This is a genomic window from Streptomyces yangpuensis, from assembly GCF_001005295.1.
Lineage (GTDB): Bacteria > Actinomycetota > Actinomycetes > Streptomycetales > Streptomycetaceae > Streptomyces > Streptomyces yangpuensis.
Genome location: NZ_LBMK01000006.1, coordinates 1 through 56929, shown reverse-complemented (window position 1 = coordinate 56929; position 56929 = coordinate 1). Strand labels below are relative to the sequence as shown.

The window sequence follows — 56929 nt, the reverse complement described above, 5'->3', positions numbered from 1 at the left end:
GGTGACCCCGGCGAACTCCCCCCACTCCGGGGTCCCCGGAGCGCCGATGTCCTGGGGGTTGCGAGCCACCGGGTAGACCTCGCCGCCCGCCGTCACCCCGAACACGTACTGCGCCCCGCCGCCGTCCTCGCACACCATCAGCCCGCCGTCCGGGGCCAGACAGATGTTGTCGGGGGACTCCCCGGGCAGCTGTACGTCGGCGGCCGGGCCGAAGAGCACGTCGAGCCGGAGCCGGGCGCGGCGCGGATCGTAGAACCACACCTGTCCGTGGTGGTCGGCGGACGCGCCCTCGCCCGTGCGGGCGTAGCTGGACACGAAGTGGACGCCGTGGCCGCCCCAGTAGCAGCCCTCCAGCTTCTGCGCGTGGGTGATGCCGCCCCGCCCGAAGTCCTGGTGCCGGACCGGGGTGCCGGCGGCCGAGGGGTCCGGTACGGGCACCCACTCCACCGGGAACTCCGCCCCGGGCTCGTCCACCACCGCCAGGTCCGCCAGACCCGGCACCCGCAGGGCCTCCAGGGCGCCCCCCGCCCGCAGCGAACCGGCGCCGCCGAGCGGCCGGTCCGGCAGGAACCGGTAGAACAGCCCGAAGGGCCGGACGAAGGCGTCCTCGGTCTCGTAGACCACCCCGCGGTACGGGTCCACGGCGACGGCCTCGTGCGCGAAACGGCCCATCGCGGTGAGCGGGACGGCGCCCGTGCGCCGCGGCCGGGCGGGGTCCACCTCGAAGACGTAGCCGTGGTCGCGGTCGTAGCCGGAGGTGCCGGCCCGGTCCTCGGTCTCCTCGCAGCTCAGCCAGGTGTTCCAGGGGGTGCGGCCGCCCGCGCAGTTGACGGCGGTGCCGGCGAGGGCGACGCGCTCGCCGGTGACCCGCCCGTCCCCGGCGAGGTCCAGGGCCGTGCAGCCCCCGAGCGCCCCCGGGTCGTACGTCAGCCCCGGCACGGCGGGGACGCGCAGGGCGGCGGTGACGCGGTTCTCGTGGTTGCGCACCAGCCGTACCCGGCCGCCCCCGGCGTCGAAGGCGGCCATGCCGTCGCAGTTCGCGGGGACGGCCCCCTCACCGGAGCGCAGCGGGTCGCCGGCGCGCGAGAGCACCCGGTAGCCGAACCCGGCGGGCAGGTCGAGCAGCCCGCGCGGGTCCGGGAGCAGCGGCCCGTACCCGCCACCGGCCCGGGCGGCCCGGGCGGAGGCGGGGGAGCCGCCGGCGAACAGCGCGCCCAGTGCTCCGCTGAAGGCGACCGCGCCCGCGGCGAGCAGGCTGCGTCGGGAGACGGACATCGGCGGCTCCTGAGGGAACGTCGGGAACGCGGGAACGCGGGAACGGGGGAACGCGGGAACGTCAGGGGCGGGTGGTGCCGGGGAGGCAGGCCACCGCCGGGTTGAAGGTCTCGTGCAGGCCGCGGGGGTTCTTCTTCCACAGCCACAGGTGCAGGGCGTAGTGGACCGGCTGGCCGGGGAAGTTGCCGGGCTTGGGGCCCTTGAACGCGGTGCCGAACAGGGTGGGGCGGTCGTCGTCCGTGGTCAGCTTCTGGTCGCGGTCGTAGACCAGCCACTGCACCCCGACGAGGCGCTTGCCGCCGCGCCCGTCGTCCTCGTAGTACAGCGCGGCGGGCTTCCTCGGGTCGACGGAGTTGTCGTACGTGTGGTTGAAGTGCGGGTAGCCGAGCGCGCCGGTCCGGCCCACCCTGTCGAAGACGCAGTACTTGTCCGGCACGTAGCCGTCCGCCACCGCGTTGGCGTGCACCTGGTACCTGGCGGTAGCGCCGTACGCGGTCGCCCGGTCGGCCAGGGCCTGGCCGGTGGCCGGACCGTGGTCGGCGGAGGCCGTCGGTGCGGTGACGGCCGCCAGGGCGAGGGAGGCGGCTGCGATGAGGGCGGGGGTGAGACGTCGGGCCATGCGCGGGGCTCCTCGTGACGGACTGGCTGGTGGCACAGCAGCCCTTCCCGCCGGCCGCCGTACCCGCCCCGCGTCCGCCGCGTACACGGCACGGACGGACGACCGCCGATCGGCCGACGGCCGCCGGGCGGTCACCGGGCGGCCGGGCGGGTGCTCACCGGGCAGCCGGGCGGGCGGCCGGCCCGCCGTCCCCCGGCCGACCGCCGGCCGGACCTCCGTACGCCGGCGGCCCGGCCACCGGCGCCGGCGGCTCACCCGAACGGGAGCGGCGCCGTTTCGCGGCGCACCGGCACGGGGAACCGGTGAGTCCGCAGACGGCCGTTGCGACGGCCACGGCCACGGCCCCGGCGGCCGGTGTGACGGAGGGTGCGGAACATGGCGCAGCGGGATGCGGCACCGAACGGCGACGGAGGACTGCGGGACATCGTCTCGGCCGTCTCGCGGGGCGCGCCGGAGTACCGGCAGTGCCCCCACCCCATGTACGCGGCCCTGCGCGAGCAGGACCCGGTGTGCCGGCTGACCCCTCCCCACGGGATCGACACCTATCTGATCACCCGCCACGACGACGCCCGCGACGCCCTGTCGGACCCCCGGTTCAGCAAGGACATGCGCGGCGCCATCGACACCTACCACGCGGTGTACGGCAGCTTCTTCGACGCGCTCGACGACAACGTGCTCTTCTCGGACCCGCCCCGGCACACCCGGCTGCGCCGCATCCTGCGCAGCGCCTTCACCCCCCGGCGGGTGGAGCAGATGCGGCCGAGGATCACCGAGATCGCGCAGACGATCCTCGACGGGTGCCGCAGGGCCGGCACGGTCGACCTGATGGCCTCGTTCGCGTTCCCGCTGCCCGTCGCGGTCCTGTGCGAGCTGATGGGCATCCCGCAGGAGGACCGGCCGGAGATCCTGGAGCAGTTCGCGGTCGTCACCCGCTCCCGGTTCGACCCCAGCCGCCGGGCGGAGCTGAAGGCAGCCGAGGAACGGCTCCAGCACCGGCTGGAACGGCTCATCCAGGACACCCGTGACCACCCGTCGGACACCTTCCTCAGCGACCTGCTCCGGGGGGAGGAACAGCTGGACGATCCCGAACTGGTCGCTTCGCTGTGGGTCCTGTTCTTCGCCGGCCACAAGACCACCGCCTACCAGATCGGGAACTCCGTCCTCAACCTGCTGCTCCACCCCGAGCAGGCGGCCAGGCTCCGCGAGGACCCCCGGCTCATCCCGGGGGCGGTCGAGGAGATGCTGCGCTTCGAGGGCTCGGTGGAGACCTCCACCTTCCGGTACGCGGCCGAGGAGGCCCGGATCCGGGACACGGTGATCCCCAAGGGCTCCCTGGTGCAGATCGCGATCTCCGCGGCCAACCGGGATCCGGAGCGGTTCGACGCGCCCGACGACCTGGACGTGACGCGCGAGGGCATCCAGGGCACGCACCTGGGCTTCGGCCACGGCACCCACTACTGCCTGGGCGCGCCCCTGGCACGGCTCGAACTCGAGATCGCGCTCGGCTGCCTCCTGCGGGAGTTCCCGGACATGCGGCCGGTGGACCTGGCGGAGACCCGCGGCGCGTGGCTCAAGGGACCGGTGGCGGCCTTCCGGGGGCTGGAGCACCTCCGGCTCGTCCTGGAGCCCTCACGCCCGGACGGGGACCCGGGCGGGGACCCGGACGAGCCGACCCTGGCCGCCGTGGCCTCCGGAAAGTGACCCCAGACCCGATGGGCGGTGGATTGACATGACGGATTCCGTGAGTACCCCCGCACTGCGTCTCCTGGGGACCCCGGCGGACGAACTGCGTATCGCCGCGGTGGGCACCAGCGAGGTCATCCGGATCGCCCGGAACCCCTCCGCGCCGGCCCGGGACGCGGCGGGCACGGTCCACTCGAAGATCGACATGCACCATCACTACTGCGCCCCGGAGTGGCGCGAGTGGGCCGTGCACCACGGGCTGGTCACGCCCGGGCAGCTGCCCCCGTGGACCCGCCTCGGCACCGATGCGGCGATCCGCTTCATGGACGACGCGGGCATCACCACCGCGGTCCTCAAGCCGATGCTGCCGGCCCGCTACCACTCGTCGGCGCAGCTGCGCGAGGCGATCAACATCACGCTGCGGTCGATGATCGAGGTGGCCTCCTCGCACCCGGGCAGGTTCTCCTACTACGTGCCGCTCTTCCTCGACGACCAGGAGGCGTCGTCCTGGGCCGTGCGCCGCGGGCTCGGACAGCTCGGCGCCGTCGGCGTCAACGTGACCGCGAACTACGGGGGCGTCTACCTGGGGGACCCCGCCTACGACCGGCTCTTCCACGAGCTGAACGAACGCTCAGCGGTGGTCGACACCCATCCGCACAACCTCCCGGGCTGCGCGCCCGGCGCGTCGACGGTCCCCGGCATCCCGAACTTCATGTGCGACTTCCTGCTGGACACCACCCGGGCCGCCGTGAACATGATCAGCAGGCGGACCCTGGACCGCTTCCCGGACATCTCCGTCGTCCTGCCGCACGCCGGCGGCTTCCTGCCGTACATCGCCACGCGCCTGCAGGCCCTGGGGCGGTTCTGCGAGCCGAGCGTGGAGCCCGCCGCCGTACGCGACCACCTGAGCCGCTTCTACTACGACACCGCGGGCCCCATGGCGCCCGCCGCGACCCTGCTGGAGCACGTGCCGGCCGACCACGTCCTCTTCGGTACGGACTGGCCCGCCGCCCCCGCCGACACGGTCATGGACCTGGCGCTGCCCGCTCTCGACGCGGACCCGGCCTTCACCCCGGAGCAGCTGCGGGGGATCTACCACGGCAACGCGCTGAGCCTGATCCCGCAGCTTGCGACGGCCTGAGCCTCTACGGCCTGAGCCCCGACGGCCCGAGCCCCGACGGCCCGAGCCGCAGGGGTAAGTGCCGCAGGGGGACGGGGCCGCGCCGTGCGGCCCCGTACCCCCGTCGGCCGTGATCAGGCGAGCTTGGCGCTCAGGGTGATCGTCGTGCCCGTCAGGGCCTGGCTTACCGGGCAGTTCTTCTTCGCGTCCTCGGCGGCGGCGACGAAGGCGTCGTTGTCCAGGCCCGGGACCTCACCCTCGACGGTCAGGTGGATGCCGGTGATGCCCTCGCCGGGCTGGAAGGTGACGTCGGCCTTGGTCTCCAGGCGGGTGGGCGGGGTGCCCGCGCCCGCGAGGCCGTGGGACAGCGCCATCGAGAAGCAGCTGGAGTGGGCGGCGGCGATCAGCTCTTCCGGGCTGGTCTTGCCGTTCGCGGCCTCGGAGCGGGCGGGCCAGGAGACGTCGTACGAACCGATGCCCGAGGAGTCGAGGCTGACGACGCCCTTGCCCTTCAGCAGGTCGCCTTCCCAGACGGTGTGCGCGTGACGCGTGGTGGCCATGGTGATCCCTTCGCAGAGGTGGGGAAACGGCCGGGCTCCCGAGAGGGGGCCCGGCCTTCCCAAACCTACTGGGACACCAGGGGTTTCGCGTCGCGCGCCAGCGCGGTGAGCCGCGATATGGCGCGGAAGTACTTCTTCCGGTAACCGCCGTTCAGCATCTCCTCGCTGAACAGCTTGTCGAAGGGGACACCGGAGGCCAGGACCGGGACCTCACGGTCGTACAGCCGGTCGGCCAGGACCACCAGCCGCAGCGCGGTGGACTGGTCCGGCACCGGGCCGACGTCGGTCAGGCAGACCGCCGTGATCGAGTCGGTCAGCGCGCCGTAGCGGCTCGGGTGGACCCGGGCCAGGTGTTCCAGCAGCCCGGGGAAGTCGTCCAGGCTCGCGCCCTCGGTCGCGTACGCGGCCTTGGCGACCTGCTCGTCGGAGAACGGCGCCGGGGCCTCCGGCAGGCCGCGGTGGCGGTAGTCCTGGCCGTCGATCCGCAGCGGCCGGAAGTGCGCCGACAGCCCCTGGATCTCCCGCAGGAAGTCCGCGGCGGCGAAGCGGCCCTCGCCGAGCTTGCCGGGCAGCGTGTTGGAGGTGGCGGCCAGCGCCACACCCTGCTCCACGAGGCGGCTGAGCAGCGAGGACACCAGCACGGTGTCGCCCGGGTCGTCCAGTTCGAACTCGTCGATGCACAGCAGCCGGTGCCCGCCCAGGGTCTGCACGGTCTGCTGGAAGCCGAGCGCGCCCACCAGGTTCGTGAGCTCCACGAAGGTGCCGAAGGCCTTGAGCGCGGGCTCGGCCGGGGTGGCGTGCCACAGGGAGGCGAGCAGGTGGGTCTTGCCGACGCCGTAGCCGCCGTCGAGGTAGACCCCGCGCGGCGCGGCGGGGGCCGCGGGCTTCTTCGAGAACCAGCGCCTCTTCCCGGCGCCGCTCGCGTGCGCCCCGCCGAGGCCCGCGGCGAAGCCGCTCAGCACGGTGACCGCCTCGGCCTGGCTCGGCTGGGCCGGGTCCGGGTTGTACGTGTCGAAGCGGACGGAGTCGAACCGCGGCGGCGGCACCATCTCGGCCACCAGCCGTTCGGCGGGAACCCGCGGCTCCCGCGCGCACAGGGCCTGCGGCCCGGCGTCGGCTATCGGGGGCCGACCGGAGAGGGAACCGGAGGTGGAGAGTGATGTCGACACAGCCCTTAACTCTACGGGGCGTGGCACACTGCACCGATGCGACGCCTGTTCCCTGTGACCGATCAGACACCAGCCCGGAGCCAGGACGGGGCGGACCGGGAGTGGTCGCTCGACGAGCTCGCGGACGCCTACGCCTACCCCGCCCTGGCGGCGGACGGCCACTGGCTGCGGGCCAACATGGTCTCCACCCTGGACGGCGCCGCCCAGCACGACGGCCGCTCCCAGCCCATCTCCGGCGAGACCGACATGCGGATCTTCGGCACCCTGCGGGCGCTGGCCGACGTGGTGGTTGTCGGCGCGGAAACGGTTCGCCAGGAGGGCTACCGCCCGGCCCGCGCCCGGGAGGCGTTCGCCGCCCGCCGCGCCGCCGCCGGGCAGGGCCCGGCCCCCGCCATCGCCGTGATCACCGCCGCCATGGACCTGGACTTCTCGCTGCCCCTGTTCACCTCCCCGCTGGTGCCGACCCTGGTGGTCACCGGCGCCGCAGCACCCGCCGGCCGGGTGGCCGAGGCCCGGGCGGCCGGGGCCGAGGTGGTGGTGGCCGGTGACGGGGCCTCCGTCGACGTGGCCCGGGCCGTACGGGAGCTCGCCGGGCGGGGGCTGCGCCGTCAGCTCACCGAGGGCGGGCCCCGGCTGCTGGGCCAGTTCGTGGCCGCCGACGTACTGGACGAGCTGTGCCTGACGATCTCCCCGACGCTCACGGCGGGCGGCGCCCAGCGCATCGCCGGAGGGCCTTCCGTCACGGTTCCGCACCGGCTCGCGCCCGCCTGCGTACTGGAGGAGGCCGGGTTCCTGTTCACGAGCTACCGTCGGATCTGACAAGGGGCGGAATTTCCCGTTCCGCTTTGCTTCCGCTGGGCACATATACCTGCGCAGGCCCCGTGCGACAGCGGGGCAGGATGGTTTCCGCAGGGGCCGGCCGACCGGCCTCGGGCCCATGAAGGAGAGGGCGTCCGTGTTCACGAGCGTATTGATGATCGAGCAGCCGCTGACCACGGTGGACGTGGACTTCGTCACCAGCCTCCACGGAGACGACCCGGTCTCCTTCGTCGTCCTCATGCAACCCCGGGGCGACCAGGACCGACTGCTGCGCGCCATCGACGACGTCGCGCTCGGTGAGCTCCCGGAGGCCATCCGTGAGGGCGACGAACCCGAGGGCGAGGACGCGCTCGGCCCCGCCGCGCAGGCCCTCGCGCACTCCCTGAACGCCCTGCGACAGAAGGGCGCCAAGGCCGTCGGGCAGATCGTCGAGAAGCACCCGCTCGACAAACTGCAGTCCGTCGTGGACGAGACCGGCGCCGACGAGGTGATCGTCCTGACCTCGCCGCACTTCGTGGAGGAGTTCTTCCACCGGGACTGGGCCTCGCGGGCGCGCCACAAGGTCGGCGTTCCCGTGCTCAAGCTCTTCGCCCACAACGAATAGGCTTGGGCCCCAGCGCCCGGCTGGGCCCCAGCGCCCGACCGGGTCCCAGCGCCCGACGCACACAAGCACCGCACTCGATCCTGGAGCGACCTGAATGAAGCCCGGCCTGCCGACCGCCATGGAACGGCCCCACTTCATCGGCATCGGCGGCGCCGGCATGTCCGGCATCGCGAAGATCCTGGCCCAGCGCGGGGGGAAGGTCGCCGGCAGCGACGCCCGCGGCGACTCCGAGACCGCCGAGGCCCTGCGCGCCCACGGCGTCACCGTCCACGGCGGACACGCGGCCGACAACCTCGCCCCCGACTCCACCTGCGTGGTCGTCTCCAGCGCCATCCGCGCCGACAACCCCGAGCTGGCCCGCGCCGCCGAGCTCGGCATCCCCGTCGTGCACCGCTCCGACGCCCTCGCCGCCCTGATGGACCGGCTGCGTCCGATCGCCGTCGCCGGCACCCACGGCAAGACCACCACCACCTCGATGCTGGCGGTCTCCCTCTCGGCCCTGGGCCTGGACCCCTCCTACGCCATCGGCGGCGACCTCGACGCCCCGGGCTCCAACGCCCACCACGGCGAGGGCGACATCTTCGTGGCCGAGGCCGACGAGAGCGACCGGTCCTTCCACAAGTACACCCCGCAGGTCGCGATCATCCTCAACGCGGAACTCGACCACCACGCGAACTACGCGTCGATCGACGAGATCCACGAGTCCTTCGAGACCTTCGTCGGCAAGATCGTGCCCGGCGGCACCCTGGTCGTCGCCCACGGCCAGGAGGGCGCCGCCGAGATCGCCCGCCGCGTCGCGGGCCGCGAGGGCCTCACCGTCGTCACGTACGGCGAGGAGGAGGATGCCGACATCCGGATCACCAAGATCACCCCGCGTGGTCTGACCAGCGAGGTCACCGTGGTCCTGGACGGCCGGATGCTCACCTTCACCGTCTCCGTCCCCGGCCGCCACTACGCCCACAACGCGGTCGCCGCCCTCGCCGCGGGCGTGGCCCTCGGCATCCCCGCGCACAACCTGGCCTCCGCGCTCGGCAAGTACACCGGAGTCAAGCGCCGCCTCCAGCTCAAGGGCGAGGCCGCCGGCGTCCAGGTCATCGACTCCTACGCGCACCACCCGACCGAGATGAACGCCGACCTGGAGGCCATCCGCGGAGCCGCCGGCGACTCCCGCATCCTGGTCGTCTTCCAGCCGCACCTCTTCTCCCGCACCCAGGAGCTGGGCAAGGAGATGGGCCAGGCCCTCGCCCTCGCCGACGCCTCCGTCGTCCTGGACATCTACCCCGCCCGCGAGGACCCGGTCCCCGGCGTCACCAGCGAGATCATCATCGCGGCCGCCCGGGCCGAGGGCGCGGACGTCACCGCCGAGCACGACAAGACGGCCGTCGCCGACGTCATCGCGGGAATGGCCAAGCCCGGAGATCTCGTTCTCACCATGGGCGCGGGCGACGTCACGGACCTCGGTCCGGCCATCCTCGCCCGCCTGTCGAGCTGACGGAACGAGGGAGCGGGAGAGTCATGTCGTATGAGGTCGAGAAGACGGACGAGCAGTGGCAGGCGGAGCTGACCCCGTCCGAATACCAGGTGCTGCGTCTCGCCGGCACCGAGCCGGCCTTCCGCGGTGAGTACACCGACACCAAGACGGAGGGCGTCTACTCCTGTCGCGGCTGCGGGGCCGAGCTGTTCCGTTCCTCGGAGAAGTTCGACTCGCACTGCGGCTGGCCGTCCTTCTTCGACCCGAAGGACACAGACGCCGTCGAGCTGCTCGCCGACACCTCGCACGGCATGGTCCGCACCGAGGTCCGCTGCGCGACGTGCGGCTCCCACCTGGGCCACGTCTTCGAGGGCGAGGGCTACCCGACGCCCACGGACCAGCGGTACTGCATCAACAGCATCTCGCTGCGCCTGACCCCGGCCTCCGACGCGGGCTGACCCTCAGGACACCGACAGGCCCTCCCGGCCCCCTGCGGGCCGGGAGGGCCTCGTCGTGTCCGGAACCGGACGGGGATGATGTCGGGGACGTCGCGGTTCGATTCCGATCCGGTCTCTGGCCTGGGGCGATCCCACGGAGATAGCACGTTCGGCCTGTGAAGACACCTATCCGTTTCTTCCGTCTGTCTGGTTATGATCGGCCCCTCACATCCCGTCACGACCACACCCGTTGCGGTCGTCCCCTCCGCAGTCCCGTGCCCGGTCCGGCCGTTCGGCCACCCCTGACGTCCCCAGCCGCCCCCCGCCCCCGAGGACCGATGTCTCCCATAGAACCCGAAGGCGTAAGAGGGCAGTCGACGACGCGTCGGTGGCGCAACGTGCGCCTGCGCACCCTCCTGATCTGGCTGGCCGTGGTTCCCACCGTGGCGATGGGCACCCAAGTCACGGTGACCGCCGAACGGTTGCTGGAGCAGTCGGCGCGGCTGCGGGCCGACGTGGAGGCCGCCGAGCGGGTCGGCGCACCGCTCTACACGCTCCTGGTCGACATGCAGGAGGAACGGACGGCGACCGCGGCCCAGTGGGCGGGCACCGACGGGGCCGAGGCCGAACTGCGCATACGCCGCGCCGCCACGGACACGGCCGCGGCCGAGTTCCGCCGCCTCGCGGACGATCCGTCGAGGTCCTTCACCGAGGTGACCCGGCAGCTCGACCGACTGCCCGCGTACCGCCAGCGCGCGGACACCCGCAGCGGCGGCGCCGACAGCACCCTGGCCTACTACTCCGATGTGATCGGAAAGGTCATCCAGGTCTACCAGCAGGAGTTCAGCCACGCGGAGGACGCCGAACTCGCCCAGGCGAGCCGCCCCGTCGTGTCGATGCTCCAGGCCACCGAGATGGTGGCCCGTGAGGACACTGTCCTGGCCCTCGCCGGACCGTCCGGGGAACTCAGCTTCGTCGGCTACGACCAGTTCGTCAGTTCCCTGGGCGCCCAGCGCTACCTCCACGAGGCGCTGATCGTCCCGCACCTGACGGAGCGGGACGAGCGGTTCTACGAACGGGTCGTCGGCTCCGAGGACTGGCAGGCGAAGACGCGCATCGAGAACGCGGTCCTCTCCGGGCACAAGGACACCGTCGCCGGCATCAAGGTGCCCGCCGAGGTCGGCGGCTGGAAGTCCGCGCACGCCAACTTCTCCGTGCAGATGACCACCCTCAACATCGACCTGGCCCGTTCGGTCCTCGCCCGCGGCGAGGCCAAGGCCGCGGAACTGCAGGCCGAGGTCGCCTGGCTGATAGCCGGGAGCGGCGGCGGGCTGCTGGCCGTCGTCGTCGTGGTCGTGTTCACCACCCGGTCCGTCCTGCGCCGCCTGCGCGAACTGCACGAACGCACGGTCACCGTGGCCGAGGAGACCCTCCCCGACGTCGTCGCGCGGCTGGAACGCGGACAGACCGTGGACCCCGAGGCCCTGCCGTCCGTCACCGGCGACCGGGACGAGGTCGGGCGCATCAGCGACGCGTTCGCCCGGGCCGTCTCCGTGTCGGTCGACGGACACCGCAGACTGGCCGCCGAACGCCACGGCTTCGGCCTGTTCGCCTCGGGTATCGCCTCGCGCACCGGGAACCTCGTCAGCCGCCAGCTCAGCCTCACCGAGGACCTCCAGGACACCTTCGGCCACGACGAGGCGCTGCTCGCCCAGTTGATGCGGTCCGACCAGCTGACGGTCGGCATGCGACGCCAGATCGAGAACCTCCTCATCCTCGCGGGCGGCGAGGTCCCCGACCCGCACACCGAGCCCATGCGCGTCGCCGACCTGCTGCGCGAAGCCGCCGCCGAGGTCGAGGACTTCCGGCGCATCGAACGGCAGGCCCTCGACGAGACCAGCGTGGAGCCGAGCGTCATCAGCCAGATCAGCCACCTGCTGGCCGAGCTGCTCGACAACGCCACCCGGTTCTCCCCGCCGAAGTCCAAGGTGGTCATCCGGGCCGAACTGGTCGCGGACGGGCTGACCGTCGAGATCGAGGACCGCGGGCCGCGGGTGAGCCCCGAGCGGTACGAGGAGATGAACGGGCGCCTGCACCAGGCCCCGCCGTACTCGGTGCTCGCACAGAACGCGCACCGCCTCGGCCTCTTCGTCGTGGGCCACCTCGCCGACCAGCTCGGCGCCACGGTCACCCTGCGCCGCTCCGTGTACGGGGGCACCTGCGCGGTGGTGGTCCTGCCGGCCGAGCTGCTGCTGCCGACCGAGGGGGAGACCCCGCGCGAGCCGGCCCGCCGCGAACCCGCGCTCCCGGCCCCGGCCACCGAGCCGGCCGCCGCCGCGGCCGTGCCCGCTCCGTCGGAGCCCGGGCCGGCCACCGCCGAGGAGCCCGAGCGGGAGCGCGAGCCGGAGCAGGAGCAGGAGCAGGAGCCGGACACCGAGCCCGAGCCGGACGCCGAGCCCGAGGCGGTCGCGCACACCAGCGCCGGACTGCCCAGCCGGCGTACCAAGGCGCCCCGGCCCGCGGCCGCCGCCGTACCCGCGGCCCGGCCGGCCCCGGCGGCCGCCCCCACGCGGCCGGCCCTCCCCGAGCGGGTCCCGCAGACCCACATAGCCGACCAACTGCGCGCGCCCCGCGCGCCGGAAACACGGGTTCCCCAGGACACCGCGACCCCCGAAGAGGTCGCCGACGCCTGGGCGGACTACGAACAGGGGACCCAGACAGTGGAAGAAGAGCTCCGACGGGATCAGCCATGACCACCTCATCGAACACCGCAGCATCCAACGACGCGATCTACAGCGTCCTCGACAACAACCTGAGCAGAATCGCCGGCATCCAGGGAGCCGTGCTGCTGTCCAACGACGGCATCCGGCTCAGCGCCTACCTGCTGGACCAGCCCCAGGCCGAGCGCATGGCGGCAGCCGCCTCCGGTATCGCCTCCACGATGAAGGCGATATCCCGCGAGATCGACGGCGGCCGCGTCATCCGCCAGCTCGTCGAGATGGACGACAGATACCTCTGCATCGTCGGCTGCGGCGAGGGCAGCACCCTCATCGTGGTGACCTCCCGCAAGGCGCGCCTCGGCGAGCTCGGCGGCGAGGCCGTCCGTACTGCGCAGGCGCTCGGCGAATGGCTGGGCACCCCCGAGCGCGGCCAGGTGCCGAACCAGTAATGCCGCAGGACGAGTCGCAGCCGCAGCCCGCAAGCCGCCGCCGTACGCGGCTGTACGCCCTCACCGACGGCCGTACGGCCGCTGCGCACACCGTCCTGACCATGGACACCACCATCACGGCGGCGGTCGCCGGCGACGCGCACGGGGCACTCCCCACCGAGTGGCAGGAGATCCTCGTCATGTGCGCGCCGCCGGGCGGGCGGGCGGTCGCGGAGATAGCGGCGCGGATGAACATCCGCCTCACCCCGATGACGCTGCTCCTCGGCGAACTCGCCGAACGCGGGCTGATCACCCACCGGCCGCCGCTGGCGGCCTCCGACACCACCGACGTCAACCTGCTCATGAGAATCAGGGACAACCTTGCCCGGATATGACACGCCCGCCCCGCCCGACTCCGGGGAACCGGACCCGGTCAAGATCCTCGTCGCCGGTGGATTCGGGGTCGGCAAGACCACCCTGGTGGAGACGATCTCCGAGATCGAGCCGCTGCGGACGGAGGAGCGGCTGACGGCCGCGGGCGTCGGCGTCGACGACCTCGCGGGCATCGAGTCCAAGACCCTCACCACCGTGGCGATGGACTTCGGCCGGATCACCCTCACCGACGCCGGAGTCGTCCTCTACCTGTTCGGCACACCGGGCCAGGAACGCTTCTGGTTCATGTGGGACGACCTCCTGAACGGCGCCCTCGGGGCGATCGTGCTGGTCGACACGCGGCGCCTCGACCGCAGCTTCCCGGCCGTCGACTTCTTCGAGAGCCGAGGCCTGCCCTTCGTCGTCGGCGCGAACTGCTTCCACGGCGAACAGCCCTACACCGCCGAGGAGATCGCGGCGGCCCTGCACCTGCGCGACCCGGGCACCCCCGTCCTGATGCTCGACGCCCGCTCCCGCACGGACGTCCGCGCCTCCCTGCTCGCCCTCCTCGACGTCCTCATCGACCGTGCGGAGCAGACCCCCACGGCCGTCCCCGGCTGACCACCCGGCCACCGCCCTCGCTCCCGCCCGGCCGGGCGTCCGCCAGGTGGTCCGCCAGGGTGCGGTGCGGGCTCCAGCCCCGGGAGCGGGCGCGGGTCAGGTCCAGGACCACCGGGTGCGCCAGCTGGTCCACCGCGTAGCGGCTGAGGGCCGGTTCGGCGGTCGGCAGGGCCTCCGCGACCCGGGCCGCCGTACGGGCCAGCCGCAGCGGCAGGTGCCGGATGCGGGCCCGGACGCCGTGCGCGTCCAGCACCGAGCGGACCGCGGCGTCACGTTCGTACGGCTCGCCGTCGGCGACGTTGTACGCCCCCGGCGGCCAGGCCGCGGCCGCGAGGCAGGCCTCCGCCAGGTTCTCCACGGCCGTCAGGCTCAGCCGCACGTCCGGGCCCGGCAGCAGCAGGGTGCCCGCGCGGACCCGGGACAGCAGCCGGGGCAGCAGCGTGGTGTCGCCCGGCCCGTACACGGCCCGCGGGCGCAGCACCACCGCCCCGGCGGCCAGCGCCAGGGCCTCGCCCGCCGCCTTCGTACGGCCGTAGGCGTTCAGCTGGCCGGCGCGCGGATGGTCCTCGCCGACCAGCGAGCGGTCGAGCCGCGGGTCGTAGACACTGGCGCTGCTCACCCACACCACCGGCCGGCCCGCGGCGGCCCGCATCAGCCGCTCGGTGCCGACGACGTTGACCTCGTGCATCAGGGCCTCCGCCGCGGAACCGGGGGAGGGGTCGCCGACCGCCGCCGCGCAGTGCACGACGATGTCCACCCCGGTGAGGTCCGGGTCGCCGGAGGCCGCGTCCCAGAACCGGTGCGCGCCCACCGGGCCCGGCCTGCGCCCCAGGCCCACCACGCGCGCACCGGCCGCGGCGGCGGCGCGCGCCACGTGCCCGCCGCAGAAGCCGCTCGCGCCCGTGACCGCGATCATGACGCCGCCCGTACGCACAGCGTCCGCCAGCCCGGCAGCGCCGCACCCCGGTCCACCCGGGCCCGCGTCACCACCGGCCGGTGCGGGGCCAGCGCCGCCAGTACGTCGGCCAGCTGGACGGAGGCCAGCCGGGCCCCGGGACACGCGTGCGCCCCCACCCCGAACACCAGCCGGGACCGCGCCGGTTCCGCGGGCCGACGGGCGTCCGGGTCGCGGCGGTGCGCGTCCGCCGCGTGCCGGGCGACCAGCAGCAGCCGGTCACCGCCCCGCACCGGGCAGCCGCCGACCGTGCCGTCCGCGGCGGCCACCCGCGGCAGCAGCGGCGAGGCCGCCGTGACCCGCAGCAACTCGGCCGCCAGCGCCGGGCGCAGCGCCTCGTCGGCGGCCTGGTCCCACAGTCCGGCGTCGGCGCACCAGGCCACGGCCCGCGGCAGCGCGGCCACGGTGGTGTTCACGGCGGCCACCGCCACCATCGCGGCCGACGCGCCGTCGGCGGGGCCCGGCCGGTCCGCCGCACCGCCGTTCTCCGCCGCCTCGCCGGCGCGCGCACCGGACGCCACCGAGCCGTCCTGAGGGCCGACGGGCCCACCGGCCGGTGCCCCCGGCGGGGCCAGCAGGTCCCGCAGCCGGGCGGCGGCCCGGACCGCGGCGGCCTCCGCGCGCGGGCGGCGCGGGCCGGGCAGGTGGCTGCGCACGGAGGCGGCCGCCGCCTCGGCGGCGGCCCGCGCGACCTCGCACGGGTCGGCGCCGGAGCCCAGCAGGGCGCACACCACCGTCCCCGACAGTTCCCGGGCCAGCTCGACGAGGTCCACCTCCCGGCCCGCGGCGAGCGGCGCGAGGCGGGCCGCGAGCAGGGGCTGCCACCGCGCCCGCAGCTCCTCCACGCCGGCCGCGCCGAGGCCGGCCGCGAGGTCCCGCCGGCCGGCCCGGTGCCCGCCGCCCTCCTGATCGAAGAGCACGCCGCCCTCGCCCGCCAGCGCGGAGCGCGCCGCGCCGCCCGTGGTGCCGGCCGCCGTCCGGTCGAGGGGCAGCCGGGTCAGGGCCTCCCGGTAGGCCTCGGCCCCGTGCACCAGCAGGGTGCCGCCGATCCGGCGGACGGGCCGTCCGCGCGTCGCGGCGAGCAGCCCGAACAGCAGGGGGTGCCCGCCCAGGTAGACCCGGCGGTCGCGGCGCCGCGCCTGGGCATGGGACGTGGGGTTCATCGAGGACGTACCTCCTGGGACGGGTGGGCGGGGGAAGGAAGGGACTGCGGGGGGCGGAAGGTCGGAGGTCGGCAGCGGCCACGCGCCGCAGTTCCTAGTCCGGCGGCCCGGTTCCGGCCTGGCGGCCAGGATTCGGCCCGGCGGCTGAGTCCCAGGCCGGGATGGGGGCCGCTGCCGGTACGGCCCCGCCAGGGCCAGGGCAAGGGCCGGTGCCAGGCCCGCACCGCGCCCCCGCCTGGGGCTCGTACCGGGCCGCGCCGGGCTCGCATCGGGCCACCGCCGGGCGCGGGCCATGCCCGGCCCCGGCCCCGCACTGGGCCACGCCCGGCCCCGGGCTTGCACCGGGCCACGCCCGGCCCCGCGTCATGGCCGGGACAGGCGGCGGGCTGCCAGGGCGGACGTGGCCGCGCGGTCCGGTTTGCGGGAGCGCCCCGACAGGGGGATCCGGGCCAGGAGGACCTCGTCCGGGCGGGCCGTGCCCATGCGGGAGACCGGCTCCGACAGGGCCGCGCGCAGGGCCGGTTCGTCCGCGCCGCGCTGCGGCTGTACGACGGCGACGAGGCGTTCGTCGCCGTCGTCCGCCGGGATCCCGACGAGCACGGCCAGCTCCACCCCCGGCACGTGCAGGGCGGGCTCGTACAGGCCGGGGTAGATGTTCTCGGCCCGGCGCAGCACCATGTCCTTGCACCGGCCTTCCAGGACGATGCGGCCCGTGCCGTCCAGCCGCGCCCGGTCGCCCGTACGCACCCACGGGTCGGGCTCCTCCCCGAGGTAGCGGTGGCGGGCCGCCGGCCCGGCCAGCAGCAGCTGTCCCGCCTCGTCCCGTTCGGCCCGTACGCCCGGCAGCGGGGCCCCGACCAGGTCCCCGGCCGCGTCGAAGGCGGACTTCTCGCGGGACTCGACCGCCGCGGCGGGGAACAGCTCGGTGAGCGCGTACACGCCCCAGGCCTCGGCCGCGCCCGCGTCCCGTACGCGTTCCAGCAGTCCGGCGCCGGCCGGCGCCGACCCCGTCCACACCCGGCCGTGGAAGCGGGCGCCGGCCCCCAGCGCGTCCCGCAGCCGCGGCGGGGTCAGATAGGTGTCGCAGGGCCGCAGCCCCGCCAACTGCCGTGCCAGCAGACGGGTACTTGTGGCCGGCAGGGCCACGGGGGCGCCCCGGGTCAGTGCGGGCACGAGGACGAAGAAGGTGCCGCCGAGCACCGGCTCGTCCCCGGGGGCGTCGAACAGGGAGGAGACCGTGTCCATGCCGGCCGACAGGCTCGCCCGCGTGTGCACTACGGCCCGCGGCCGGGAGGTGGTCCCGGAGGTGAACACGATCACCGCGTCGGCGTCGCCGTCCACGGCGGTCCGGGCCGGCACACCCACCCGGGGCGCCCCCAGGTCCAGCGCGGGCGCGCACCCCGGCAGCCGGGGCCCGACCGTGGCCACCGGCCCGAGGCCGGCCAGGCCGGGCAGCGCGAGCCCGGCCCGGCGGGCCAGCGGCCGGGCCCAGCCCGCCACCGCCTGCGCGGCGGCGTCGGCGAGGACCAGCGCGGGCCGCGCCAGCGCGAGGCGGGCGCGCAGGACGTCGGGCCCGGCGCCCGGGTCCAGGACGGCCCCGCGCAGTCCGAGCCGCCACAGCGCGAGCAGGACGGCGAGGGCCCGCGGGCCCGGGCGCACCGCGACGCCGACGGTGTCCCCGGCGCGCAGCCCGCGCGCGTGCAGGGCGGCGGCGAACGCAGCGGCCAGTTCGGCAAGTTCGCCGCGGGTGGCGCGCACCCGGGGTGCCCCGGTACGCGTCGCGGTGAGCACGGCGGGCCGCTCGGGGCGGGTGGTGCGCAGGGCGTGGTCGAGTCGGTCCAGCATCAGCGGGGGTCGTCCGTTCCGTGCTTCCCGCTGCCCTGGTCCAGGTACCAGCGGGCGGTGCCGGCGAGCCCGTAGGCCCGCAGGCGCCGTGTCGAGTTCTCCACGACCATCTCCCGGCAGTGGACGATCCGGTCGGTGTGGCGGCGTACGGCGTTGAGGAAGAGGCGGTCGGTCGGGGAGGGGCGCCGTGGCATCCCGCCGACGGCCAGGTACAGCTCGGCGGTGATCGCCATGTTGTTCCCGGCGTGCATGCGGTACGGCGCACGGTAGCCGTGGCGGCGGGCGTGCCGCGGCCGCAGCCGGCCGAACAGCGCCGCGAGCGCCACCAGCACGCCGAACCCGGCCCGGCCCAGCGGGCCGTGCTCGTCGCGGCGGGCCGTGATCCGCCCGCACACGAGCCCGGGGCGGCGGGTGAGCGCGGTCCGCGCGGCGCCCGTCCAGCCGGGCCGGGGCAGGCAGTCGGCGTCGGTGCGGGCGAGGAGGGCCGCGCCGCGGCCGATCGCGTACCGGAAGCCGGTGTCCACGGCGGAGCCGACCCCCTTCTCGGGTTCCTCTATCACCTCCACCGGGAAGGGCGCGGACGCCGCGAACTCCCGGGCGACGGACCCGGTGCCGTCCGCCGAGGCGTTGTCGACGACGAGAAGGGTGAAGTCCCGGTCGCGCTGCGCGGCGAGCGCCCGCAGGGTGTCCGCGAGCCGGGCCTCCTCCTCGTGCGCGGGCACCACGACCCACAGGCGGCTCACGACTTCTCCCAGACCATCGTCATGATGCTGATGCCGCCGCCCAGGCCGACGAACAGCACCCGTTCGCCCGGCGCCAGTGCGGGGAAGACGCGGTCCAGCTGTACGCCGATGCTCGCGCTCGCGATGTTGCCGAGCTCCGGCACGGTCACCACCAGCTTGTCGGCGGGCACCCCGGTCAGTTCGGCGAACCGCTCCAGGTAGGGGACCGTCACCTGGTGGACGAGGACCTTGGCGAAGCCGTCCCAGCCCATCCCCGTGCGGTGCAGCGTCCGGTCGATGACGGCGGTGCCCACCTTCTCGAAGACGCCGCGCAGTTCGTGCCCGTCGCCGCGGAAATAGGTGTAGGCGTCCCCGCGCGGGTGCCGCGAACCGCCGCCGGGTATGCCGCCGACCTCCCAGTGCTCCGAGTGGGTCTCGGTGTCCACGTGGAGGATGCCGCCCCGGTCCACGGCCTCCACCACGACGGCCGCGCCCGCGTCGCCGAAGGTGTAGCCGGCGAACCCGTCGCGCAGCTCCGCGAGTCCGGACGGGTCCTTGCGCACCGCCCGGCTCGGGGTCTCGCCGGTGACCACCAGGGCCCGCCGGGCCCGGCCCGCGAGGATCATGGACCGGGCGAGGTCGATGCCGTTCACGAAGCTGTTGCAGGCGTTGGTGACGTCCAGGGCGTGGGCCCGCGAGCCCAGTTGTGCCTGCACGATGTGCGCGGTCGCGGGCTCGACCATGTCGCGGGAGGCGGAGGCGAAGAGCAGCAGGTCGATGTCGAGCGGGGAGAGGGAGGCGGATTCCAGTGCCCGGCGGGCGGCGCCCACGGCGAGCGTGGAGGCGTACACGCCCTCGCCCGCGACACGGCGGGAGACGATCCCGGTGGCCTGCGTCAGCAGCCTCGGCGGCAGCGTCAGGCCACTGCGGCGCGCCACCTCCGCCTGGAGGGCCTCCGAGGAGAGTGCCTCGTCGGGCAGGAAGCTGCCGACGGCGGTCGGCCCGGCGCTGCGCGGCGGGTCACACGGCTCGATGAACATGTCCCCACGATGGCAAGGCGGGTGCGTCCGGGCCTGAGTACGGATGCTCAGTTCGCCGGGGTCCGGTGCACGGCCCGGATGAGTAGGAACGCCGTATTCCGGCCAAGTGGCCCGTTCTCGTTTTCTGTTGTGGGGCGCGTGGTGCGCCGTACCCTCCCAGGGGCAAGGCAGGGGCAAGGCAGGGGCGAGGCAGCGGCGAGGCAGCAGCGGGGCACCGGGCCCCCGGGCCGCACCGGAACGCCTTCCGTTCCCCAGGTGTACCGCGCGGAGTCACGAAGACACCCCCGTCCGGTACCCCGGGACCGCTGTCCTTGGGGCGCCCCTCGACTCCCCCCTCCTCACCCCAGAGGTCGTCACCCCATGGCAGAACTCAACCGTCGCAGGTTTCTGCAGATAGCCGGTGGCACGGCCGCCGTCGCCATGCTGAACGACAGCATCGCGCGGGCCGCCGCCATCTCCGCCCAGGGCACCACCGGAACGATCCAGGACATCGAGCACATCGTCGTCCTCATGCAGGAGAACCGGTCCTTCGACCACTACTTCGGCGCGATGAAGGGGGTCCGGGGCTTCGGCGACCCGCGGCCGGTCCTCCAGGACAACGGCAAGTCGGTCTTCCACCAGTCGAACGGCACGAAGGACATCCTGCCCTTCCACCCGCAGGTGGAAGACCTCGGCATGCAGTTCCTGACCGGCCTGAACCACGACTGGGCCGGCGGCCACCAGGCCTACAACAACGGCAAGTACGACAAGTGGATCCCGGCCAAGACGGCCACCACCATGTCGTACATGACACGGAACGACATCCCGTTCCACTACGCCCTCGCCGACGCCTTCACGGTGTGCGACGCCTACCACTGCTCCTTCATCGGCGCCACGGACCCGAACCGCTACTACATGTGGACGGGCTACACCGGCAACGACGGCGTGGGCGGCGGCCCGGTCCTGGGCAACCAGGAACTCGGCTACGGATGGAAGACCTACCCCGAGCGCCTGGAGTCCGCCGGGATCTCCTGGAAGGTCTACCAGGACATCGGCGACGGCCTGAACGCCGCCGGCTCCTGGGGCTGGATCAACGACGCCTTCCGCGGCAACTACGGCGACAACTCCCTGCTGTACTTCAACAGCTACCGGGGCGCCCAGCCGGGCAGCCCCCTGTACGAGAAGGCCCGCACCGGCACGAACGTCAAGGCGGGCGACGGCTACTTCGACCGGCTGCGCGCCGACGTGGTGGGCGGCACGCTGCCCCAGGTCTCCTGGATCGCCGCCCCCGAGGCGTTCAGCGAGCACTCCAACTGGCCGACGAACTTCGGCGCCTGGTACATCTCCAAGGTCCTGGACGCCCTCACGGCGAACCCGGCGGTGTGGGCGAAGACCGCCCTGTTCATCACCTACGACGAGAACGACGGCTTCTTCGACCACGTGGTCCCGCCGTACCCGCCGGCGTCCTCCGCCTGGGGCCTGTCCACGGCCGACGTCAAGGGCGACCTGTACGCGGGCGGCGGCGGTTACGCGGCCGGACCGTACGGCCTCGGCCCGCGCGTCCCGATGATCGTGGTGTCCCCGTGGAGCAAGGGCGGCTACGTCTGCTCCGAGACCTTCGACCACACCTCGGTGATCCGCTTCATGGAGAAGCGCTTCGGGGTGCACGAACCGAACATCTCCCCGTGGCGCCGCGCCGTCTGCGGCGACCTGACCTCGGCCTTCGACTTCACCCGGGCCGACGCCGCCCCCGCCGCGCTGCCCTCCACGGCCGCGTACGTCCCGCCGGACAAGGACCGCCACCCGTCCTACCACCCGACGCCGCCCGCCACCGGAGCCCTGCCCCCGCAGGAGGCCGGGTCCAAACCGACCCGCGCGCTCGGTTACGTCCCGTACGTGGACGGCGCCCGCACCGTCTCCACCGGCAAGTTCACCCTCACCTTCGCCTCCGGCCCGGCCCTGGGCGCGCACTTCCACAGCATCTCGGGCAACCGTACGGACGGCCCCTGGCCCTACACCGTCGAGGCGGGCAAGACCCTCTCCGACACCTGGTCCACCAGCAGCTCCACCGGCAACCGGATCGACCTGACGGTGTGGGGCCCCAACGGTTTCCTGCGCACCTGGAAGGGCCCCGCGAAGAAGGCGGGCCCCGAGGTCACGGCCCGCCACGTCACCGCCACCGGCAACCTGGCCCTGACGATGACCAACACCGGCACGGCCGCCGTCAACCTCACGGTGACCAACGCCTACGGCGGCGCCGCCCAGACCTTCCGCCTCGCGGCCGGCGGCACGGCCACCCACACCGTGGACCTGGGCGCGACGGGCCGCTGGTACGACGTCAAGGTCGTCTCCGACCTCGACACCACCTTCCTGCGGCGCTTCGCCGGCCATGTGGAGACCGGCGCTCCGGGCGTCTCCGACCCGGCGATCAGGACCGCCTGATCCGGTCCTCCGGTGCGCGCAGCAGCCGCCGTTCCAGGACCGCCAGGTCCGCGGGACGGTGGCTGCGGGCGTGCCGGAGCAGCAGGTCCCGGGCGGTGTCCGGGACCCGGCGCCGCTTCGGGTGGCGGGTGGTGAACTCCTCGCCCGCGAAGAACCGCACGGCGCCCTCCAGCCCGGCGCGGTCCGACTCCCGTACCGCCCAGGCCAGTTCGGCCGTCGCGGCCCCCGCCAGCAGCCGCATCGGAGCCCGTTCGGCGAGCAGCCGCGCCGCGTCGCGCGGCTCCTGCCGTACGGCGCCCAGCCAGCCGAAGGCCACGCTCAGCGGCACCCCGGCCGGTGGCGCGGGCTCCTCGGCGCCCGCGGCCAGGGCCTCGGCGTACTCCCGCAGCGCACCAGGTGCCGCGACCGCCCAGCGGGCCCGGTGGCGGGCCGGGATCCCGTCGGGGGACAGCGGGTCCAGCAGCCGTCCCGACTCGGGCGTGGGGTGGCGGGTCCCGTCGTCGTCCCCGCACGAGCAGTCGAACAGGTACTCGCCGGCCTCGGCGGCGAGCCTGCGGCCGAGTTCACGGACGGCCCGGACCTCGGCGGCCTCGGCGGGGTCGGTGATCTCGTAGCTCCGCGGGTGATGGGGGTGCCGGGCCCCGTCCGGCCGCGAGAAGTCCCCCATGACCAGCCGGTCCGTGCGCGATGTCGGCCTCACGGTGTGATGGTAGGCGCGTTGGGCATGACGTACGGCGTCGGCTGTCACCACGCCCGTCACCGAGGGAGAACGCATGGCCATCGCCCACCGTCGGATCGGCACCGGACCCGTCCGCGTCATCGTGCTGCACGACTGGTTCGGCACCTCCGCCAACTGGGGCTCCGTGCTGGACCACCTGGACCCCGAAGGGTTCAGTTACGCCTTCCTCGACTACCGCGGTTACGGTGAACGCCGGGACGTCCCCGGCCGCCACACCCTCGCCGAGATCGCCGACGACGTCCTCGAACTCGCCGACGAGCTCGGCTGGGACACCTTCTCCCTGCTCGGCCACTCCATGGGCGGCAAGGCCGCCCAGCAGGTCCTCGTCCGCACCCCCGAGCGGATCGAGAAGCTGATCGGGCTGGCTCCTGTGCCGGCCGCGCCCTACGAGATGGACGACGCCACCCACGAGCTGTTCTTCGGCGCCGCCGAGAGCCCCGGCAACCGGCGCCTCATCCTCGACCTCGTCACCGGCAACCGGGCGAGCCGCCACTGGCTCGACCGGATGGTCGACCACTCCCTGGAGGTGTCCCGGCCCGAGGCCTTCGCCGGCTACCTCGCGAGCTGGCAGTCCCTCGACCTGTCCGCCGCGGTGAAGGGGAACACCGTCCCGGTGCTCGTGCTGGTCGGGGAGTACGACCTGGCGCTCACCGCCGACGTGATGAGGGCCACATGGCAGGCCTGGTACCCGAACTGCCGGATCGTGACCCTCGCCGGCTCGGGGCACTACCCGCCGCACGAGACCCCGGTGGCCTTCGCCACGGAGGTGGAGGCCTTCCTCCGCGACTAGGCCCTTCAGGCCCTGTCGCGCGACCAGCGACGCCGTGACGAAAAAACCCCTGGGGTACGAGAACCTCGTACCCCAGGGGTATCAGGGTGAGTGACGGGACTTGAACCCGCGGCCACCTGGACCACAACCAGGTGCTCTACCAACTGAGCTACACCCACCACGAAGGGCGGCGGACCGCCCGTTCGATGTGCAAGCACAGCATAGCCGATCTGCGGGGTGGTCCTGCGACGCGTTATCCGGCCGGCCGGCTCGTGGCCGGGGTGGTGGCGAGCCTGGCCCCGACCCCGTCCCGGCGGCGGCCGGCGGCGTGCCGGACGGCCGCCTCGGCGAGGGCCCTGATGATCGGATGGGGCCGCGCCGTGTCCCCCTGGAGCTCCGGCTGGAAGAGCGTGGCCAGGAAGAACGGGTGCCCGGGCAGCTCCGCGATACGCGCCTGCCCCTCCTCGTCGTGCCCCGACAGCCGCAGCCCGTGCGCGGTGAGGGCCGGCAGGTGCCGGGGAGCCGGCCCGTAGGTGCAGTGGTAGCGCTCCATCGACCGCTCCGCGCCGAGCGCGGCCTCGGCGAGCGACCCGGGCTCGGCCCGCACGAGGCCCTCGTGGCCGACGAGCGAGCAGGCGAGCGGGGCGATCAGCAGGTCCCGCGCCCCGGGGTCGCTCTCGGCGTGCGCGACGTCGTCCAGCCCGCACACCGACCGGGCGTACTCCAGCAGCGTGTGCTGGAAGCCGCCGCACGTCCCGAGGAAGGGGATGCCCTCCTCACGGGCCACCCGGATCGCCGCCAGCGCCCCCGCCTCGCTGGCGTACGGGCTGCCCGGCAGCACCCACACGGCGTCGAAGCGGGCCAGGGTCCCGGCGGCGGCCTCGGCCGCGGCGTCGCCGGTGGGGATCCAGTAGGCGTCGAGGACGAGCCCGTCGCGGGCGGCGAGGGCGTCGAGGAGGAGCGGGATCCGGGTGTGGGACGTCACGTGCGGGGAGCGGTCGCCGACGAGGGCGATCCGCGCCACCCCCGAGGCGTCGGCGGTGCGCGCCGTGTCCGCCGTGTGAGCCGTGTCCGCCGTGTGAGCGGTGCCTGCCGTGTGAGCTGTGGGAGCCGTGGGAGCCGTGCGTGCGGTGGTCATGCGGATCATCCTGGGGCCGCCGTCCACTTCAGCGCCAACGATTGTCCGTGCACCTGCGATAAGTGATCCTGATGGCCATGGATCCGCACCTGCTCCGCACCTTCGTCACCGTGGCCCGGCTCTCCTCCTTCTCCGGCGCCGCCCGGGAGCTGGGCTACACCCAGTCCGCCGTCTCCCAGCACATCGCCGCGCTGGAAGGGGACCTGCGGGCGGAACTCCTCACCCGCCGCCCCGTCGCACCGACCCCGGCCGGGGTGCGGCTCCTGGAGCACGCCGGCCCCCTCCTGCTGCGGCTCGACGCCGCCCGGGCCGACGTACTGCGCCTGGCCGCCGCCCCGCCCGGGCGCGTCACCCTCGCCGTGTCCCCGCTCGCCGTGGGTCCGCGGCTGCTCGCGGCCCTGCCCGCCACCGGCGTGACCCTGCGTGTGCTGCCCCCGGCCGAGGTGCCCGCCGCCGTGGCCACCGGCGGCTGCGACCTCGGGCTGGTCGACGGACCGGCCGCCCCCAGCGACCCGCTGCGGCTGCCCGACGTGGCGCCGCTCACCGTGACCGGGGTGGGGGAGGAGGAGCTGGCCGTGCTGCTGCCCGACGGACACCCCTTGGCCGGCCGGGCCGCCGTCCGGCTGGACGACCTCGCCGACGCCCGCTGGATCGACGCCCCCGGCGTCGGCCTGCCGCTCACCGCCGCCCGTGCCGCCGTCCGCTACGAGGGCACCGACCTGCTCGCCCTCTGCGCCCTGGCCGCCGCCGGGCACGGCCTCGCGCTCCTGCCGCGCCGCGTCGCCGAGGCCGCCGGCGCGGGCGTCGCCGTACCGCTGTCCGGCCCGCGCCTGGTACACCGTACGGAACTGCTCTCGCCCGGCACCCCGACCGGCGCGGCCGCCGCCCTCGCGGCACGGCTCACGGCAGGATCCCCCGTATGACGGATGACATCGACGCCGCCGGCCCCACCCCCTTCACCGCGGCCGACTACGCCGCCCGTATGGCCTCGGCCGCGCGGAGCGCCGCCGACGCGGGGCTCGCCGGACTGCTGATCGCCCCCGGCCCCGACCTCACCCACCTCCCCGGATACCGCCCCACCGCCGAGACCGAGCGGCTGACCCTCCTCGTGCTGGCCGCCGGCCAGGACCCGGTGCTGATCGTGCCCGCCCTGGAAGCCCCCGACGCGGCCTCCGCCCCCGGCGCGGGCGCGCTGACCCTGCGGGACTGGGCCGACGGGACGGACCCGTACGCGGTGACCGCGCCACTGCTGGACTTCCGCGGCCGCTTCGGGGTCAGCGACAACACCTGGTCCCTGCATCTCCTCGGCCTCCAGAGGGAGTTGCCGAACACCTCCTACGCGGCGCTCACCGACTGCCTGCCGATGCTCCGCGCCGTGAAGGACCCGCGGGAGCTGGAGCGCCTCGCCGCGGCGGGAGCCGCCGCGGACGCCGCCTACGCGCAGATCCTCCACCTCCCCTTCGCCGGCCGCCGCGAGAGCGACGTCGCCGCCGACCTGGCCGCCCTGCTGCGCACGCACGGACACTCCCAGGTCGACTTCACCGTCGTCGGCTCCGGCCCCAACGGCGCGAACCCGCACCACGAGGCCGGCGACCGCGTCATCCGCCACGGCGACATGGTCGTCCTCGACTTCGGCGGCCTGCGCTTCGGCTACGGCTCAGACATCTCCCGTACGGTGCACGTCGGCAAGCCCACCGCCGAGGAGCAGCGGGTCCACGACATCGTCCGCGAGGCCCAGCAGGCGGGCGTGGCGGCCGTCCGGCCCGGCGTCGCCTGCCAGGAGGTGGACCGGGCGGCCCGGGCCGTGATCACCGAGTTCGGCTACGGCGACCGCTTCATCCACCGCACCGGCCACGGCATCGGCGTCACCACCCACGAGCCCCCCTACATGGTCGAGGGCGAGGAACAGCCCCTGGTGCCCGGCATGTGCTTCTCCGTGGAGCCCGGCGTGTACCTGCCGGGCCGCTTCGGCGTCCGCATCGAGGACATCGTGACCGTCACCGAGGACGGCGGGCGCCGCCTCAACCACGCCCCGCGCGAACTCGCCGTCGTCGAGTAGCCCCCGCGACGCTCAGAGCCCGAGGACCACCGCCGACTCGCCCGGCAGGTGGATCCGCCCGTCCGGCCCGGGGTGTCCGAGCGGTTCCCAGGACGCCAGCACCCGCACCCCGCCCCGGCCCAGCGCGATCGTCACCGGCTCGGCGGACAGGTTCACCGCCACCCGTACGTCGCCCCGCCGGAAGGTCAGCCAGCGCCGCTCCTCGTCGTGGGCGACCCGGACCGCCGCCAGGTCCGGGTCGCGCAGGTCCGGGTGGGTGCGGCGGAGTGCGACCAGGGTGCGGTACCAGTCCAGCAGGCGGGCGTGGACCGGCTGTTCGGACTCCGACCAGTCCAGGCAGGAACGGTCCCGGGTGGCCGGGTCCTGCGGATCGGGGATCTCCTCGGCCTTCCAGCCGTGCGCCGCGAACTCCCGGCGCCGGCCGGACCGTACCGCCTCGGCGAGTTCCGGATCGGGGTGGTCGGTGAAGTACTGCCAGGGGGTGCGCGCGCCCCACTCCTCGCCCATGAACAGCATCGGGACGAAGGGCCCGGTCAGCGTCACCGCCGCCGCGCAGGCCAGCAGCCCGGGGGAGAGGGAGGCCGAGAGCCGGTCGCCGAGCGCCCGGTTGCCGATCTGGTCGTGGGTCTGGGAGTAGCCGACGAACCGGTGGGCAGGGGTCCGGCGATGGTCCACCGGGCGGCCGTGCGTGCGGCCCCGGAAGGACGACCAGGTCCCGTCGTGGAAGAAGACCCGGGTCAGGGTCTTGGCCAGGGCGGCCAGCGGGGCCTCGGCGAAGTCGGCGTAGTACGCCTGGGATTCGCCGGTCAGCGCGCAGTGCAGGGCATGGTGGAAGTCGTCGTTCCACTGGGCCTGCAGCCCCGGGCCGCCGGCGGCGCGCGGGGTGGTGGTGCGTGGGTCGCACCGGTCGGACTCGGCGATCAGGAACAGCGGCCGGCCGGTCTCGGCGGCGAGCGCGTCGACGGCCGCGGACAGTTCCTCCAGGAAGGTCAGCGCCCGCCCGTCGGCCAGGGCGTGGACGGCGTCGAGCCGCAGCCCGTCGATGCCGTAGTCGCGCAGCCAGGCGAGCGCGCTGCCGATGAGGTACGCGCGCACCTCGTCGGAGCCCGGCGCGTCCAGGTTCACCGCGGCGCCCCACGGGGTGTGGTGGGTGTCGGTGAAGTACGGGCCGAAGGCGGGCAGGTGGTTGCCGGAGGGGCCGAGGTGGTTGTGCACGACGTCGAGGACCACGCCCAGCCCGGCCGCGTGCGCGGCCGCCGTGAAGCGGGCCAGGCCGGCCGGGCCGCCGTACGGCTCGTGCACGGACCAGGGCGCGACCCCGTCGTACCCCCAGCCGTGCCGGCCGGAGAAGGAGCACACCGGCATCAGCTCCACGTGCGTGACCCCGAGGGCGGTGAGGTGGCCGAGGCGGGCCGCGGCGGCGTCGAAGGTGCCCTCGGGGGTGAAGGTGCCGATGTGGAGCTCGTACAGGACCGCGTCCTGGAGCGGGATGCGCGTCGACGGCACGGACCGGGCGGACTGCGGGGCGGACCGCGGGGCGAGGGCGTCGAGGTCGACGACGGCGGACAGCCCGTCGGGACCGTCCGGGAGCCGCCGGCCGCGCGGGTCGGGTCGCGGAACGGTTTCCCCGCCCAGGAGGAAGCCGTAGCGGCTGCCGTCCCCGGCCGGGGTCTGTACGGTCCACCAGCCGTCCCGGTCCGGATCGCGTGCCATGTCGTATGTCGCGTCGTCGAGTCGCAGGGCGACCCGGCCCGTCAGCGGTGCCCACACCTCGAACCGCACGGGCGGCCCCCTCGTCTGTCGGCGGTGTCCAGCATGCTCATCGTGCCCATCATTGCGGGCGTGGCGGGGGTGTTCTGGACACTCTGCCCCCGACGGGCCGACAATCACCCTGTGACGTCGAGTTTCGAACTTCCTGCCTTCCCCGCGCCGCGGCTGTCGGACGCCGAGCGAGACCGTGCGCTGGGCCAGCTCAGGGAGGGCGCGGCCCTCGGCAAGCTGTCCCACGACACCTTCCTGCGCCGCATGGAACTCGCCCTGGTGGCCCGCCGTTCCGAGGACCTCGCGGTCCTCACCGCGGATCTCCAGTCCCGGGAGGCCGCCGAAAGCCCGTGGACCCGCAAGCTGTTCGGCTGGGTCGGCCGCGTCTCGGCGGTCTCCGCCGGTGTCCGGCGCGCCTGGAACGCCGAGCGGCTGCCCAAGCTGCTGCTGCCGCACCCCAGCGCCGCGGCCCTGCGGATCGGCCGCGACCCCGGCAACGGGCTGCGCCTCAGCCACGAGACCGTCTCCCGGACGCACGCGGAACTGAGCCTGCGCGACGGGGTGTGGGTGCTCAAGGACCTCGGCTCCACCAACGGCACCAGCGTCAACGGCCGCCGTGTGACCGGCTCCGCGGTCGTCCGCGAGGGCGACCAGGTCGCCTTCGGCAACATGACCTTCCGCCTCTCGGCCGGCTGAGTCCGGGGGCCGGGCGGGCGCCGGCTGTACCCCTCCGCCCCTCCCTCCGTCCCTCCCTCCCCGTCCCCCGGTCCGCCCCCGCCGGAGGCGACGAGGGGGCGATCCGCTTCTACGACCGCCTCGGCGCCGCCGCGAACCCCAAGCTCCGCTACGCCCTGCCCGTGGAGGGCCCGGCCGCCACGAGTCGCGCGTAGGCGGCCAGGACCGTACGGGACTGGTGCTCCACCTGGGTGGCCACCGGGATCCAGCGGGCCCCGAACCGGGCCGCGAACTCCTCGCACCAGCCGGTGACCAGCCGGTCCAGGCCGGGCGCCGCCGGGTGCCCCTCGGCGCGCAGGACCCGCAGCAGCATCGCCGCCGCGCGTAGCGACAGCCGGCGCCCGAAGGCGTCGATGCTGGCGATGTACGCCGCCGTGGCCTCCGCGGGGGCGCCGGGGCCGGTCCACTCGACGGCGATCCGGGGGATCAGCGCGAGCGTCCAGTCCACCGCGCGCAGCAGCGGGGCCGCCGCCGGGTCATCGTGCGCACCCGGCCCCGGCCGGTCCCGGCTCCGGGCGCGCTCCCGGGCCTCGGCGACGAGCGCGGCGTCCGCCGTGAGCCGCCCGGCGAGCATCCGCAGGGCGCCGCGCGGGTCGGGGTGCGGGGCCGGGTCGTCCACCAGGTCGGAGGCCCACATGGGGACTTCGACGATCGCGGTGGTGCCGTCGTAGCGGTGGGCGTGGTACCAGGTGCTCAGCCGGGTGTCCTCCGGGTGGAACGCTCCGGCGGCCTCGCTGCCCGGCTCCGGGATCACGAAGATCCCGGGCCCGGGGGAGGGCCAGCCGGCGGCGTCCGAGGCCCCGTTCTCCACCGGGATGCGCAGATCGGCGGCCGATTTGGCGAACGGCTCGGCGAGGCCCGGTATGTCGCGCGTGAGCTGCACCCAGGAACCGCCTAGGTCGGTGGCGTGCAGGGAGACCTGGAGGACGGGCCGCAGCTCGTCGATGAGCGCGAGGAGCGCGAGGGTTTCCGGCGGCAGCCGGTCCGCGGGCAGTAACGAGGGCGCCCACTCGGGCTGTTCGGGCCCGGGTGGCCGGAAGAAGTACCGGTGGTAGTCCAGCAGCGAGTACGGGCGGGGCGTGCGGTGCAGGGCCGCGCCGTCCGGGTCGGCGCAGAGCAGGAAGTGCCAGCCGCAGCCGGCCCGCGGCGCCGGGTCGCGCAGGAGCCGGCGGGCGAGCGAGAGCGCCGTGGCCCCGCCGACGGGCTCGTTGGCGTGCGCTCCGGCGACGACGAGGACATTGCGGCCGCCCCCGCCCCCGCCCCCGCCCCCGCCGGGGCCGTCCGCGCCGTCCGCCGGGTCCGGGCTGCCCGCGCCACCGTCCGGGTCGCCCCCGTCGGCCGGGACGCGCGTGCCGGCCGGGCCCGCCGGGGGCGTCGCGGCTACGGACAGGACCCATATCGGCCGGCCGGACCGGGAGGTGCCGGCCTGGCGGAGCCGGACCTCGCCGGGGTGTTCGTCCGCCAGAGCTCGGGCGGCCAGCCCGAGTTCCTGCGGAGTGGGGTAGCACATGTCACGGAGGAGAGTCACAAGGGATGCCATGCCCGCCGGGCCCGCCGCCTACTGCTGTACGGCCCCCGCAGTTCCCCCGAGATCCGGCGAAATCCCTGGCCAAGGCTGTGCCGCCCCGTCCCCGGGACGCCCCGTCCCCGGGACGCCCCGGAACCAGGGCGGCGGGCACTACGGCCGGGCGGGACGGGAGTGGTCGGCCAGGCTGAGCAGCAGATGCGCCGTCTCGGGATGGTAGAAGTCGGAATGCGCGCCGACCGGGTTGATCCGGGTGCTGCGGTAGCGCCAGCTCGCGTCGACGTTCACGAAGGCGTGGTCCAGCGACGTGAGCGGGTAGGGGGTGTCGGCGCGCAGCAGCCGGGTGGTCCATACGTCGTTGGGCGCGAGTCCCGCGCCCGCCCGGGACAGACGCATGCCGGAGTGCCCGATGCCGGGCTTGCGCTCGCGCACCAGGTGCCAGAATCCGGTCGCCCGGTCGTGGCGCGAGTGGGTGAAGACCATCGGCCCGCCCACCGGCGAGGTGTGCCCCAGCGGCCCGGGGCGCAACCGCTCGAACAGCGACGTGAAGGCCTCTGTGGGGGCGGCCATCTGGAAGACCGTCAGCGTGTCGACGGTGAACGGGCGCGACGGATGGGCGGTGGTGCTCCAGCCCAGCGTCCCGCCCTTTCCGGTGTCCGCGGCCCGGCCCACCGCCTCGCACAGGAAGCGGCCGCCGAAGGAGTGGCCGACCAGGTGCAGGTACTGGCCGCCCCGGGTGCGCAGGGTCCGGTCCGCCGGATCGCCCCGCTCGGTGTGCAGATAGCCCAGCAGGTGACCCAGGACGTGCGGGGCGTATCCGGTGCCCGGGGCGCTCATCGCGTGGGCCCGCTTGCGGATCTTCCCGTAGGCCAGCGATGAAGAGGGCCAGCGCACCACGACCGTCCACGGCGCGTAGCGTTCGCGCAGGCCCGGATAGAGCGCCGCGCGGGCCGCGCGCTGACGGTCCATGAGGGCGAGCAGCCGCTGCGCCGAGCGCACGGCCGAGTCCGGGCCCGTACGCCAGCCGTGCACGTACACGATGATGTCGGTGGCCCGGGCCGGCGGCACGAGCCGCTCGGCCAGGTACCGGGTGAGCCGGTCGGCGCGCACCGGCCGCCCCGTGGCCGCGGACAGCAGCCACCCTTCCTCGTCGAGGTCCACGGTGGTCAGGGCGTCCGGCGCCGGGGCCGCGGGCCGTACCGGTCGCCGCGTGGCCACGCGGCGCGGGCGTCGTGTGCTCATGAACGCGTCGGTCCTTCCTGGGAAGCGGGCAGACGGCTGTCCATCCCGCAGACGAGGCCGTAGGTCAGCGCCAGCGGATTGCGGTATTCCTTGGCGAACCAGCGCACGGCCTCCAGCACGGCCCGCCCGGCGGGCAGGCCCTCGATCATGTAGAAGGTCAGGAAGCGCAGGGCGAACGCGGCCCCGAAGACCTGCGGCATGGCGATGGACGGGGCCAGAACACCGAGGGCGCCGTGCTTGACCAGGGCCGCGGCGATACCGGCGTAGCCCGCGGTGGCCGGGGCCCCGGCGAAGCACACGTTGAGCAGGATCATGGGGTGGAAGAGGCAGAGCGTGCCCTCCCGGGCGTTGGCCTCGGTGTGCCGCTTGCGGTACCGGTCCACGATCGAGGCGTCGATCGGGAGGGCATCACTCAGGCGCAGGGCCTGCCAGGTCCGGTCCCCCTGCCGGACGTATTCGCCATGGCAGTAGAAGTACATCAGGTCGTGGTCGACGACCGGCTGGTGCAGCGTCGCCAGCAGCTCGCTGCCGTGGAAGCGCTCCACCAGCTTCGTGCGGTCGCCGAGCAGCTCGATGACCTCGCCCGCGAGCAGGGTTCCCGTCAGTTCCTCGTCCGTCCACGCGCTGGAGGCGGGGCGGGTACGGGTGGACTCGTACCAGTACGCGGTCGGATAGACACCCGAGAGCGCCTCGATCTCGTGCCGGTGGCCCAGGAACGTGGCGAAGGGGTCCGCCGGGGCCTCCTCGCCGGGTATGCCGGCGGTGTGACCGGCGCCGACGGCCAGCAGCGGCCAGGGCAGGTCGAGATCGGAGTCGAAGCGGATCCGCAGGTCCTGGCGCCCGAGCAGATCCATCAGGCGGCGCCGCACCTCGGCGAGTTCGCGGCCCTCTCCGGCGAGGAGCTCGTCGAGCAGGTACTCGCCCTCCTCGGCCAGATCGGCCACCTGGGCCAGCACCTCCACGGACGAACGGGCGCTGAGATCGGCCAGGTTGGTGTGCGGCAGGACATCGAGCGGCCCCCGCTGCCGGGACGGCTGGTAGGCGACGAACTCCTGCCAGCGGGATATGAGGCGCGCCGACAGCGTCCTGAGCTCCTCCGCGCCGGTCTCCAGCTTCGCGTAGTACGAGCCGGTGCGGGGCTGTGGCAGGACCTCGGGGTCGCCCCACAGACAGAGGGTGGTCACCGTGTCGGATGGGGTGCGGATGCAGACGGTCAGGTGCCGCTTTCCACAGGCCGGGGGTTCCGCGAGCAGCCGGTAGCCGCGGCTGGGGTCCTGCGGGGCGGACAGGGCGAGCTGGACGTTCAACGGTTCAGAACTCCGGTCCTTCGTGCGGGGCGGAGCCGAGGAGGGCGGGCTCCACGGCGTCCAGGGTGGCGTCGAGTTCCTGCAGCACCACGCCGAGCGCGCGGTCGTAGACGGTGATCCGCAGCCGGTGCCGCCCCGGAGTGTGCGCGGTGAACGTGAAGGCCGCGGGCTCCGCTCCGGGAGCCTGTACGCGGTAGTCCGCGCACGGCGGTACGAGGGTCGAGCCGGCTCCGCGCGGTGACGCCACCAGCATCAGCTCGGCGGGGGCCCGGGTGTCCCCGGAGGACCGGTGCCAGGGGTGACCGGCGGGAACGTCGAGGGCGAACTCCAGCCGGACGGCGCGGCCCACGTGCGCGGGGGCGTCGAGCAGGGTCAGCCGGGGGGTGCACGCCGGCAGCCGGAGCCGACGGGCCTGCATCGCGGCCGCGGCCGCGGCGGCCTCGGCTTCGGCCTCCGCCGCCTCCGCCCCGCCGGACGGCGCGGCGGTGACGGCGGGCGGCCGGGGTGCCGCCTGCGTCCCGGGATCCGGTGCGGGTGTGCCGCGCAGCAGAGCCAGACCGTGCCAGCTCGCCATCAGCAGCACCCGGACCGTCCCGTAGGCGGCACCGAACACGGCCCCGGACAGGACGGCTGTCAGCGGGTCCGGGGCGGAGGGGCGGCTCACCAGGTGCCAGCCGAAGAGCGTGACCAGGGTGACCAGCACACCCGTCAGGAAGGCCGCCATGGCGCGGCTGGTGGCGGTGGTGAACAGGTGCACCAGCTGCTCCCGCAGGTACTCCCAGAAGGAGCGGGGAGGCCGGTTCGCGACGGCCCAGTGCCCGCCGGGCACGGGTTCGTGCTGTTCGGCGAGCCGGCGCAGCGAGACCACGGCCGGACCGGCGGAGGTGCGGGCGCCGGGGTGCGGGGAGAGCAGGACCTCCAGCAGCAGGGTGAGCTCGGCCTCGCCGGGAACCCGGGGAGGGCGGGCGTCGTGCACCTTCCGGATCCAGCGGAACCTGCGCAGCGGCCCGTACAGGAGGCTGCGGCTGCCCATCAGGATCTCGTAGAGGACCATCCCGAGGGCCCACAGGTCCCCGGAGCGGGTCGGGGACGGAGGCCGGTCGGCCGTCCGCCGGGCCAGTTCGGGCGCGGTGTAGCGGGAGTCGGGCCGCCAGGGCCGGATCCAGGGCCCCTGTCCGTCGTGCGGCGAGGGGGCCGTTCCGTAGCCGGCGAGGGCCAGGGTGCGGTCGTCGCGGAAGAACACGTTGCGGGGGTCGAACCGGCCGTGCGCGATGCCCGCGTCGTGCATCTCCTGGAGGGCGGCCGCCATCTCCACCCCGAGGTACGCGGCCCCCGCGCCGCCGAGTTTGCCCTGTTCCCTCAGTAATCGGCGCAGGGAGAAAGGCTGGACGGGATCCATGACGACCCAGACGGACCCGTCGTGCTCGAACACGTCGTGCACGGCGAGGAGATGGGGTGTGCGCGGTGAGGCGACCCGCTGGACCTGCCGCAGCAGATCACCCGGTACGGCGACCAGGTCCTTGCTCGCAGGCGTCTTGCCCGCCGCCTTCAACGGCTCCGTCCCGCCCTTCTCCGCCGGCGGGCGGGGCACGGCCACCGCCGCCCGGCCCTGGAACGCCGCCGACAGCGGCGCGGCCCTCGACGGCTCGGCCAGCGGCCGCAGTTGCTGGATGAACACCTCCCCCCGGTCCTTCTGGTCGAAGGCGGACCAGAAGACGGTTCCTTCGTGCTCCTCCCAGGCCTCGCCCAGCCAGTACCGCTGCTGGAGCACCCCGGGGTTCTCGGCCTCCATGCACTCGCCCCCTCCACCCGGTCGCGCAGGCCGTGCGGCTCGGGTGGGAGGAAGCCTAGCGTCCGGCAGGGCCCGGCGCAGGGGTTCAGCGGCGCAGCCACACCCCCACCGGACGGCCGGCCAGCAGCACGGCCACATCAACCGAACTACTGTGCTGTGCAAGGGATTTCGAATCGGAGGCGGAAGGGAGCGCAGGGGCCCACGTGCCGGGCGGCAGGTCCAGCCGGGTGCCGCGCCAGCCGCCCGACGCCGCCAGCCGGTGGGACAGCCGGGTGGCCGCCACCAGCAGGCCCGGGGCCCGGGTGAAGGCCACCAGATGGCCGGCCGCCGGGCCCCGGGCCGCGACGGGGGCGTAGCCGCGGAAGAGCTCCGGCCGGGCGCGGCGCAGCCGCAGCAGCGCCGCCGTGAGGGCCAGCTTCTCCTCGGCCGGGCCGTCCGGGGCGGCACCGGCGTCCAGCCGGGCCAGCGCGCCGCGCGGGAAGTGCGCCGGGCGCCGGTTGTCCGGGTCCACCAGGGCCCGGTACTCGGTCTCCGCGCCCTGGTAGACCTCCGGGACCCCCGGCATCGCGAGGTGCAGCAGCGCCATGCCGAGCAGGTTGGCGCGGGCCGCCTCCGCGAGGTCCGGCGGGAGGTCGAGCGGGGCGGGGGCATAGCCGGGTACGCCCGTCTCGTACTCCTCGTTCCGGTCGGTCCAGCTGGTGTGCAGGGCCGCCTCACGGGCCCCCTTGAGCAGCGCGTCGGCCAGACGCGGCACCGCCTCGGGGGCCCGGCCGAGCCCCAGCGCGGTCTGCCGGGCCACCCAGGCCAGGTGGGGGTCCGGCGACGCGTCCTCCCCGTCCATCAGCTCCGGAGCCTGCGACAGCGCCGAGATCCGGGCCCGGACGTCCGCGCTGCGCTTGGTGTCGTGCGTGGACAGCACCGTGCCGGTCCCGGGCCAGTCCCGGGCCAGGGCGGCGCAGTACGCGTGGAACTCCTCGGGCGACACCGCGGGACGCCCCGGCTCCCCGCCCACCTCGGTGGCCGACAGCAGCGGCGCGTACCGGTAGAAGGCCCGGTCCTCCAGGGACTTGGCACGCAGGGCCGCCGAGGTCTGGGCGAACCGGGCGGCGAACGCCGGGTCCCGCAGCAGCAGCTCCCGTACGCCGGCCACCGCGACCGGACCGGCCAGCTCGGCCGCCCGCTCCAGCGCCTGCGGCGGCAGCTCCGGCTCGCCGGGATAGGGCCGGTAGACCGGGAAGGCGATCAGCAACTCGCGCACCGCCGCAGCCAGTTCCCCGCCGGCCCGGCGCTCCAGCGCCCCCAGCTCGGCCGCCAGGTCGCCGGTCAGCACCTCCCGCGCACACGCCCGGGCCGTCTCCGCCCACTGCGGCAGCCCGGTCGACTCCCCGTACCGGTCCGCCAGCTCCGCGGCGCCCGCGGGATCGGTGAACACCCCGTCGACCCGGTGCAGCGCGTCGTACCCGGTGGTCCCCGCCACCGGCCATCCGGCCGGCAGCCGCTCGTGGCGGGCCAGGATCTTCTCCACCACCACCCAGCAGCCGTCCCCCGCCGCGGCCCGGAGCCGGCCCAGGTACTCCTCCGGGTCGGCCAGGCCGTCCACGTGGTCGATCCGCAGCCCCTGCGTGACGCCGTCGCGGACCAGCTCCAGCACCTTCGCGTGGGTGGCCGTGAACACCTCCGGTTCCTCCACCCGGACCCCGATCAGCTCCGAAATGGTGAAGAAACGCCGGTAGTTGAGCGCGGTCGCGGTCTCCCGCCACCAGGCGGGCCGGTACCACTGCGCGGCCAGCAGCTCCGGCAGGGCCAGCTCCTCGGTCCCCTCCCGCAGCGGGAACTCCTGCTCCCCGTGGCGCAGCACCCCGCCCTCGACCCGCAGGTCGCAGGATTCCGCCGGCCCCGGGAGCAGCGGGAGCACCAGCTGTCCGCCGCCGGCCTCCCAGTCGATGTCGAACCAGCGCGCGTACGGCGAACCGGGCCCATCCCGCAGCACCTCCCACAGCGGCCGGTTGAGCCGCAGCGGTGTCGGTACCGCCATGTGGTTGGGCACGATGTCGAGGACCAGGCCGAGGCCGTGCGCCCGGGCCGTCGAGGCCAGCGCCCGCAGTCCGGGCTCGCCGCCGAGCTCGGCCCGTACGCGCGAGTGGTCGGTGACGTCGTACCCGTGGGTCGATCCGGGCGCCGCCTCCAGGACGGGGGAGAGGTGCAGGTGCGACACGCCGAGCGAGGCGAGGTACGGCACGGTCGCCTCGGCCGCCGCGAAGGGGAATTCCGGGCGCAGTTGGAGGCGGTAGGTCGACGCCGGAGTGACGGGTTTCGGAAGATCGGATTCCGATGCGGGGGTCGGTTGCGGCTGGCTCATGAGAACGTACGTACCCAACCTGCCGGATTCCGTGCCATGACCCAATGCATCCGAGTGACTGCGCCGGGTTAGTGTCGATCAAGTGCTCGGAACCGTCACCACGTATCGAAGAGTCATCGCCCTGACCGGGCCCCTCCTTCCGCTCGTCTCCTTCCTCGCCCGCCTGCCAGTCGCGATGTCCCAGTTCGGGAGCTTCCTGCTGGTCGCCCAGACCAGCGGCTCCCTGACCACCGCGGGCATCGTCGGCGGCACCCTCTCCCTCGGCCAGGTCCTCTTCGGACCCGTCCTCGGCCGGCTCGCCGACCGGCACGGGCAGCGGCCCGTCGTCCTGGTCGCCGCCGCCGTCAACGCCGTCGCCACCGCCGCCCTCGTCGCCGGTGCGCTCACCCATCTCGCGACCCTCCCGCTCGCCGCGATCGGCGCCGTCACCGGTGCCTCCGTGCCGCTGATCGGACCGCTCGCCCGGACCCGCTCCGTCGCCCTGGCCCGCCGTGCCGGGGCCGACGAGGGCGTCGTGGGCGCCGTCCACGCGCTGGAGGGCACCCTGGACGAGGTCTCCTTCGTCTTCGGGCCCGCCCTGGTCGGGCTCGCCGCGCTGATCGCACACCCGGCCCTCGCCCTGGCCGGGGCGGCCGGCCTCGTCGCCGTCTTCGGCGGTGCCTTCGCCCTGCACCCGACCGCCTCCGCCACCGCCGGATCACCGGCGCGCGAACGGCGCGCCGGAAGCCGGGTCCGGCCGCCCGCGGTGGTCCACGCGGTACGGGTCTCCCTCGCGCTCCAGGGCGTGATGTTCGGCGCCTGCCAGGCCGGCATCACCGCGCTCACCATCCGTCTCGGCGTCCCGGACCAGGCCGCCGTCGTCTACTCCGCGATGGGTGTCGTCAGCGCCGCCGTCGGCCTGGCGCTCGGCGCGCTGCCCGCCCGCTTCGGCCTGCGGCTGCGCTGGCAGGTCGCCACGGGCGCCGCCCTCGTGCTCTCCGCGCCCCTGCTGGTCACCGACGGCCTGTGGCCGCTGTACGCGGTCGTCACCGTCCTCGGGGCCGCCTACGCACCCCACCTGATCACCGCGTTCGCGCTGACCGAGCGGGCCGTGGAACTGGACCGGCTCGCCACCGCCATGGCCTTCGCCGCCAGCAGCCTGGTGGCCGGGCAGGCCGCCGCGCTCGTGGTCGCCGGGCGCCTCGCCGAGCGGTACGGCCCGAGCGCGGCGTTCGCCGTGGCCGTGGCGGCGGCCGGGCTCTGCCTCACCCTGGCCCTCGCCACCCCCGTACCCGCCGCCCGTACCTCCCCCGCCCCGCCCGCCGAGCCGGGCGCCGGAACGGCAGCCGAGCCCGCCGCCGAGCCGGGCCGGCGGGACGAGCCGGACGCCGGGCCGGATGCCGAGCCGGGCCGGCGGGGCGAGCCGGACGCCGGGCCCGCCCCGCAGCCCGGCCAGGACACCGGACCGGGCCGGCGGCCGGCCCCGGACCCCGCCTACGCGGGCCGCTGAAGCACCACCAGACACCGTCCCGTCAGCGCCACCCGGTCGCCGGCCGCGTACTGCGGCCCGGTGCCGGGTGGCAGTACGTCCGCCCGGGCGGTGTCCACCACCAGCCGCCACTGCGCGCCGTGCCCCGCCGGAACGGTGAACTCCTGCGGCTCCGCACCGGCGTTGAACATCAGCAGGAACGAGTCGTCGGTGATCCGCTCCCCGCGGCTGCCCGGCTCGGAGATCGCCTCCCCGTTGAGGAACACGGTCAGCGCCCGGGCGTGCTGCGCCTGCCAGTCCCGCGCCCGCATCTCCTCCCCGTGCGGGGTGAACCAGGCGATGTCGGAGAGCTCGTCGTGCGTGCCCTCCACCGGCCGGCCGTGGAAGAACCGGCGCCGCCGGAAGACCGGGTGGTCGCGGCGCAGCCACACCATCCGGCGGGTGAACTCCAGCAGGGAAGGGGCCGGTTTCCCGGGCTCGGGCCAGCTCACCCACGACAGTTCGTTGTCCTGGCAGTAGGCGTTGTTGTTGCCGCCCTGGGTGCGGCCGAACTCGTCGCCGTGGCTGAGCATCGGCACCCCCTGCGACAGCAGCAGGGTCGCCGTGAAGTTGCGCATCTGGCGCTCGCGCAGCGCCGTGATCTCCGGATCCCCGGTCGGGCCCTCCACCCCGCAGTTCCAGGACCGGTTGTGGCTCTCGCCGTCCCGGTTGCCCTCGCGGTTGGCCTCGTTGTGCTTCTCGTCGTACGAGACGAGGTCGTTCAGGGTGAAGCCGTCGTGGCAGGTCGTGAAGTTGATGGAGGCCAGCGGGCGCCGCCCGTCGTCCTGGTACAGGTCCGAGGACCCGGTCAGCCGCCCGGCGAACTCCGCGAGCGTGCGCGGCTGCCCCCGCCACAGGTCCCGTACGGTGTCGCGGTACTTGCCGTTCCACTCCGTCCACAGCGGCGGGAAGTTGCCGACCTGGTAGCCGCCCTCGCCGAGGTCCCACGGCTCGGCGATCAGCTTCACCTGGCTGACCACCGGGTCCTGCTGGACGAGGTCGAAGAACGACGACAGCCGGTCCACCTCGTGGAACTGGCGGGCCAGCGTCGCCGCGAGATCGAAGCGGAAGCCGTCCACGTGCATCTCGGTGACCCAGTAGCGCAGCGAGTCCATGATCAGCTGGAGTACGTGCGGGGACCGCATCAGCAGCGAGTTCCCGGTGCCCGTGGTGTCCATGTAGTGCCGCGGATCGTCCGAGAGCCGGTAGTACGAGGCGTTGTCGAGCCCCCGGAAGGACAGCGTCGGGCCCAGGTGGTTGCCCTCGGCGGTGTGGTTGTAGACCACGTCGAGGATCACCTCGATCCCGGCCTCGTGCAGGGCCCGCACGGCGGACTTGAACTCCAGCACCTGCTGGCCGCGGTCGCCCGAGGCGTAGCCGTTGTGCGGGGCGAAGAAGCCGATCGTGTTGTAGCCCCAGTAGTTGCTCAGCCCGTCGTTGACCAGCCGGTGGTCGTTGACGAACTGGTGCACCGGCATCAGCTCCAGCGCCGTGACCCCGAGCTTGGCGAGGTGGCCGATGACCGCCGGGTGTGCGAGCGCCCCGTAGGTGCCGCGCAGTTCCTCGGGCAGGTCGGGGTGGCGCATGGTCAGGCCCTTGACGTGGGCCTCGTACAGCACGGTGTGGTGGTACTCGTGGCGCGGCGGCCGGTCGTTGGCCCAGTCGAAGTACGGGTTCACCACCACCGAGGTCATGGTGTGCGGGGCGGAGTCCAGGTCGTTGCGGGAGTCGGGCCGGCCGAAGTGGTAGCCGTACACCGCCTCGTTCCAGTTCACCCGGCCGCTGATCGCCCGCGCGTACGGGTCCAGCAGCAGTTTCGCCGCGTTGCACCGCCGGCCGCGTTCGGGCTCGTACGGGCCGTGCACGCGGAAGCCGTAGCGCTGGCCCGGCATGATGCCGGGCAGGTAGGCGTGGCGGACGAAGGCGTCCGTCTCGCGCAGTTCGACGGCGGTCTCCGACCCGTCGTCGTGGAGGAGGCACAGCTCGATGCGGCGGGCGGCCTCGGAGTAGACCGCGAAGTTCGTTCCGGCGCCGTCGTACGTGGCGCCGAGGGGATACGCCTGTCCCGGCCAGACCTGCATAGACAACGACTCTTCCCTCGGTGTCGAAAGACGTCCCGGATGATCCGGCATGGACAGCGTCACTGCCAGATCTTCCCCGAAAGAGGGCCCTCACGCGCGGACTTGGGAGTGGTCCTACCGGGTGACCCGCAGAGCTGATATGCGGGTCAGCGGACTGTCCGTGCATCCGATAATGGGTCGACGGACGGCCTTCGTAAGCACCATCGGGCTGCACCGGGCCGCACGCGCGGGATACCCTTCCGTGATCACTGGAGACGGGCGTCCAGACGCAGAAGGCGGTGCACGGGTGAGCTCGGGAGGTCTGGAGCTGCCCCCTGGTGACAGCAGTCACGAGGGTGGCCCGGCGGACGCCCCAGGAGGTGCCCCCGGCGGGGCGCCGACGGGGATCCCGGCGGGGACGGTCTCCCTGGCGGGCGGGCCGGAGGAGGCCGGGAGCGCGGGGGCCGGCGCCGAGCTGGACTGGGGTGCGGAGGCCTGGAGCGAGGTCCGTACGCGGGCGCAGCGGGCCGGCCGGGCGTACATCTGGCTGAACCTGATCGAACAGCGGCTGCGGTCGGTGGTCGGCGCGGTGCTGCGGCCGATCTACGAACCGGTGCACGGCGGGGACGACTGGGTCGTCGCGGCCGCCGGGCCCGCCGGGCAGGAGTGGGTGCAGCGGGCGGTGGCCGTGCGCGAGGTCAGCCGGCGCAAGGGCTACCTGCTCGACTCCGCCGACGACAACGTGCTGAGCTTCCTGACCCTGCCGCAGCTGCGGGAGCTGATGGTCCAGCACTGGCCGTGCTTCGAGCCGTACTTCGACGACCGGCGCGAGATCGAGCTGGCCCTGGACGAGCTGGAGGTCACCCGCAACGTCGTCTCCCGCAACCGGGCGCTGTCGCGGCCCGTGCTGGAGCAGGCGGAGCGGGCCTCGGCACGGCTGCTGGAGGTGCTGGGCGGCGGCTCCGGCAGCCCCGCCGCGGACCGGCTGCCGATCGACGCCGTCGAGGACCTGGTGGGCGACCGGTACGCGGACGTCGTCTCGGTCCACCCGGACCGGGTCCGGCTCCAGCGCAATCTGCCGGCGGAGGACCTCTTCGGGGGCGCGCGGCGGCTCGACGCCATCGGCATAGGTCTCAACCTGCTCGTGCAGAACTTCTCCGGGCGAAGACTCGTCCGGCTGACGGAGGCGGGCTGCCGGGTGCGGCTGCTCTTCCTCAACCCGGCGAGCAGCGCGGTCAAACGCCGCGAGCGGGAGCTGGGGCTGCGCAAGGGCGAGCTGAGCCGCTCGGTGGAGATGAACATCCTGCACGTGCGACGGGTCCGGGCGGGGCTGCGGGACCCCTCGCGCTTCGAGATCCACGTCTTCGACGAGACGCCCCGCTTCACCGCCTACCTGGTGGAGGGGCAGTCCTCGGGGATCGCGGTGGTCCAGTCGTACCTGAGGCGGGCGCGGGGGATGGAATCGCCGGTACTGGTGCTGCGGGGCGGCGGACGCGGGGTGCCCAAGGACGCGGACCACGGACTGTTCGCGACCTACCGGGAGGAGTTCGAGTCGATGTGGGAGGACTCCCGCCCGGTGTCGTGAGCCTCCCGGGAGGGGGCGTCGCCGGGCTTGTCAGTGGCCCGTGGCAGGCTGAAACCCGTTGACCGAAGGTGTACGGGGGAAGGACACGGGGTGGAGGAGCAGCACGGTACGGGGGGCTGGCACGGCCGGGTACTGATCGGGTTCGACCTGGAGACGACCGGCACGGAGCCGGGGGAGTCGAGGATCGTGACGGCGGCCGTGGTCGAGGTGCGCGGCGGTGCGGTGCACGAGCGGCGCGGCTGGCTCGCGGATCCGGGGATACCGATTCCGGAAGGGGCCTCGGCCATCCACGGGATCAGCACGGAGCGGGCCGTCGCGGAGGGCCGCCCGGTGCGGGAGGTCGCCGACGAGGTCGCGCAGGCGCTGGTCGCGCACTGGCGTACGGGGGCGGTGGTCGTCGCGTACAACGCCGCCTTCGACCTCACGCTGCTGAGCGCCGAACTGGCCCGGCACGGGCTGCCCTCGCTGGCCGACCGGCTGGGCGGGGCGCGGACCGGCCCGGTGGTCGACCCGCTGACCATCGACCGGGCCGTGGACCGCTTCCGGCGTGGCAAGCGGACCCTGGAGGCCGTCTGCGGGGTGTACGGGGTCACGCTGGAGGAGGCGCACGACGCGGGTGCGGACGCGCTGGCCGCAGTCCATGTGGCCCGCGCGATAGCCGAGCGGCACCCGCGGGTGGCCGCTCTGACCCCGGCCGACCTGCACGCGCAGCAGGGCACCTGGCACGCCCGCTGGGCCCGGGACTTCCAGTCCTACCTGCGCCGCCAGGGCACCCCGGACGCGGTGATCGACACCGCCTGGCCCCTGCGCGACCTGGTCCCGGCCTGACCGGACCCGGCCGGACGGGGCGGTGGCGGGGCACACGGATATCGGTCGCGCCGACCCCGTACGGATGTGCGACGATCACTCGTCGCACATCACCATGGGGGGTCCATGACAACCGCATCGGCGTCCGAAAGACGCCTGGTTTCCACCGTTTTGACGAGCTTGCTCGGCGTCCTCGCAGCACTGCTCCTGCCGGTGGGCACCGCTCAGGCCGCACCGGTCGCCGAGGACTGCGTCGCCGTCACCGAGGGACGGTACGCGGGCACGTTCACCGCGCCCGGGCAGACGCACTGCCTGGAACTGCCGAGCCCGCAGGGCGCCCGGATCGCCGCCCTCACCTCCCGCGGCGGCGCGGGCCCGACGGTCCAGGTCGAGGTGGCCGACCGGAACGGCACCGCGCAGTGCACCGCCGGTGATCTGGTGCGGGGCGAGTGCGCACTGACCGGAACGGCACCCTTCCGCGCGCTGGTGCGCGCCGACGACACCGAGGCCACCGGTCCGTACGGCGTCCACTTCGTCCGTACGGACGTCCTCCAGAAGGACTGTCAGACCCTGCCCGCAGGGACCTTCGCCGACGACTCGGGGACGGTGCGCCTGGAGACCGGCAACGGCGTCTTCTCACACTGCCTGACGATCCCGGCCGACGCGCACTCCACCTCCGAGCTCCTCCGGGTCCGCTACAGCCTTCCGGACGACGCGGACCTGTTCCCGGACTACGCGATCACCATGATCGACACCGACGGCAACGGGCCTTCCTGCTACACCCACCCCACCCCGGGCCAGCAGCTCCGGACCGACGGCCTCACCAGCTGCTCCTTCACCGAGGGCAAGGCCTACACCGTGCTCCTGGAGGGCCAGGACGTGCCGCGCGGCCACACCCTGGACCGCCGTGACGTCACCGCCACGGCCCGCGGCTGCGTCATCTCCGCGGCCACGACGGTCGGAGCTCCGGCGACGACCGGGACGTCCGGCCAGAGCGGCACCCTGCGCTGCCACCGGATCACCACGGCCGCCGCCACGGACCGGCTGCACGTTGACGTCCGGGACGCCCACGACAGCACGAACATGCTGATCATGAACAACGCCGGTGGCATCGCCTGCCATCCGCGGACCTGGGCGTGCACGCCCACCGGGTCCACCGGCTACCAGGTCGTCACCCAGGCTCCCGAGAGCTGGTCCCTGCCTGCTTCCTACCGCCTCGACGCCTGGCGGATCGCCACGGCCGCCGGGCCCGCCGCCGACTGCCCGCGCGTCGGGTCGGTCGCGTACGGGTACGGTCCGCTGACCGGCACGCTGTCCGAGGAGCGGACCGGCGTGTGCGCCGTCCTGCCGAGCGTCTCGGGCGACCGGTTCAGGGCCGACATCGCCGCCACGGACGGCGGGATGCACACCCCGCGGCCCCTGCTGTACAGCAAGGCCGGGACCGACCTCTGCATGGGCAGGTCGCCCTCGTACGACTGCCAGGGCTCCGACCAGAGCCTGTACGTCCTCGCGCTGCCGGACCGGACGGAGCGCACGGCCTACCGCGCCGAGCTCGTCTGCACCTCCGCGCCGTGCGGATCGGAGGAGGTGACCGTCGGGACGGTCACGCCGACCACCGTGCAGAGCGGTACGGTCGCCACCCTCACCGTGCAGGGCACGGCGCTGGGCATGAGCACCACCGTCAACCTGACCGGAGGACCGGCGACGCTGACGGCCAAGACCGTCTCGGTCTCCGACGACGCCCGCACCCTGAAGGCGACCGTGGACCTGCGCACGGCTCCCGCGGGCAACTGGAACATCAGCGTGAGCGCGCTGAACCACCAGTACGCGGCGGGCACGCTGACGGTGACGCCGCCTGCGGTCTCGGGCCTGGGCACGTACAGGCCGGTCACCCCGACGCGGCTGATGGACACGCGCAGCGGGCTGGGTGTGCCGAAGGCGAAGGTGGGCCAGGGCGGGACGGTGACCTTGCAGGTCGCGGGTGCGGCGGGCATTCCGGCGTCGGGTGTCACGGCTGTCGTCCTGAACGTGACGGCGACCGACCCGACCACGGGCAGCTACGTGTCGGTGTTCCCGGACGGTACGGCGCGGACCAGTGCGTCGAACCTCAACTTCACGGCGGGGCAGACGATTCCGAACCTGGTCATCGTCCCCGTGGTGAACGGGAAGGTCGCCTTCTACAACAACGCCGGTTCGGTGGACCTGATCGCCGATGTGGCGGGCTACTACACCACGGACGGCTCCGGTTCCTCGTACAAGCCGGTCACGCCGGCCCGGTTGATGGACACGCGGGCCGGCCAGGGTGTGCCCAAGGCCAAGGTCGGCCAGGGCGGGACGGTGACCCTGCAGGTCGCGGGTGCGGCGGGGATCCCGGCGTCGGGTGTCACGGCTGTCGTCCTGAACGTGACGGCGACCGACCCGACCACGGACAGCTACGTGTCCGTGTTCCCGGACGGTACGGCGCGGACCAGTGCGTCGAACCTCAACTTCACCACCGGGCAGACGATTCCGAACCTCGTGATCGTCCCCGTGGTGAACGGGAGGGTCAGCTTCTACAACAACGCGGGAGCGGTCGATCTGATCGCCGACGTGGCCGGCTACTACACGAAGTAGCGCCGGAACCCCGTCCTTGCGCCGGCCGATCGGGCCGGCGCAAGGACGACAGGGCCTAGCGGGCCAGGAACGGGAGCAGTGCCGCCGTGAGTTCGGCGGGGGCGTCCATCGCGATGAGGTGGGCGGCGGTGGGGAACTCGATCAGGACGGCGCCGGGGATCTCGGAGGCGTAGCGGCGACCGATGTCCTGGAAGTCGGCGACGTCGAGCGTGCCGATCCCGACCAGGGTGGGGACACAGATGCCGGACAGGTCGCCCCGCACCACGCCCTGCGAGTGCTCCCCGACGACGTCCTGGTTCACCAGCGACGTACGGATCGGCTCGCGGAGCCGGTCGGCCAGCCCGGTGGCGACGTCCTCCCAGGCGCGGGCCGGTCCGCGCACCCACATGTCCAGGTTGGTCGCGACGGCCGCCTCCAGGTCGCCGGCGGCCAGCGCCCGCGTCTCGGCCGCGTCATACGCGATCATCTCGGCGGACCAGTCGTATCCCGGCCACGGTGCGGCCAGCACCGCGAGGGAGTGGACCCGGTCCGGGTGGGTGAGGGTGAAGTCCACGGCCACGCGGCCGCCCCAGGACGCGCCGACGAGCCGGACACGCTCGTGGCCGAGGTGGTCCAGCAGCCGGCGCAGGTCGTCGGTCTCCCGGAACGGGCCGCTGGGCGGAGCGGACTCCCCGAAGCCGCGCAGGTCGTAGCGAATGACGGTGTGCCGCTCCGCGAGGGCGGGCACGACCGCGTCCCACATGTGGTGGTCGGCGATGCCGGCGTGCACGAGCACGACGGGCGGCCCGTCGCCGGTGACGAGATAGGAAAGGTGCCCGAGGTCATCGGAGAGTGTGATCATCCGCGGATACTCGCAGGTCCGCGCCGTACCCGCCATCGACTAGAACGAATACCACCGCGTCCGCGGGTCGCCCTGCCTGAGCGAGGCCACGCGGCGGCGGAACTCGGCCCCGGCGGCCGCGTTGGCGGGTGCGTGCTGGGCGACCCAGGCGCAGCCGGCCGTCTCGCGGGCGCCGCGCAGGACCGCGCAGCCCGCCCAGTCGCGGACGTCCCACCCGTACGCCGCCACGAAGGCCTCGTACTCCCCGGCGGGCATGCCGTACCGGTCGTGGGCCAGGGACATCACCACCAGGTCGTGTTCGCGCAGGTCGGCCGATACGGTCTCCAGGTCGACCAGGACCGGTCCGTCCGGGCCCACATGGACATTGCGGGGCAGGGCGTCACCGTGGACCGGGCCCGGCGGCAGGTGCGGGGTGAGCGCCGCCACCTCGTCCGCGTGGGCGTCCCGGCGGGCGCGCAGGTACGCGGCATCGGCCGGGTCGATCGCGTCCCCCGCCAGCCGCAGCCAGCGCTCGACCCCGCCCAGCAGGTCCCGCGCCGGCAGGGCGAACGACGGCTCGGGCAGCGCGTGGACGGCCCGCAGCAGCACCGCCAGGTCCTCGGGCCGCGCGGGCCGCACCGCGTCCGGGAGACGGTGCCACAGGGTCAGCGGATGCCCGCCCACCAGCCGCGGCTTCGGTTCCGCCGCGCGGACCGCCGGGACGCCGGCCGTGGCGAACCAGCCGGCCACCGCGAGTTCGCGCTCGGCCCGTGCCAGCAGAGAGGCCTCGCGGCCCACCTTGACCACGAGGTCGCCGACCGCGAACACGGCGTTCTCACCGAGCGCGAGCAGCTCGGCCTCCCGGCGCCCGCCGCCGGTGAGGCCCGCCGCCGCCAGTACGTCCCTCGCCCGCGCTTCGTCCATACCGCTGTTCTACCACCGCCCTGACACGCCCGGACGCGACGGGATGCGAGGGCGCGTTCCGGTCAGAGGGGGTCGCCGAGCGGGCCGTACTCCGCCTCCAGGTTCTTCGCCCAGTGGGCGGCGAAGTCCGGCCGGGTACCGTCGGCGTCGGTGAACCCGTACTCCTCGTACAGGCCCCACGTCGCCAGCGCCCGCCCGGTCTTGGCCATGATCCGCGGGTCGGCCGCCAGCGCCGCGACCGCCCGGCCCAGATACGCGGGGGATTCGGAGTGGGCGAAGTTCGGGTCCTGCGCCACCGCGTCGCGCCAGTCGGCCTCGGTGACGCCGAAGTGGTCGAGCACGGCCTCCGACCGCAGGAACCCGGGGGTGATCGCCACGGCGGCCACGCCGTGCGGCCTGAGCTCGGCGGACTGCGCGAACGCGAGGCGGATCACCGCGGACTTGGCCAGGTCGTAGAAGAACGTGCCGCGGTAGCGGGCGGTGTTGCCGTCGGTGACCTCGACCACCAGGCCGCTCCCGCGGGCGACCATCAGCGGCAGCGCGTACCGGCTGGTGATCACATGGGTCTCCACGGCCTGCCGCAGCAGCCGCAGGCCGGTCTCCAGGTCCTGCTCCCACAGGGGGCGTTCCCAGTCGGTCAACGGGTCGCCGCCCCAGACCGAGTTGACCAGCACATCGAGCCGCCCGTCCTGTTCGGCGGCGATCCGCTCGACGAGGGCCCGTACCTCCTCGGGACGGCTGTGGTCGGTCCGTACGGGTATGCCCAGGCCGCCCGCGGCCGTGATCCTCGCCGCCGTGTCCTCGATCGTCTCCGGACGGTCCAGGTCCGAGCGCCCTGCGCCGCTGCTGCGCCCGGTGACGTACACGGTCGCGCCGGCGGAGCCCAGCTCGACGGCGATGCCCCGGCCGCCGCCGCGGGTGCCGCCGGCGACCAGGGCCACCTTTCCGGCGAGCGGGCGTGTGTCGGTGGTCATGATTCCTCCGGTTCGTGGCCGTGCCGTGGCGGGAGATGGGGGTGCAGTACGGCGTCGAGTTCCCGCCGCAGCCGCTGGGCGAGGGTGCCGCTGCGTTCGATGGCCCAGGTCAGGCCCGCGCCGGCGGTGATCGCCTGCACGGTGCCGGCCAGGGCCGCGACGTCCGTCGCGGCGCGGAGTTCACCCGCGGCGACGGCCTCCGCCAGCAGCGCGGCGATCGCCCGCCGCTGGGCGTGGTGAACGGCCAGGGCGCGTTCGTACAGCTGCGGATCGGTGAGGTCCGTGCACAAGAAGGCCAGGTGGTGGGCGAAGCTCTCCGGCGTGTCCGTCCCGGCGAGGCTCTGCGAGGTCAGCGCCGCCAGGGCGTCGAGCGCGCTGGCGTGCGCCCCGCGCGCCCGGGCGGCCAGCTCGCCGGCCTCCTCGGCGGACCGGTCGGCGAGCGCCAGCAGCAGACCGTGCTTGGACCCGAACCGCTGGACGAGGGTGCCGGGCACCAGACCGACCTCGCGGGCCACGGCGGCCAGGGTGAGCCCCGTCGGCCCCACCCGGCCCATGACCCGCGCGGTCGCGCGCAGGATCACCTCGTCCTCGATCCCCCGGGGGCGTCCCACCGCCGCCCACCTCCCTCGGTAACGCAGTTAATGAATGACTGTTCATTCATTAAATCGGGAGTTCTCCCCCGACGGCACGTCCCGCCGCCCCGCCGCGGGCGGGTGGTGGCTTCCCGCCGACGGCCCGATGCTGGAGTGGTGGGCGCCGAACGCGACGGACGCGCAGGCCGCGGCCCCGGTACGGTGGCGCGGCGCGCTATCCGCACCACCCTCGCCGCATGCGGCAGCTTCTACCTGTTCCTCTACGGGCTGGACCAGCCCGTGGCGGCCACGTACGCCCTCTTCGGCGTCGTGTCGATGGCGGCGCTCTCCCACATCCCCGGGACCGGGCGCCAGCGGGCGGCCGTCATGGTCCGCACGACGCCCGCCGTTTGGCTGCTGGTGACGGCCGGCACCTTCCTCGCGGTACGGACCTGGACCGCGGTCGCCGGCATGCTGCTGATCGGCTTCGTCCTCGCCTTCGTGGCGGCGGCCGGTCCCCGGGCCGCCGGCGCGACCCCCGGGCTGCAACTGCTCTACATCATGCCCAGCTTCCCGCCCTACGCCCCGGACACCCTCGGCCAGCGGCTCCTGGGCGTGACCTTCGGACTCGTCCTGCTGGTCCTCGCCGAGCTCTTCGTGCTGCCCGAACCGCGCGGCCCCACCTACCGGCAGCGGGCCGCCGAGGCGGGCAGGGTCGCCGTACGCTGCGCGGACGAGCTGGGGCGGGCACCGTACGCCCTGTCCGCCGCCACCGTGGCGGCCGTCCGCGAGGCCGGAGAGTCGCTGCGCCCCCTGCGGACCGACGAGGCCGACCGCCCTGCCGGGCCGGGTCTGCGCGACCGGGCTCTCGCCCATACGGGTCTGGCCGTCCGTACGCTGCTCGGCCGCATGCAGCACCTGCCGCCACCGCCCCCGGGCAAGGCCCCGCTGCAGCCCGGGGCGGACCTGCTGGACGCGGTCGGCCGGGCCGCCGCCGCGACGGCCGCCCTCCTGTCCGGCACCGGCCGCGCGAACGACGAGGCCCTCACCCTGCGGCGGCTGCGCGAGGAGGCCGCGGACCGCGCCGAACACGAGCGGCAGGGACTGACGGCCGCCCGCGGCCGGCGCCGGGCCGCGCTGCTGGAGGTCGCGGACGCCGCGGTGGCCTACGCCGACGCCTCGGAACTGGCCGTACGGGGGCGGCGCGCGCGAATCCCCGGCGGGGTCGACTCCGTCCGCTTCTGGTACGCCGGCAAAGGGGCGCCGCTGCTGTGGTGGCACCGGCTGTGGGCGCATGCCGGACCGCGGTCGGTGTACTTCCAGAACGCCGTCCGCATCGCCCTCGCGCTCGGTGCCGCCCGGACCGTCGCGGGTGTGGAATCGCTGCCGCACGGCTTCTGGGCGATGCTCGCCGTCCTCAGCCTGACCCGGACCACGGCCGCGCAGACCCGGGCGACCGTGCGCCAGGCACTCGCCGGCACGCTGCTCGGGGCGCTCCTGGCCGCTGGCGTCCTGGCCCTGGTCGGCGGGCGGACCACCGTCTACGCCGTCGTCCTGCCGGTCGTCATGGTCGTCGCCTTCCGGGTCGGGCCCGTGCGCGGCGTGGGCTGGGCCCAGGGGATGTTCACCCTCGTCGTGTCCTTCGTCTTCGCGCAGCTGGCGCCGGTGACCTGGCGGCTGGCCGAAGTACGGATCATGGACGTGATCATCGGCAGCATGATCGGCGTCGTTTTCGGACTGCTCGCGTGGCCGCGGGGAGCCCAGGCGGAGCTGCACCGGGCCGTGGCCGAGCTGCTGGAACGGGAGGCCGAGACGGTCGAGCGCACCACGGCCGCCGTGGTGGCGGGTGTCCCGGGTGCCACGCCCGACGACCGGGCGCTCCAGCGTGCGCTGTCCCTGGCGGAGAGCGCGTACGCACAGCGCCAGGGCGAGCCGAGGGCGCCGGCGCAGGGGGCACCGGACTGGCAGGCGGCCATGATGACGGGCCATCACGTGCTGTGGGGCTCGCGCCGGCTGCTCGCCCGCTCCGGGCCCGTCCTCGACCCGGTGCACCGGGACCGGCTCGGCGGCCGGACCTCCGAACTCGTCGCCGCGATGTACGCCGCGTCCCGCCGCGCCCGGTCCGAGCCGCCCGCGGCCACCGCCGGATGGCTCCCCGCGCGCACCGCCGGCGCCCCGGCCTCTTCGGCCGCCGGACAGCCGCCCCCGGAGGCCGGGGCGGGCGGGGAGTGGCCGTACCCCGATACGCCCGAGAGCGTGGCGCCGTCGCGGTATTTCGGGGCGCTCGCCTGGCTCGAATCGCTCGCCGTCGACGTCGAACGCGTCCTGGAGCCGTGCCGTGCCCCGTCGGGTGAGGGAGAAGAATCCCGAAAGTAGTTGCACGAGACGTATCGTCTCGTTAAGGTCGGTGCATGACCTCAGCGAAGCCCGCCCACATCGCCATGTTCTCCATCGCCGCCCACGGGCACGTCAACCCGAGCATCGAGGTGATCCGGGAGCTCGTCGCCCGCGGCCACCGCGTCAGCTACGCCATCCCCGCCGCCTTCGCCGACAAGGTCGCCGAGACCGGCGCCACGCCGGTGATCTACACCTCCACCCTCCCCACCGACGACGACCCGGAGGCCTGGGGCACCGAACTCATCGACAACCTGGAGCCCTTCCTGAACGACGCCGTCCAGGTCCTCCCGCAGCTCGCCGCCGCCTTCGAGGGCGACGAACCGGACCTGGTCCTCCACGACATCACCTCCTACCCGGCGCCCGTGCTCGCCCACCGCTGGGGCGTCCCCGCCGTCTCGCTCTCCCCGAACCTCGTCGCCTGGGAGGGGTACGAACAGGAGGTGGCCGAGCCGATGTTCGCCGGGCTGAAGGCCTCCGAGCGCGGGCAGGCGTACTACGCCAGGTTCGCGGCATGGCTCACCGAGAACGGCCTCGGCGACCAGGTCGACCGCTTCCAGAGCCGCCCCCGCCGCAGCCTCGTCCTGATCCCCAAGGCCATGCAGCCCCACGCCGACCGCGTCGACGAGGCCGTCCACACCTTCGTCGGCGCCTGCCAGGGCGACCGCAGCGCCACCCAGGGCACCTGGAGCCGGCCCGATGCCGCCCACGGCAAGAAGGTCGTCCTGGTCTCGCTCGGCTCGGCCTTCACCAAGCAGCCCGCCTTCTACCGCGCCTGCATGGACGCCTTCGCGGACCTGCCCGACTGGCACGTCGTCCTGCAGATCGGCAAGTTCACCGACGAGGCCGACCTGGGCGAGATCCCCGCCAACGTCGAAGTCCACCGCTGGGTCCCCCAGCTGGACATCCTGCGCCAGGCCGACGCGTTCATCACCCACGCGGGCGCCGGCGGCAGCCAGGAGGGGCTCGCCACCGCGACCCCGATGGTCGCCGTCCCCCAGGCCGTCGACCAGTTCGGCAACGCCGACATGCTGGCCGCCCTGGGCGTCGCCCGGCACGTCCCCATGGCCGACGCGGACCCGGCCACCCTCCGGGAGGCCGTCCTCGCCCTCGTCGCCGACCCCGCCGTCGCCGCCCGCGCCGAGGAGATCCGGGCCGGGATGGCCGCCGAGGGCGGCACGCACCAGGCGGCCGACCTCATCGAGGCGGAACTGTCATAGCCGCGGCCTAGGGTGGCCCCCATGACGAAGAAGGCCACGGCGACGACCAAGTACGCCGCACTGCTGCGCGGGATCAATGTCGGCGGCAGCAGGAAGGTCCCGATGGCGGAACTGCGCACGGTCCTGGAAGGACTCGGGCACGGGGACGTGCAGACCTACCTGCAGAGCGGGAACGCCGTGTTCAGCAGCGCGCAGACCGACCCGGTGGCCCTCGCCCGGGAGCTGGAGGCGGCCATCGAGGCCCACTTCGGCTTCCGGGTCGCGTGCCTGGTGGTGGACGGCGCGTACCTGCGCGCCGTCGCGGAGGCCTGCCCCTTCCCGGCCGCGGAACTGGAGGGGAAGCAGCTCCACGCCACCTTCTTCTCCGAACAGCCCGGCCCGGAACGCTTCGCCGCACTCGACGGCGCCGCGTTCCTTCCCGAGGAGTACCGGCTCGGCGACCGCGTCCTCTACCTCTACGTCCCCGCCGGCCTCGGCCGCTCCAAGCTGGCCGAAGCGCTCGCCCGGCCCGCCGTCGTCAAGGGCATCGACGTGACCACCCGCAACTGGAACACCGTCGCCAAGCTTGTGGAACTGACCACGCCCTGAAGCGACTTCCGCACCGGGCGGCCCGGGCCCCGACCCGGGTACGCTGCGGGCGTGAACGAGGGTGACCAGCCGGACCTGGACGAGATCGACGCGTGCTTCGCCGCCGGCGCGCCGCCCACCCGGCCTGATCGCCCCTAGGGGGCGCCCGGCACCGGCGTGGCCTGGTGGTAGTACATCCGCCAGCCGGCCCCGTCGTCCGACCGCCGCCAGATCGAACTCCGGCGCGCCCGCCGCCCGTCGATCACGGTCTCGTACATGAGGTGCACCACCCCCGGCGCGAGCTCGACCCCCGTCATACCGGCGGGCTCGTAGCGCGGTCCGTCCTCGGCGCCGCCCTCCATCTCCGGCAGCGCCGCCAGCATCGCCCGCCGGTCCCACCTGCGGCCCGAGGCACCGACCTCGACGAACTCCGGATCGAGGAGCCGGTCCGTCAGCACCCTCGACGTCCGCACGCCCGGACTCATCAACTGCATCTCGCGCGCGACCGCCTCGGCCACGGCCTCTCCGTCCCCACCCATGGGAGCATCCTGCCCCGGCCGGACGCGGCACCGGTGACCGCCCCGGGGGAGACGTGGGTGGTGGGGTGTGCCAGGCTCATCGGCATGCGGTACATCATCATCGGCGCGGGCGCCGTGGGCGCCACCATCGGCGGACGGCTCGCGGAGGCGGGCGGCGAGGTCGTCCTCGTCGCCCGCGGCGCGCACGCGGAGGCCCTGCGGGCCGGGGGACTGCGGCTCACGACGGCCGACGGGAGCCGGGTGCACCGGCCCGACGTGGTCACCGGACCGGACGAGCTGGGCGAACTCCGCCCGGACGACGTGCTGTTGCTGGCCGTGAAGACCCAGGACGCCATCGCCGCGCTCGACACCTGGGGCGACGCGGAGGTCGCCGGCGGCGGCACGGCCGCGCAGCGGCTTCCGGTGTTCTGCGCGCAGAACGGCGTGGAGAGCGAGCGGCTGGCGCTACGGCGCTTCGCGCGCGTGTACGGGGTGTGCGTCTGGCTGCCCGCCACCTTCCTGGAACCCGGCGTGGTCTCGGCCCTGTGCACGCCCCTGACCGGCATCCTGCACCTGGGCCTGGCCGCGGGCGGCACGGACGCCCTCGCCCGGACCGTCGCGGAGGACCTGACCAAGGCCGGCTTCGAGGCCCCGCTGGTCGAGGACGTCATGCGGTGGAAGTACGCGAAGCTGCTGGGCAACCTGGGCAACGCGATCCAGGCGACCACCGGCCCGGAGCCCGACCCCGCGAAGGCGGCACTGCTGCTGCGCGCCGTCCGCGAGGCCAAGGCCGCCTTCGGGGCGGCCGGCATCGCGTACGCCTCGGACGCGGAGCAGTCGCAGGCCCGCGACGGGAAGGTCGAGCAGCCGCCGGGCGTACGGGGCGGCTCCTCCTGGCAGAGCCTGGCCCGCGGCACGGGCTCGGTGGAGGCGGACTACCTCAACGGGGAGATCTCGCTGCTGGGCAGGCTGCACGGGGTGCCCACCCCGGTCAACGACGTCCTGCGGCACGCGGCGAACATCTTCGCCCGCGAGGGTCTGCCGCCGGGGGCCATGTCCATCGCGGACCTGACGGCCCTGGCCGACGAGGCCGCCGCCCGCGCGTAGGCGGCGCGGCGGTTCTCAGACCGTCACGCCGTGAGAGCCGGGAGGCGGGCGGGTGCCGCCGCGGCCGCGTCGTAGCGGCGCAGCAGGAGGAGGGCCAGCTCCGGGGCGGCGCCCAGGACGTCGGCCACCACGTCGGCGCCCGCCGCCCCGGCGCCGGCCACGATGCGGTCCGGAAGCCGGCCGGGGGCGATGACGTACGGGGCCACCGCCACCCGGGCGAAGCCCTCGGCGCGCAGGGCCCGTACGGCATCCTCCGTACGGGGCAGAGCGGCGGAGGCGAACGCAGGCCGCACGGCGCACCAACCGGTGTGCCGCCACTCCCGCGCGATTTCAGCGATCACTGCGATCGCCTCCGGGTCCGTGGATCCGGCGGACGCGAGCACCACCGCGGTGGTGGCGCGGTCCGCCGGGGTGATGCCGGCTTCGGACAGCCGGCGTTCGAGCGCCTCGACGAGCAGCGGGGACGGGCCGAGGACGTCCGCCACCGAGACCGCCAGCCCCGGCAGCCGGGTGAGCGCGTCCGCCAGCGCCGCCGGGATGTCGGCCTTCGCGTGGAAGGCCCGGGTCAGCAGCAGCGGCAGGGCCACCACGTCGCGGACGCCGTCGGCGTGCAGCGCCGACAGCACCTGCTCGACCCGCGGGGCGTTGAAGTCCAGGAAGGCCGTCTCGACCCGCAGTCCGGGCCGCAGCGCCCGCACACGCCGGGTCAGGGCGTGCACGGTCGCGGCGTGCCGCGGATCGCGGCTGCCGTGGGCGATGACCAGCAGGGCGGGCGACATGCGCGTCAGCTCTTGACCAGGAGGCCGCGGCTGCGCAGGACGTACCGCTCGATCGGGCTGAAGATGAGCAGGTCGATGGCGATGCCGACGACGAGGATGAGGATGATCGCGAGGAAGACGCCGGGCAGGTCGNTCGATCGGGCTGAAGATGAGCAGGTCGATGGCGATGCCGACGACGAGGATGAGGATGATCGCGAGGAAGACGCCGGGCAGGTCGATGTTGTTGCGGCCGTTCTCCAGGAGCTGGCCGAGGCCCAGGCCCAGGTCGGGGGAGGAGGCGATGATCTCTGCGGCCATCAGCGAGCGCCAGGAGAACGCCCAGCCCTGCTTGAGGCCGGCGACGTAGCCCGGCAGCGCGGCCGGCATGACCACGTGCCGGGCGCCGCGCAGGCCGGTGGCGCCGAGGGTGCGGCCGGCGCGGAGGAAGAGGGGCGGGATCTGGTCGATGCCGGAGACGAGGCCGTTGGCGATCGAGGGGACGGCGCCGAGCAGGATCACCGTGAACATCATGGCGTCGTTGAGGCCGAACCAGAGCACGGCCGGCGGCACCCAGGCGACCGAGGGCAGGGACTGCAGGCCCTGGAGGATGGGGCCGATCGCGGCGCGGACGAACTTCACCCGGGCGACGAGCAGGCCGAGGGGGGTGCCGATGGCCAGGGCCAGCAGGAAGCCCAGCAGACCACGGGAGACGGAGGTCCAGATGACCTCCAGCAAAGTCCCCTTCAACCACATGTCGGACAGGCTGTCCCACACCGCTGAAAGGGCCGGGAGCTTGGTCTCGTCGGTCACCTTCAGGGAGACGAGGACCTGCCAGATCACCAGGACCAGGCCGACCGCCAGGAACGGCGGCAGGACCTTCTTGACCAGGACCTCACGGACCGGCGTGCGCTGGGTCTGCACGGCGTCCAGGGCGTCGAGTCCGGCCTCCAGACCGGCGAGGTCGTCCGTGGGCGCCTTCGTTTCAGTGCTGGCCATGGCGGCGGATCTCCCCACGCAGGTGTTCAGTGATCTC

Annotated in this window: 47 protein-coding genes, 1 tRNA gene and 1 pseudogene (1 of these 49 cut by a window edge); 23 read left to right on the top strand and 26 right to left on the bottom strand. The window is 74.2% G+C overall.

Annotation, left to right across the window (positions count from 1 at the left end; all coding sequences use genetic code 11):
* Both AAT21_RS26735 and AAT21_RS26730 read right to left on the bottom strand, forming a co-directional pair.
* On the bottom strand, positions 1-1275 hold the 5' portion of the coding sequence (locus tag AAT21_RS26735; RefSeq protein WP_046779507.1) for an alkaline phosphatase PhoX. It extends 84 nt beyond the left edge of the window; only the first 1275 of its 1359 coding nucleotides appear in the window; it begins with the start codon at positions 1273-1275; its stop codon lies off the left edge, out of view.
* 61 nt (positions 1276-1336) lie between these two features.
* The gene (locus tag AAT21_RS26730; protein ID WP_046779506.1) at positions 1337-1894 is read right to left on the bottom strand and encodes a hypothetical protein; all 558 of its coding nucleotides are present in this window, start codon (positions 1892-1894) and stop codon (positions 1337-1339) included.
* A 375-nt stretch (positions 1895-2269) separates the two neighbouring features.
* Here AAT21_RS26730 and AAT21_RS26725 point away from each other — a divergent pair, with 375 nt between their 5' ends.
* On the top strand, positions 2270-3595 hold the full coding sequence (locus AAT21_RS26725) for a cytochrome P450 family protein (RefSeq protein ID WP_079025979.1): 1326 nt from the start codon (positions 2270-2272) through the stop codon (positions 3593-3595).
* A gap of 40 nt (positions 3596-3635) precedes the next feature.
* Positions 3636-4718, top strand: coding sequence for an amidohydrolase family protein (locus AAT21_RS26720; RefSeq protein ID WP_235439231.1), 1083 nt, complete (start codon positions 3636-3638; stop codon positions 4716-4718).
* Positions 4719-4831: 113 nt separating this feature from the next.
* Here AAT21_RS26720 and AAT21_RS26715 read toward each other — a convergent pair whose 3' ends face one another.
* Both AAT21_RS26715 and zapE read right to left on the bottom strand, forming a co-directional pair.
* Positions 4832-5257 carry an OsmC family protein gene (locus AAT21_RS26715; RefSeq protein WP_046779505.1) on the bottom strand — a complete coding sequence of 142 codons (426 nt, stop codon included), beginning with the start codon at positions 5255-5257 and terminating at the stop codon, positions 4832-4834.
* Positions 5258-5322: 65 nt separating this feature from the next.
* Complete coding sequence (gene zapE, locus AAT21_RS26710) at positions 5323-6378, bottom strand: cell division protein ZapE (RefSeq protein ID WP_412180345.1); 1056 nt, start codon at positions 6376-6378, stop codon at positions 5323-5325.
* 84 nt (positions 6379-6462) lie between these two features.
* Between zapE and AAT21_RS26705 the strand changes: the two genes are divergently transcribed.
* The 8 genes from AAT21_RS26705 (at position 6463) to AAT21_RS26670 (ending at position 13898) form a co-directional block, all read left to right on the top strand.
* Positions 6463-7245, top strand: a complete 783-nt coding sequence (locus tag AAT21_RS26705) for a pyrimidine reductase family protein (RefSeq protein WP_046779503.1) — start codon at positions 6463-6465, stop codon at positions 7243-7245.
* A 136-nt stretch (positions 7246-7381) separates the two neighbouring features.
* Positions 7382-7849, top strand: coding sequence for a hypothetical protein (locus tag AAT21_RS26700; RefSeq protein ID WP_046779502.1), 468 nt, complete (start codon positions 7382-7384; stop codon positions 7847-7849).
* A gap of 94 nt (positions 7850-7943) precedes the next feature.
* Positions 7944-9341, top strand: a complete 1398-nt coding sequence (murC, locus tag AAT21_RS26695) for a UDP-N-acetylmuramate--L-alanine ligase (RefSeq protein ID WP_046779501.1) — start codon at positions 7944-7946, stop codon at positions 9339-9341.
* A gap of 23 nt (positions 9342-9364) precedes the next feature.
* Positions 9365-9778, top strand: coding sequence for a peptide-methionine (R)-S-oxide reductase MsrB (msrB, locus tag AAT21_RS26690; protein WP_046779500.1), 414 nt, complete (start codon positions 9365-9367; stop codon positions 9776-9778).
* 317 nt (positions 9779-10095) lie between these two features.
* Complete coding sequence (locus tag AAT21_RS26685) at positions 10096-12510, top strand: sensor histidine kinase (protein ID WP_046779499.1); 2415 nt, start codon at positions 10096-10098, stop codon at positions 12508-12510.
* Entirely contained in the window at positions 12507-12926 is a 420-nt protein-coding gene (locus AAT21_RS26680) for a roadblock/LC7 domain-containing protein (protein ID WP_030960438.1), read from the top strand. The genes AAT21_RS26685 and AAT21_RS26680 overlap by 4 nt, the downstream gene beginning before the upstream one ends.
* Positions 12926-13300 (top strand): DUF742 domain-containing protein, encoded by a 375-nt coding sequence (locus AAT21_RS26675; RefSeq protein ID WP_046779498.1) that lies wholly within the window; start codon positions 12926-12928, stop codon positions 13298-13300. Before AAT21_RS26680 ends, AAT21_RS26675 begins: the two co-directional genes overlap by 1 nt.
* Positions 13287-13898, top strand: a complete 612-nt coding sequence (locus tag AAT21_RS26670) for a GTP-binding protein (protein WP_046779497.1) — start codon at positions 13287-13289, stop codon at positions 13896-13898. Before AAT21_RS26675 ends, AAT21_RS26670 begins: the two co-directional genes overlap by 14 nt.
* Here AAT21_RS26670 and AAT21_RS26665 read toward each other — a convergent pair.
* The 5 genes from AAT21_RS26665 to AAT21_RS26645 all read right to left on the bottom strand — a co-directional run bounded on the left by AAT21_RS26665 (position 13855) and on the right by AAT21_RS26645 (position 19623).
* Entirely contained in the window at positions 13855-14814 is a 960-nt protein-coding gene (locus AAT21_RS26665) for an NAD-dependent epimerase/dehydratase family protein (RefSeq protein ID WP_079026000.1), read from the bottom strand. The genes AAT21_RS26670 and AAT21_RS26665 overlap by 44 nt on opposite strands.
* A complete protein-coding gene (locus AAT21_RS26660) occupies positions 14811-16016 on the bottom strand; it encodes a cytochrome P450 family protein (RefSeq protein WP_046779496.1) in 1206 nt (401 codons plus the stop codon). The genes AAT21_RS26665 and AAT21_RS26660 overlap by 4 nt, the downstream gene beginning before the upstream one ends.
* 363 nt (positions 16017-16379) lie before the next feature.
* On the bottom strand, positions 16380-17861 hold the full coding sequence (locus AAT21_RS26655; protein WP_046779495.1) for an AMP-binding protein: 1482 nt from the start codon (positions 17859-17861) through the stop codon (positions 16380-16382).
* Entirely contained in the window at positions 17861-18604 is a 744-nt protein-coding gene (locus AAT21_RS26650; RefSeq protein ID WP_235439230.1) for a glycosyltransferase family 2 protein, read from the bottom strand. Before AAT21_RS26650 ends, AAT21_RS26655 begins: the two co-directional genes overlap by 1 nt.
* Complete coding sequence (locus tag AAT21_RS26645; protein ID WP_046779494.1) at positions 18601-19623, bottom strand: 3-oxoacyl-ACP synthase III family protein; 1023 nt, start codon at positions 19621-19623, stop codon at positions 18601-18603. The genes AAT21_RS26650 and AAT21_RS26645 overlap by 4 nt, the downstream gene beginning before the upstream one ends.
* A 360-nt stretch (positions 19624-19983) precedes the next feature.
* On the opposite strand from AAT21_RS26645, the gene AAT21_RS26640 reads away from it, so the two are divergent.
* On the top strand, positions 19984-22044 hold the full coding sequence (locus tag AAT21_RS26640; protein ID WP_046779493.1) for a phosphocholine-specific phospholipase C: 2061 nt from the start codon (positions 19984-19986) through the stop codon (positions 22042-22044).
* Here AAT21_RS26640 and AAT21_RS26635 read toward each other — a convergent pair.
* The gene (locus AAT21_RS26635) at positions 22031-22744 is read right to left on the bottom strand and encodes a hypothetical protein (protein WP_157879794.1); all 714 of its coding nucleotides are present in this window, start codon (positions 22742-22744) and stop codon (positions 22031-22033) included. The genes AAT21_RS26640 and AAT21_RS26635 overlap by 14 nt on opposite strands.
* Positions 22745-22817: 73 nt before the next feature.
* Here AAT21_RS26635 and AAT21_RS26630 point away from each other — a divergent pair, with 73 nt between their 5' ends.
* Positions 22818-23573 carry an alpha/beta fold hydrolase gene (locus AAT21_RS26630; protein ID WP_046779491.1) on the top strand — a complete coding sequence of 252 codons (756 nt, stop codon included), beginning with the start codon at positions 22818-22820 and terminating at the stop codon, positions 23571-23573.
* An 85-nt stretch (positions 23574-23658) separates the two neighbouring features.
* Here the strand turns inward: AAT21_RS26630 and AAT21_RS26625 are convergent.
* A tRNA-His gene (locus AAT21_RS26625) sits at positions 23659-23731 on the bottom strand.
* Between the two features lie 74 nt (positions 23732-23805).
* Positions 23806-24690 carry a CTP synthase C-terminal region-related (seleno)protein gene (locus AAT21_RS26620; RefSeq protein ID WP_079025977.1) on the bottom strand — a complete coding sequence of 295 codons (885 nt, stop codon included), beginning with the start codon at positions 24688-24690 and terminating at the stop codon, positions 23806-23808.
* A gap of 77 nt (positions 24691-24767) precedes the next feature.
* Here AAT21_RS26620 and AAT21_RS26615 point away from each other — a divergent pair, with 77 nt between their 5' ends.
* On the top strand, positions 24768-25613 hold the full coding sequence (locus AAT21_RS26615) for a LysR family transcriptional regulator (protein WP_046779684.1): 846 nt from the start codon (positions 24768-24770) through the stop codon (positions 25611-25613).
* Positions 25610-26749 (top strand): aminopeptidase P family protein, encoded by a 1140-nt coding sequence (locus AAT21_RS26610; protein ID WP_046779490.1) that lies wholly within the window; start codon positions 25610-25612, stop codon positions 26747-26749. Before AAT21_RS26615 ends, AAT21_RS26610 begins: the two co-directional genes overlap by 4 nt.
* A gap of 12 nt (positions 26750-26761) precedes the next feature.
* Here AAT21_RS26610 and treZ read toward each other — a convergent pair whose 3' ends face one another.
* Complete coding sequence (treZ, locus tag AAT21_RS26605) at positions 26762-28531, bottom strand: malto-oligosyltrehalose trehalohydrolase (protein ID WP_046779489.1); 1770 nt, start codon at positions 28529-28531, stop codon at positions 26762-26764.
* 111 nt (positions 28532-28642) lie between these two features.
* Between treZ and AAT21_RS26600 the strand changes: the two genes are divergently transcribed.
* Positions 28643-29206 carry a DUF1707 and FHA domain-containing protein gene (locus tag AAT21_RS26600; protein WP_046779488.1) on the top strand — a complete coding sequence of 188 codons (564 nt, stop codon included), beginning with the start codon at positions 28643-28645 and terminating at the stop codon, positions 29204-29206.
* A 148-nt stretch (positions 29207-29354) separates the two neighbouring features.
* Here the strand turns inward: AAT21_RS26600 and AAT21_RS26595 are convergent, their stop codons facing one another.
* The 5 genes from AAT21_RS26595 to treY form a co-directional block, all read right to left on the bottom strand.
* Positions 29355-30755 carry a M14 family zinc carboxypeptidase gene (locus AAT21_RS26595; protein WP_063838154.1) on the bottom strand — a complete coding sequence of 467 codons (1401 nt, stop codon included), beginning with the start codon at positions 30753-30755 and terminating at the stop codon, positions 29355-29357.
* A gap of 168 nt (positions 30756-30923) precedes the next feature.
* The gene (locus tag AAT21_RS26590; protein WP_107081398.1) at positions 30924-32012 is read right to left on the bottom strand and encodes an alpha/beta hydrolase; all 1089 of its coding nucleotides are present in this window, start codon (positions 32010-32012) and stop codon (positions 30924-30926) included.
* Positions 32009-33319 carry a hypothetical protein gene (locus tag AAT21_RS26585; protein ID WP_052757999.1) on the bottom strand — a complete coding sequence of 437 codons (1311 nt, stop codon included), beginning with the start codon at positions 33317-33319 and terminating at the stop codon, positions 32009-32011. The genes AAT21_RS26590 and AAT21_RS26585 overlap by 4 nt, the downstream gene beginning before the upstream one ends.
* Before the next feature lie 4 nt (positions 33320-33323).
* Positions 33324-35111: a protein kinase domain-containing protein gene (locus tag AAT21_RS26580; RefSeq protein ID WP_046779486.1), complete on the bottom strand. Its 1788-nt coding sequence runs from the start codon at positions 35109-35111 to the stop codon at positions 33324-33326.
* Positions 35112-35196: 85 nt separating this feature from the next.
* Positions 35197-37470, bottom strand: a complete 2274-nt coding sequence (gene treY, locus AAT21_RS26575; RefSeq protein WP_046779485.1) for a malto-oligosyltrehalose synthase — start codon at positions 37468-37470, stop codon at positions 35197-35199.
* Between the two features lie 82 nt (positions 37471-37552).
* Here treY and AAT21_RS26570 point away from each other — a divergent pair, with 82 nt between their 5' ends.
* On the top strand, positions 37553-38959 hold the full coding sequence (locus AAT21_RS26570; protein WP_079025976.1) for an MFS transporter: 1407 nt from the start codon (positions 37553-37555) through the stop codon (positions 38957-38959).
* On the opposite strand, the gene glgX is transcribed toward AAT21_RS26570, so the two are convergent.
* Complete coding sequence (glgX, locus tag AAT21_RS26565) at positions 38944-41058, bottom strand: glycogen debranching protein GlgX (protein ID WP_046779484.1); 2115 nt, start codon at positions 41056-41058, stop codon at positions 38944-38946. The two genes, AAT21_RS26570 and glgX, sit on opposite strands and share 16 nt — an antisense overlap.
* Before the next feature lie 286 nt (positions 41059-41344).
* Between glgX and AAT21_RS26560 the strand changes: the two genes are divergently transcribed.
* From AAT21_RS26560 to AAT21_RS39350, 3 genes are all read left to right on the top strand, one after another.
* Positions 41345-42622, top strand: a complete 1278-nt coding sequence (locus AAT21_RS26560; protein WP_046779483.1) for an SAV2148 family HEPN domain-containing protein — start codon at positions 41345-41347, stop codon at positions 42620-42622.
* A gap of 90 nt (positions 42623-42712) precedes the next feature.
* A complete protein-coding gene (locus AAT21_RS26555; RefSeq protein WP_046779482.1) occupies positions 42713-43450 on the top strand; it encodes a 3'-5' exonuclease in 738 nt (245 codons plus the stop codon).
* 150 nt (positions 43451-43600) lie between these two features.
* Positions 43601-46042 carry a hypothetical protein gene (locus AAT21_RS39350; RefSeq protein ID WP_157879792.1) on the top strand — a complete coding sequence of 814 codons (2442 nt, stop codon included), beginning with the start codon at positions 43601-43603 and terminating at the stop codon, positions 46040-46042.
* 55 nt (positions 46043-46097) lie between these two features.
* On the opposite strand, the gene AAT21_RS26545 is transcribed toward AAT21_RS39350, so the two are convergent.
* From AAT21_RS26545 to AAT21_RS26530, 4 genes are all read right to left on the bottom strand, one after another.
* Complete coding sequence (locus tag AAT21_RS26545; protein WP_046779481.1) at positions 46098-46883, bottom strand: alpha/beta fold hydrolase; 786 nt, start codon at positions 46881-46883, stop codon at positions 46098-46100.
* A gap of 39 nt (positions 46884-46922) precedes the next feature.
* Complete coding sequence (locus AAT21_RS26540; protein ID WP_046779480.1) at positions 46923-47786, bottom strand: aminoglycoside phosphotransferase family protein; 864 nt, start codon at positions 47784-47786, stop codon at positions 46923-46925.
* A gap of 62 nt (positions 47787-47848) precedes the next feature.
* Positions 47849-48760, bottom strand: a complete 912-nt coding sequence (locus AAT21_RS26535) for an SDR family oxidoreductase (protein WP_046779479.1) — start codon at positions 48758-48760, stop codon at positions 47849-47851.
* Positions 48757-49371 carry a TetR/AcrR family transcriptional regulator gene (locus tag AAT21_RS26530; RefSeq protein ID WP_046779478.1) on the bottom strand — a complete coding sequence of 205 codons (615 nt, stop codon included), beginning with the start codon at positions 49369-49371 and terminating at the stop codon, positions 48757-48759. Before AAT21_RS26530 ends, AAT21_RS26535 begins: the two co-directional genes overlap by 4 nt.
* Before the next feature lie 138 nt (positions 49372-49509).
* Here AAT21_RS26530 and AAT21_RS26525 point away from each other — a divergent pair, with 138 nt between their 5' ends.
* The 3 genes and pseudogenes from AAT21_RS26525 (at position 49510) to AAT21_RS26515 (ending at position 53534) form a co-directional block, all read left to right on the top strand.
* Positions 49510-51708, top strand: coding sequence for an FUSC family protein (locus AAT21_RS26525; RefSeq protein ID WP_235439229.1), 2199 nt, complete (start codon positions 49510-49512; stop codon positions 51706-51708).
* A pseudogene (gene mgt / locus AAT21_RS26520) lies at positions 51709-52946 on the top strand (macrolide-inactivating glycosyltransferase). It begins immediately after the preceding gene.
* A 21-nt stretch (positions 52947-52967) separates the two neighbouring features.
* Entirely contained in the window at positions 52968-53534 is a 567-nt protein-coding gene (locus tag AAT21_RS26515) for a DUF1697 domain-containing protein (RefSeq protein ID WP_046779476.1), read from the top strand.
* Between the two features lie 134 nt (positions 53535-53668).
* On the opposite strand, the gene AAT21_RS26510 is transcribed toward AAT21_RS26515, so the two are convergent.
* Entirely contained in the window at positions 53669-54052 is a 384-nt protein-coding gene (locus AAT21_RS26510) for a nuclear transport factor 2 family protein (protein ID WP_046779475.1), read from the bottom strand.
* 84 nt (positions 54053-54136) lie between these two features.
* Between AAT21_RS26510 and AAT21_RS26505 the strand changes: the two genes are divergently transcribed.
* Positions 54137-55138, top strand: a complete 1002-nt coding sequence (locus AAT21_RS26505; protein ID WP_046779474.1) for a ketopantoate reductase family protein — start codon at positions 54137-54139, stop codon at positions 55136-55138.
* Between the two features lie 23 nt (positions 55139-55161).
* On the opposite strand, the gene AAT21_RS39345 is transcribed toward AAT21_RS26505, so the two are convergent.
* Together AAT21_RS39345 and AAT21_RS39335 are read right to left on the bottom strand one after the other, a co-directional pair.
* Positions 55162-55917, bottom strand: coding sequence for a sirohydrochlorin chelatase (locus AAT21_RS39345; RefSeq protein WP_167350630.1), 756 nt, complete (start codon positions 55915-55917; stop codon positions 55162-55164).
* Positions 55918-56050: 133 nt separating this feature from the next.
* On the bottom strand, positions 56051-56892 hold an 842-nt coding region (locus AAT21_RS39335; RefSeq protein ID WP_167350629.1), incomplete at its 3' end, for an ABC transporter permease.
* Positions 56893-56929 lie beyond the last annotated feature (37 nt).

Excerpts from the sequence above, each read along its gene's own strand:
- AAT21_RS26580 (WP_046779486.1), bottom strand. The coding sequence starts at position 35,111 with ATGGAGGCCGAGAACCCCGGGGTGCTCCAGCAGCGGTACTGGCTGGGC.
- AAT21_RS26535 (WP_046779479.1), bottom strand. The coding sequence starts at position 48,760 with ATGACCACCGACACACGCCCGCTCGCCGGAAAGGTGGCCCTGGTCGCC.
- AAT21_RS26540 (WP_046779480.1), bottom strand. The coding sequence starts at position 47,786 with ATGGACGAAGCGCGGGCGAGGGACGTACTGGCGGCGGCGGGCCTCACC.
- AAT21_RS26705 (WP_046779503.1), top strand. The coding sequence starts at position 6,463 with ATGCGACGCCTGTTCCCTGTGACCGATCAGACACCAGCCCGGAGCCAG.
- AAT21_RS26725 (WP_079025979.1), top strand. The coding sequence starts at position 2,270 with ATGGCGCAGCGGGATGCGGCACCGAACGGCGACGGAGGACTGCGGGAC.
- AAT21_RS26515 (WP_046779476.1), top strand. The coding sequence starts at position 52,968 with ATGACGAAGAAGGCCACGGCGACGACCAAGTACGCCGCACTGCTGCGC.
- AAT21_RS26640 (WP_046779493.1), top strand. The coding sequence starts at position 19,984 with ATGGCAGAACTCAACCGTCGCAGGTTTCTGCAGATAGCCGGTGGCACG.
- glgX (WP_046779484.1), bottom strand. The coding sequence starts at position 41,058 with ATGCAGGTCTGGCCGGGACAGGCGTATCCCCTCGGCGCCACGTACGAC.
- AAT21_RS26620 (WP_079025977.1), bottom strand. The coding sequence starts at position 24,690 with ATGACCACCGCACGCACGGCTCCCACGGCTCCCACAGCTCACACGGCA.
- AAT21_RS26685 (WP_046779499.1), top strand. The coding sequence starts at position 10,096 with ATGTCTCCCATAGAACCCGAAGGCGTAAGAGGGCAGTCGACGACGCGT.
- AAT21_RS26630 (WP_046779491.1), top strand. The coding sequence starts at position 22,818 with ATGGCCATCGCCCACCGTCGGATCGGCACCGGACCCGTCCGCGTCATC.
- AAT21_RS26610 (WP_046779490.1), top strand. The coding sequence starts at position 25,610 with ATGACGGATGACATCGACGCCGCCGGCCCCACCCCCTTCACCGCGGCC.
- AAT21_RS26590 (WP_107081398.1), bottom strand. The coding sequence starts at position 32,012 with ATGAGCACACGACGCCCGCGCCGCGTGGCCACGCGGCGACCGGTACGG.
- AAT21_RS26715 (WP_046779505.1), bottom strand. The coding sequence starts at position 5,257 with ATGGCCACCACGCGTCACGCGCACACCGTCTGGGAAGGCGACCTGCTG.
- AAT21_RS26595 (WP_063838154.1), bottom strand. The coding sequence starts at position 30,755 with ATGTGCTACCCCACTCCGCAGGAACTCGGGCTGGCCGCCCGAGCTCTG.
- AAT21_RS26660 (WP_046779496.1), bottom strand. The coding sequence starts at position 16,016 with ATGAACCCCACGTCCCATGCCCAGGCGCGGCGCCGCGACCGCCGGGTC.
- AAT21_RS26510 (WP_046779475.1), bottom strand. The coding sequence starts at position 54,052 with ATGGGTGGGGACGGAGAGGCCGTGGCCGAGGCGGTCGCGCGCGAGATG.
- AAT21_RS26730 (WP_046779506.1), bottom strand. The coding sequence starts at position 1,894 with ATGGCCCGACGTCTCACCCCCGCCCTCATCGCAGCCGCCTCCCTCGCC.
- murC (WP_046779501.1), top strand. The coding sequence starts at position 7,944 with ATGAAGCCCGGCCTGCCGACCGCCATGGAACGGCCCCACTTCATCGGC.
- AAT21_RS26545 (WP_046779481.1), bottom strand. The coding sequence starts at position 46,883 with ATGATCACACTCTCCGATGACCTCGGGCACCTTTCCTATCTCGTCACC.
- AAT21_RS26655 (WP_046779495.1), bottom strand. The coding sequence starts at position 17,861 with ATGCTGGACCGACTCGACCACGCCCTGCGCACCACCCGCCCCGAGCGG.
- AAT21_RS26675 (WP_046779498.1), top strand. The coding sequence starts at position 12,926 with ATGCCGCAGGACGAGTCGCAGCCGCAGCCCGCAAGCCGCCGCCGTACG.
- AAT21_RS26615 (WP_046779684.1), top strand. The coding sequence starts at position 24,768 with ATGGATCCGCACCTGCTCCGCACCTTCGTCACCGTGGCCCGGCTCTCC.
- AAT21_RS26680 (WP_030960438.1), top strand. The coding sequence starts at position 12,507 with ATGACCACCTCATCGAACACCGCAGCATCCAACGACGCGATCTACAGC.
- treY (WP_046779485.1), bottom strand. The coding sequence starts at position 37,470 with ATGAGCCAGCCGCAACCGACCCCCGCATCGGAATCCGATCTTCCGAAA.
- AAT21_RS26645 (WP_046779494.1), bottom strand. The coding sequence starts at position 19,623 with ATGTTCATCGAGCCGTGTGACCCGCCGCGCAGCGCCGGGCCGACCGCC.
- AAT21_RS39345 (WP_167350630.1), bottom strand. The coding sequence starts at position 55,917 with ATGTCGCCCGCCCTGCTGGTCATCGCCCACGGCAGCCGCGATCCGCGG.
- AAT21_RS26665 (WP_079026000.1), bottom strand. The coding sequence starts at position 14,814 with ATGATCGCGGTCACGGGCGCGAGCGGCTTCTGCGGCGGGCACGTGGCG.
- AAT21_RS26505 (WP_046779474.1), top strand. The coding sequence starts at position 54,137 with ATGCGGTACATCATCATCGGCGCGGGCGCCGTGGGCGCCACCATCGGC.
- msrB (WP_046779500.1), top strand. The coding sequence starts at position 9,365 with ATGTCGTATGAGGTCGAGAAGACGGACGAGCAGTGGCAGGCGGAGCTG.